The sequence below is a fragment of the Ralstonia sp. 25mfcol4.1 genome (assembly GCF_900104095.1).
Lineage (GTDB): Bacteria > Pseudomonadota > Gammaproteobacteria > Burkholderiales > Burkholderiaceae > Cupriavidus.
This window is the reverse complement of sequence record NZ_FNJO01000008.1, coordinates 1-56,312: the sequence shown is the minus strand read 5'-3', so window position 1 is coordinate 56,312 and position 56,312 is coordinate 1. Positions and strand designations below refer to the sequence as shown.

Below are 56,312 nucleotides of genomic sequence, written 5' to 3'. Positions count from 1 at the left end.
ATTCCACGATCTTGCGCAGCGCGGCCGGATTGCCGAGCAGCGTGTTGGTCGGCGCCAGCGCGTCGGTCATCAGCTGCAGGACGAACTGCGCGCGCTCCTTGCTGCGGTCGTCGAGCGCGGACCGATCGACAAAGCCGCCCAGCGCGTTACACCAGGCCAGGTAGCTCTGCATCGCCACGCGATAGAACGGATTGCTCTGCCAGGCGCTGTCGATAAACCGCTTGTCGCCTTTCTGCGGCGCGGGGCCGCCCGTGCCGGCCAGCGCGGCCACGATCTCGCGCGTCAGCGCGGCACCTTGTTCGACCAGCAGCCCGGGTTGGCGCACGGTCTGCGCGCCCACCTGGCGCACGGTGTCCAGCACGTCGCACGGGCGCAGCCCGATGAACGGGTTCAGCTTCGGCCGGTTCGTGCCGGCGTGGCCTTCCTCTTTCAGGACATTCGGCGCCGCGAGGGCGCGCACGGGGGATTCGATGTTGGCTTGCATGTTGTCTTCGGCTCCTCTCAGCGCGCTGCCATCAGCATGGCCAGCGATTCCGCCAGCAGCGCCGGCTTGGTTTCGCCTTCGATTTCCAGCGTATTGATCATCCGGGCGATCACACGGCCGTCGCCCTTGTCTTCCACCGCGGCCAGCGTCACGCGGTTGCGCACCCGTGCGCCGGCCTTCACCGGCGCCAGGAAGCGCACCTTGTCGAGCCCGTAGTTCAGGCCCGCGCTGGCATCGTGGGGCACCACGCCCACTTCCATCGACAGCGAGGCCAGCAGCGACAGGCTCAGGTAGCCGTGCGCGATGGTGCCGCCGAATGGGCTCTCGCGCTGTGCGCGATCCACGTCCACGTGGATCCACTGGCGGTCGCCCGTGCAGTCGGCAAAGGCGTCGACACGGGCCTGATCGACGATCAGCCAGCCCGATACGCCAAGCTCGCGGCCGACGAAGTCGCCCAGGGTGTTCATGCTGTAGCCAGCAATGGTCATGGTGTTGTCTCCTCGCACTCGTTCACTCGTGCATTCGTTCATTCGTTTGGTCGCGCGGATGACTGGTCGCTCAGGCGACGAAGCGTTCGCGCATCAGTTTCTTGTTCAGCTTGCCGATGCTGGTCTTTTCCAGGGCGTCGACGATCCGCACCGTCTGCGGCACCGCGTATTTCGAGATCCGGCCCTTGGTGGTGAAGGTCATCACGTGGTCGCGGATGTCTTCCTCGATGGCCGTGACGGCTTCGCCGGGCTTGAGCACGACCAGCGCCACGGGGCGCTCGCCCCATTTCTCGTCCTTGATGCCGATCACGGCCACTTCCGACACGCGCGGGTGCTGCGAGATCAGGCTTTCGATTTCGAGCGACGACACCCATTCGCCGCCGGACTTGATTACGTCCTTGATGCGGTCGGTGATCTGCAGATTCCCGGTGGCGTCCATGTTCGCGATGTCCTGCGTATGCAGGTAGCCGCCGTGCCAGAGCGCCACCGAGGCCTCGGCATTGCCGCGATAGCCCTGCGTCAGCCACGGGGCGCGCACCACAACCTCCCCGCTGGCCTTGCCGTCATGCGGCACGTCGTTCATCGCGTCGTCCACGATGCGCAGGTCCACCAGCGGCACCGGGCGCCCGGTCTTGCAGCGCAGGCGAATTTCGTCGTCGATATCGCGCGGCTGGGCGTCCTCCGGAATCTGGGCCAGGCTCAGCAGCGGACAGGTCTCGGACATGCCGTAGCCCGCGAAGACGTCGATGCCGCGTTCCAGCGCGGCGCGCGCCAGGCCGTGGGGCAGGGCGCCGCCGCCGATGATGACCTTCCAGCGGCTGAAGTCGGCCGTCTTGGCGGCTTCGCAGTTCAACAGCATGTGGAGGATGGTGGCGACGCAGTGCGAGAAGGTCACGCCTTCGTCGCGCACCAGCCTGACCAGCTGGTCGGGCGCGTAGCGGCCCGGGTACACCTGCTTGACGCCCAGCACAGTGGCCACGTACGGCATGCCCCAGGCGTGCACGTGGAACATCGGCGTGACGGGCATGTAGACGTCGCCGCGATGGAACCGCTGGCCAGACATCGGACTCGCCAGGCCGGCCGTCGCGGTAATGGTGTGAAGCACAAGCTGGCGGTGGGAAAAATGCACGCCCTTGGGCAGGCCCGTGGTGCCCGTCGTGTAGAACGTGGTGGCCCGCGTGTTCTCGTCGAAATCGGGAAAGTCGTACGCCACCGCGTTCGCCGCCAGCAGGTCTTCGTACTCGGCGCTGAACGGGATGGTGAGCGATGCCGGCGCGCCGTCCTGGTCGTCGAGCAGCACGAAGACACGCACGGTGTCGAGCGTGCTACGGATCGATTCCAGTACCGGCAGGAAGTCGGTATGCACCAGCAGCACCTCGGCGCCGGCGTGGTTGATCGTGTAGGCGATCTCGTCCGGCGACAGCCGCACGTTCACCGTCTGCAGCACGGCACCCATCATCGGCACCGCGAAGTAGCACTCCAGATAGCGATGGCTGTCCCAGTCCATCACGGCCACCGTGGTTCCATGCTCCACGCCAAGCCGGCTCAGGCCGTTGGCCAGGCGGCCAATCCGCTCGCGCATCGTGCGGTACGTCTGGCGGTGGGTGCCGCGGTACACGATTTCCTGGTCGGGGTTCTGGCCAAGTGGCGTATGCAGCAGCTGCTTGATCAGCAGCGGATAGGCGTAGGCGTTCGGGGCGGTGTCGTGCATCGCGTCCAGCATGGGTGTGTCTCCTGCGTATTCCAGACAAAAGGGAAGTCTGTGGTGCGCCGGAGCCGTCACCCCACGGGGGATTCAGGCGGCGCTATGTATGGATGCCATGTTGGCCGTGCAGTCTGGACGGCCGTATCCCCCAAAAAGGGGACCGGAACGGGGGAGCGCGTTTGGGGGAGGCGGGGGACGGAGGCCGGAAACGAAACCGGCGGGGGATGTCAGTGCCCGGCGACCAGCCCCAGCGATTGCGCACGCGCGACGGCGTGCGCACGTTTTTCCACGGACAGCTTGACGAAGATGCTCTTGATATGGGTCTTGACGGTTTCGGGCGCGATGCCCAGCGTCCGCGCGATTTCCTTGTTCGACTGGCCGGCCGCGATCAGCGCCAGGATGCCGCCTTCGCGCGCGCTCAGCGCGTCTCGCACCGACGCCGACGATGCCTTTTGCCGCATCTGGTAGCGCTCGTTGCAACGTTCGAGCAGCTCGTCGATGCAGGCCAGGCGTTCCGCGCCGCCGCCAGCGGCGACGGTAGCCTTTCTGACCAGTTCCAGAAGGGCCCTGACGCCGGGCCCCTGATCCAGGATGATGCGGTACGCACGCGCGGACTGGATGGAGGCCAGCACCCGGCCGCATTCCTCGACGGCCCGTTCCGCCGACCCCCTGGCGTGGCAGGCCAGTGCCAGCAAGGTGCGCGCGCGTAGCGCCAGATAATCGGGCCGGCTCCGCGAAAAGCGCCGGAGCAGGGCGTCCAGCAGGCGCACGGCGTCTTCAGGCCGCGCCCCGGCCATGGCCAGGCTGGCGGCGCCAAGTGTCCGATAGCGGTCCAGTTCGCTGACGCAGGCCTCGCAATCGGGCGCATCGACGGTGTTCACCAGCCTGTCGATCTGTTCGACGCACGCGGCGGCTTCCCGGGCGCGGCCTTCGGCAAGCAGCAGCCGGACACGCTCCAGGAGGATGGCAGCCACCAGCCGGTGCCACGCGCGTTGATGGCCAATCGTCAACGCCTGTTCGATCCACACGTGGGCCTGGTCCAGGTGCCCGCGCGCCGCCGCAATCCGGATCAGCAACGTGTACGCCACCAGCACGCTGTCCAGCAGGACCGCCACGTCGATGACAGGCATGCGTTCCACCAGCAGCGTTTCGGCTTCTTCGAGCCGGTCCTGCTCGTAGCGCAACTGGGCAAGCGCCGGTGCGCACAGTGCGGCGGCCGTCGAGGCCGGGCCGGCGTGGTCTTCGGCAAATCGCATCGCCTGCAGAAAGTATCGCTCTGCCACGTCGAAACGCATCTGCTGCAGTTCCGCCAGCCCCAGCAGGCAAAGCCGGTAGACCGAAGACAGCGGATAGCGCCGGTTTTCGTCGGGCGAATAGGGTATCCATGGCGTGGCGTACAGCCGTTCCAGATCGCCGGACTTCCAGTGCGCGAACCGCACGACGTTGCTTAGCACGTTGATCATCCACGGATCGTCCGACAGCGGGCGGCGCAGGCAGTCTTCCGCCAGCCGCAGCGCGCCCTGGGCATCGTCGCGCAGGGCGGTGAGCAGGGCGCGTATCGCCCGGCATTCCCACAGGTAGCGGTCGCGATCGGCCTCGGGCCCTTGCGCGGCATCCAGCTCGATGGCTTCGACCATCGCAGACGCTTCCTCGAAACGCATGGCCAGCGCCATGCCGCGTGCCAGCGCCAGGCGCACATCCACCTGGCCACGCATGATGTCCGGCGGCAAATGCCGCTGCCAGCCAAGCAGCGTCATCAGATCGCCCTTGCGGACCAGCGACATCGCACATTGACCAATCAGGGCAACCGCATCGACGGCATCGCCGGCTTCCAGCGCATGCCAGACGGCGTCGGTCCACAGTGCCTGCGCGGCATACCAGCGCGACGCGCGCCGATGCAGGTCGGCAATGTCGATGTCAGCGGCGGTCTCAAGCCGCTGGCGAAGGTAGTCGCGCAGCAACTGGTGGTAGCGAAACCACCGACCCTCGACATCCAGCGGATCGAGCAGCAACTGGCGCGTGGCCAGCGCCTGAAGCATGTTCTGGCTATCCGCCGCGCCGGTAACGGCCATGCAGAGCGGCGCCGAAAGCCGGTCGAGGATGGCGGTACGCACCATGAAATCGACCAGTTCCGGGGTCTGGCAGGCCAGCATCTCTTCCAGATAGGCTGCGATAGGCCGCGCCGTGCCCGATGGCGCCACCCAGGTGCCCGACTGGCTGCGCGCCAGCATCGGGGCGGACAGGCGCAACGCGGCCGCCCAGCCTTCGGTCGAGGCGTGCAAGGCGTCCACCGAGGCCTGCGGCAGGCCACCCGCGCATTCGCGCTGCACGAACCGCCCGGTTTCGTCGGCGCTGAAGCGCAACATCGTGGCGTCGATTTCCAGCAGCGCATTGCCGGCCCGCAATCGCGCCAGCGGCAAGGGCGGATCCGCACGCGTGCCCAGCACCAGATGGAAGTTCGACGGCGCGTGGGCCAGCAGCAGCGCAACGGCTTCATGAATCGATTCAGTGGCGATCAGGTGGTAGTCGTCCACGAACAGAAACAGCTCGTCGTCGATCTCGGCCAGCGTGTTGGCCAGCGTGGCAATCACCGCGCGGGGCACGAGCAGCGAGACATCCCCGGCAAGCCCTGGCGGCGCGCCTTCGGCGGCACAGGCACGGTACAGCGATTGCGCTAGATGACTTAGAAAATGCGCAGGCTCGTCGTCTTCCTGATCGACCGACAGCCAGGCGACGCGGACGCCATCGGCGCGCAACCGGTCAAGCCAGGCGATGCAAAGCGAAGTCTTGCCGAAACCTGCCGGGGCCTTGATGACGGTGAGCCGCTTGTCGCGGCCCTGGCCCAGCACGTCCAGCAGGCGCGGACGTTCGATCAATCCGGACGGCAGACGCGGCGGAAGAATCTTGGTGGCCAGCAGGAACGGCGCAGACGGCGCAGACGGCGCAGATGGGGTCGCAGCAACACCCGCGGATGCTTCCGCGACGCGCTGGCCGGAAGCACGGTTGCGGGCCGCCGGCTTTTTCCGGGGCGGTGCCGGTGGAACGAGTTGGCCTTCGCGCATGAAGTTGATTCTAGCCGCGCCAACCCCCGATTCAAGCGGGGCCGCCGCGCCTGGAAGTGGCGGCTGGGATGCGCGACCCAGCCGCCGGCGCTTGCGAATCAGGTGACTCGTTATTTAACATAAGATAGATTATGAGCAAGGTTCAATCAGGCAGCAGGGGTCAGAAAAGAAGTCATTACGTAAAACGCCAGCCCTCGTGACGGGGGTTCAAACCGCAAAAGCCAGCACATAAGTTGCTGGCTTTTTTGTTGCCGGAGGCGAGATGAAAAACACGTCCAGGCGCTGGGTCTCTGCAGTCGAATTCGAGCAGTACACAGCTGGCCTACCACGAAAAAAGCTCTGCCGTCTATTGCGCAGATGCGACAGAACCATCAGGGATTGGCTGGCCGGACGCAGACCAATACCAGCCTGGACAATCGACACGCTGCGGATGGACCGGCTGGATGCGATCCGAGCACATCGGGAAATCTTCGGAGCTACCCTACGAATGGAGGGGGTCGAGCAAGCGGACGCACAATGAAGCACGGACCGCATAGTGCGGTCCGCGCGATGTACCAGGGTGACCCCTGAACGGGGTCATCGCCGGTCGCCTACGGCTGGCGACTCGAATCGCCCTGGTTGTGGTGAAGACGAGCTCGAAGTGCGGCTTGCATAGAAAGGGCTTGGCTGTCAGCGCACGAATGCACCTGGTGCTAAACACCTTTGTCGTTACGGTCAGGCGTAACGGAAAGTCGGTCACCTGGCATTGCACCAGGATCAACCGGCCCTGCAACAGGGTCGCGGTATGGATCGAACGGCGGTTTCTTCAGCCAATCGCGGCACTGCATCTCATCCAGGCCGGCATCCCTCCCCTGCTGGTTGTAGCAGATGCAATGCGCACCCATGCAGGCGCCCCCCACAACAATCGGCATGGCCTTGACCTGGCGAAGGTCGGCGTAGGCCGGCGCGCTCTCGGGCTTACCAGGGACGATGGGCACGAAGGCGGCAAGATATTCGCCACCATCGTTCGTGCGAACAGTGGGCGCGGGCAGAGCTGCAGGGGCGACAGAAGGAGATGAGGCACCAGCTGCTGTGGTAGGCCCCGCCGCCGCCACAGGCGTCGTCGGGGTCGAATGAGTTCTCTGATACATGCTGTGATAAACGCGCCAGCCCAGGAAGGCCACCAGGAGCACACAGGCGATCAGCATCATCAAGGCTGGCGGCACGGTGTACCGACGCTTGATATGCAGGCTGGAGGACTTGTAGAGCGAAAAGACGTGCTTGGGTAGCTTGAACTTCCTCTTAATCGGCGCTGTATTGAAATTCTCAGGATTGGCACACTCGGGCCACTCGTAGTACCAGCGACCGAGCAGGCCCACATCACGCAGGTGGATATGCTGACCGACCAGCTTGCGGATATGCGAGTCCAGGAAGGTCGGATTCTGCGTCATGAGGATGAACGTCACGCCCGTATGGCGCACGGTCTCGAAGGCCGCCACATGGTCTGGAATCTTCGACCCAGTGGCACGCACGCGGAAAATACGCTGTGCCTCATCCAGGACAATGAGCGAGTTTTCCGGGAACGTGAAGTAGTCCAGCTCGTTCTGATCCGGGTCTTCCGGATCGATGCGCTTTTCGGTCCAGTCCTTCACCGGAGGTGTCGGAATGTACGGCAGCTTGAGCTCCGGAATCCCGAGCTGGAAGATGGGCCGGCCAGCATCAGCAGCCTTCCGCATCAGATCCACCACCAGGGCAGTCTTGCCACCGCCAGGCGTAGCGGTGACCAGGGTAATCGGTTGTGTGCCTGCGCTCATGCGACCCGTCCCATACGTTTGAGAATCATCATCGAGACCCGGGCGGAGATGCCGCCGGCGATGATGCTCATTGCCGTGAACAGCCCTGCCCTTGCCAGGATCGCAGCGTAGTCAGCCGTGATCTGGCCCATGTACCCCTTCGCCGCGGCTAACGCACTGGTGACAGCCGTATCGACGCCCACGAACGTGATGAGGCCAATGCCCAGGGAAAGGAGCACCTGACGAGCCAGCGGCCCGGCAAGTGCCATCAAAAACGGTGCGAGTGCGCCCATCAGTCAGAACCTCCTTTGAAGCCCATGCCCAGGGCAATGAGCACAGCGACAATCCATGCAACGCCCAGGATGGCCGGCCGGAACATGTCAGCGGCCTTGCAAACGGGTTGGTAGGAGAAAGACAGAGACTGCGCGCCACGCAAGTGCATCGGCACAACGATGTCCGCAGGACAGGCCGCAGTGTCAGCGCCCCACCCCGTATCCGGCGTAATCGTGATGTGACGCTCGTCTTTGCCCAGGTCTGGGCCCTGCGGAACCTCGCCCGTAGTCATGCAGCCAAGACGGTCCTCGTGACCGACACAGGGGTCATCCTGCTTCTGAGGTGCCGCAGCGACACCAGAGGCATCCGTAACCGGGTTTCCCTGGGAATCAACCTCCTGCTTCGCAACCTGCACCTCGGCTGTCCTCCCATCCGGCGCTGGCTGTACCGTGGCCACGTCCTGATACCGCTTGCCCGTCACAGGGTCAGCGTACGGATTCGACAGCGGAACAACCTGAGGCTTCGCGTCAAACTGCGGGTTGATATCGAGGAAGACGCCATCCTTGCCCAAGGCATTCAACAGCGCGTCACTCGACGTCAATGCGGTCGGCGGCACCTTAGCCCAGTCAGCATCCGTAGCAGGCTGAGGCGTAGGATCCTTCCAGCCAGGCGGATAACAAGTGCCCGAAGCCAGCGTATAACCAGCCTCACAACCACTGGGAACGCGAGTCGTGTAGATATACTCAGATTGCGACGGCCCTTGACAACCACCATCCTCCGTTGCCGTACCGAAAGGCGCTACAGTCGACCAACCCCTCAATACACGGTAACGCTCGCAGACCACACTACGGGATGCATCAGCAATGACCACGCTGCCGTACACGTACCTCCAATGCGGCGACGAAGCCAAAAACGGCTGATTGACAGACGGGTCCGTAGACGTAGCTGGCTTAGTACACCACGTCCCATCTGCACATTTCTGAATACCGTACGCAACCAAAAGTGAAGCAGCAATTGAGGCCGCTGCACCAAGCGGTGTAGTGCGAACCGCAGTGAGCGCGACTTGCGCTGCATTAGAAGCAAGGCGCCACGTAGCAGGAACTGTGACAAGCCGACCACCTACGGAAGTAGTCATGCCATTGTTGAACGCGGCGCCAACGAAGGCCGACGCAGCATTCGTGACATAGCCGGTAGTGGAAGCCGCAGATCGGGCCGCAGCGGCCCCGACAGTAAGCGGGACCGCAGAAGCCTCCACACGCCCCCAGAACAGCGCAGCGGCGAGCACCAGGACATAGAGAACGAGCGAGCGGCGAATCATCACGTCACCCTGAAAATGATTACTGCCGGCAGAACCGGCAGTAGGAATCCGGCCCAGAGCCAGAAATCGATAGCAAGCATCACAATCCCCTTCGCACCTGGACAACTGCCCAGGCCAGGGCCATCGCACCAACAACGCCCCAGCCCATCGTCATCCCATCGAAAAACGGACCCTGTGGGTCACAGGTCGGAAAACTGATCGCCGGTACCGACGCATCAGAAAGCATCGCCACCGCCCCGCCCGAGTCCACCTGATATCGCCGCAATACCCAGTTGCCAGAGACCTTCACAAACTCCGAGAGATAAGTTGTAGCTCCCGGAGTCTGTGCAGGCGCCACCGCGCTGAAATACGCATCGGCAGCATCGCTCTGGTTGGCGTAACAGCGACCGCCTACCAGCGCACCGTCCATGCGTCAGACAGCGCGACGCATGTACTTGAAGACGGCGATACCGACGATCACCACCAGGACAGCGCCGGCCACCGTGGCCGAGTCCGTACCGCCCTGGGTAATCGCGGTGGTCACCGCAGCCGGAACATCAGCCATGGCGGCACCGGATGCCACCATCGACATTGCGGCCAGAGTTGCGAGCTTTGCCTTCTTCGAGAACTTGAACATGTTGACCCCCTTAAGGTTAGGGTTGGAAAAACGAGATGGATTGTTCAGGTCCACCCCGCGTTGAAATCGTTTGTTCCAGCGAGCGCTCTGCTAACGCCGGGCAGGCGCGCGTGGCGCGCCTATCCCGTCGTCAGCTCCGCGACCGAGCAGCTTTGTACTGGCGGTACAGGCTGCGCGCATGAATGCGGCGCACGAGCTCGAAAGCGGCCTCGTTGGACCAGATGGAGCGAATGACGAGCCACCACATCACGCAGCCTCCCGCTTCCAGTACCAATCGGGCGCGGCCACCGGCAGCATCTCGATCACCTTTGGAATGACATGCACAGTCGCGGTCTTGCGCTGGTTGCTGATGTCGATACCGCATTCCAGCAGCACCTTGCGATGGCGATAGAACGTGCCATTCGTCATGGTCGAACGGCAGTCGATGCCTTTGAGCCACGCCTCGGCTACCAGGCGGCTCTTGTGCGGAACGCACTCCAAAAGTTCGAGGTCCGGGTTGGCCGTCGCCTGGAAGAGCGGCGCGGTTTTGTCACGGAAAATGCTGACGATGCGGTCCATGGTGATGGCTCCGAGATGCTTGAGATGAAGGTCATTGAGTGCCCGCCGGCGCAGCTTCATTTCGATGCGCACAAGGCCGTAGTCACGGCAGTACTCGTACAGCTGTGGGGACCGCTCTGCCGTGCCGTGGTCCACCATTTCTTTGGCCTTGTTGTAGGCCATGATCGACTGGCGGCTGTTGCCGAACCAGGCCGACTCACCCCCGTAAGCTCCGGACTTCATCCGGCTGAAAGACCGCTCTGCAACCCAGTCGATAAAGGCTTTGGCCTTATCTTCCGAAAAGGTCGCGCGGTTCTCCGTTACGTGAAGCTCAGAGAGCTTCGCCCCCGTCCACTCCGACTTGCCATCCTGGTCCATGCGAAAGCTGCCCTTCGTGAAGGGCGGCAGACCGAAGGTCTTGAGAATCCAGTTCGCCTTCTTGATGGTCTGATCGAAGTCCAGGTTGAACACGTTGTCGGGCCGGTTAAAGCGCCCGACGTTGCCCGACAGCCTGACCCGCTGCCCATCGCACTTGACGATGACAGTGCTGTCGTATGACCCCTTGTGCTTGTAATGCTGGAAGGACCGGAATTCGAAGGCCGCATCTTCGTCGAAGCGATCGAAGAAGCCGCCAGCGACGATCGGAAGACCACCGGCCATGTGGTCTTGCGAAATGTCGATCCAGTCAATGAATACAGAAGGCTGCATGCTCCCCTCATAGCAGTGCGCCATGCTTAGAAAACCCCGGGTATTTGGGGCGATTACCAAAATGGGAATGATCGGCGGGTGTTACTGATTCCCGCCGATCTGAGGTGCTTTGGGCGGGCCGGTGCTCCCCTGGTGAGCAGGACCGGCGAGCTGGAGCAGGAAGGCGGCGCGCATCACGCTGCTGCCTTCACGTTGGCGGCGACGGGCACCAGGCGGGGGGAAACGGTGAGCTTGCCGTACTTGTCGGCCCAGAAGCTGGCCGGCGAGAGGGTGTAGACACCCGCAGCATAGGGCTGCTGGCCTTCATCAATGCGCACTTCGATGCGGGTCGGGTGGCGGTTCGGCTGGCCGGCCTGGTCACACAGGAACGCCCAGCCCTGCTGTGCGCGAATCTTCCACTCGCGGCCGTTGCTGATGCCCCCACGTTGCTTGACTTCTGTGCTCTCGATTTCGATGCGGATCATGATTTTTTAACCCCTCGTCGGTTTCCCGGTATATTTCGGCTTGCGAACCCGGTTGGAGTTACTCCGAACAGGCTCACGCGCACGTTACTCCGAACAGAGTCAGCGAGTGATTGGAGATACATATGAGCTACCAAGAACTGATAGCTAAAGCATTACACGGCCGCAGTGTTCGAGTCGTGGCACAGGAAATGGGCGTACCGCAACAGACGTTCAATCGCTACGCACGCGGTGACCGGTTGCCGGATTACGCGACTGCCTTTTTGCTCGCCAAGGAAGCTGGGATGGACCCGCGCGAGGTGTTCTTGACCCTGGCGGAAGAGGAAGCAAAACGGAAGGGATTGGAAATTTTTTCCAAGGGTTTTAATGCGCTGCTGTCACTCGTCAAGCCGCGCCGGACTTGGGTTCCGGCGTGGTGACAGCAGCCTAAAGCTTGATTGAACCTTCGATAGATTATTGAAGAATCGCGTGTCAGGGCCAAATGGACCGATGCCAGCGATTCACGGAGGTCCCGTCTTGGGAGCGCAGCGTATCCGGGCCGCCGGCGCAAAGCCAGTGAGCAGCGCCCGAAATCCATACACCGGCGGCGACGCAGAAGCCGGATGAACGCGCATGTTGCAGTGCGTAACGCGCAAATCGGACACCTGTTTGAATATTGGCGTGACGTATCGCCGCGGTTACATTGGCCGGGCGTTGTCACGCGGGGGAAGCATTTGCATTGAAAGACTGACGGCGGTCGAGGACGCGTGCCGACGCACTCCCACACTCACGATAAAGAAGACAGAGGAGACATCATGCATCGCGTATTCCAGAGCACTGCCCTGGCGTTGGCTGCCGGCTTCCTGCTGTACGGCTGTGGTGGCGGCGACGACAACGGGTCGGCCAGCACCGCATCCACGCCCACTCCCACGGCGCCGACGGTCCAGCCCGAAGACGTGCGCCCGCAAGACAGCCGCACCTTTACCGTCGATACCAACGCGCTGGCGGCCAAACTGGCGCCGCTGGCCGGTGCGCCCGCGTCCGACCGCTGGTCCGGCCAGCTCGGCAATGCAGGTTATGTCGTGGAAGTGCCCGCCGCCTGGAACGGCAAGCTCGTAATGTATGCCCACGGCTACGCCGGGATGGGTTCCGCGCTCTCCGTCACCATCCCGGGCATCCGCAGGCATCTGCTGGAGGCCGGCTACGCGTGGGCCGCGTCCACCTATTCGACCAACTATTACGATGTCCGCGCCGGCCTGGAGGACACCAACGCGCTGGCGCTGGCGTTCACCGATATTGCGAAGAAGAATGGCCGTACGCTGGCCGCGCCCAGCCGCACGTACATCGTTGGCCATTCGATGGGCGGGCATATTGCGGCCGCGGCCGTGGATGCCGAGAACATCCAGACCGCCGTGCACAAGGTGACGTACAACGGCTCGGTGCCGATGTGCGCCGTGCTGGGCGACACCGAACTGTTCAATTACTTCGGTGGCTATCAGACCGCCGCGCAGCAGTTGGCCGGCATGCCCGCCACATCGTGGCCGGTCACGAACTGGGCGCAGGTCGTGACGCCGCTGATGTCGGCGTTGTTCACCACCTATCCCTCGGCGACCACCGCCACCGGCGACAAGCTCAAGGCCGTGGTCAAGAACCTGACCGGCGGCGAGCGCCCGCTGTTCGAACTCGGCTTCGGGAAAAGCCCCGCATCGAAGGCTTACCAGGACGCGGTGTGGAGCACATTCGGCTCTGACGGCACCGTCAACGGCATCCTGACGCAAAACGTCGTGGACACCACCGCCCTGCTCTATCAGTTCGACAACGACCCGGCCCAGTCCGCCGAGGAACAGGCGTTCAATGCGGCCATCTTCCGCGTGCGCCCGGTCGCCGATGCCAACCGGCTGCGGCGCGACGGCCTGCGCTGGATTCCGCAGAACGCCGCGAAAATCAGCGTGCCGGTGCTGACACTGCATACGCTGGGCGACATGTACGTGCCGTTCAGCATGGAGCAGATCTACAAGCGCCGCGCCGACGCCAACGGCACGGCGTCCTGGCTGGTGCAGCGCGCAATCCGTGGCATCGCGCACTGCGATTTCACGGTGGCGGAGCAGACCAGGGCGTTCGACGACATGGTGGCGTGGGAGCAGACCCGCACGCGCCCCGCCGGCGACGATGTGCTGACGGCGTCCGTGGTGGCCGATGCCAGGTATGGCTGCACGTTTACCGACAATACGGTGGGTGCCGACGACGACCCCGTGACGAAGAACCTGCGACTGGTGATCGCAGCGACCCCCGGCACCAGTTGCCAGTAGCCAGGCGGGCCGCCGCGCGGCGGCCTCCGTTACCCGCATGCAAATGGCGCCGTCGGTCCCGACGGCGCCCGGCGGCGTCCGCCCGGTCTCCCGGTCTCACGCCCCCCCGGCCCTGGACGATCCCTGCCCCTGCCGACTCCCCCGTGCCAAAGGGCGCCGCCCGCGCCGCGCGCTAGGACGTTGGTCCAATGGCAGCGCCGCATGGATGGGTCTACCGTGTCCTAACCCATTGCTGGCACACGGGGAGGAACCAGCATGTCGGCTATCAATCCGTCACAGAGCGACAGCGTCGAGGATCGGGCTCCGGCCCTCGACGTGGTCGATCGCGTGTCCGAAATGTGTTTCGGGCTGTACATGGCGCTGACGTTCGTGGGCGCGGTATCTTCCGCCACAGCCGGGCCCGATGCCGCCCAGACCATGCTGCGCGCGGCCCTCGGCTGCAATCTTGCCTGGGGGCTCGTCGACGCGATCATGTATCTGGTGCGGACGCTGGCCGGCCGCGGCATGCTGCAGAAGCTTGCCCTGACGGCCAAGCATGGCGACGCGCCCTCGGGCATCGCGGCGATCCGCGACGCGCTGCCGCCCGCCATGAATCCGCACATTGCCAACGAGGATCTCGAACCGGTACGTCTGCGGCTTGTCTCCGGCGCCACCGTGCCAGACCGCCCGACGCTGCATGGCGGCGACTTTCTTGCCGCGATCCGCATCTTCTTCATCGTCGTGCTGACGACGTTCCCGGTCGCCCTGCCCTTCGTGCTGCTGCACGACCTGTCCACGGCGCTGGTCGTCTCCAGGGTACTGACGCTGATCATGCTGTTCGTGGGCGGCGCGGCGCTGGGCCACTACGGCGGGATCAACCCCTGGCGGGCCGGATTCTGGATGATGGCGCTCGGCGTGGTCGTCACCATGGCCGTCATCGCGCTGGGGGGATAAGATGCGCGCGCCCCTGGTGGCAGTTGCGCTCTGGCTGGCGGCAATCGGCGCGCAGGCCCAGGAGGTTGCCGTCACCCCGCCGGCGCCCGCTGCGGATACCCCGCCGCCCGCCTGGAGTTTCCTGGCGACCGGCTTCTGGAACATGCCGCGACACGAAGACAGCTACGCTTCGGGCATTTTCGGGGCCGATCATGGCCAGCTGCATCTCGAAGCGCGCGTCAACTACGAGGCGAGGCATGCCCAGTCGGGTTTCGTCGGCTGGTCGTTCTCGGGCGGCGAAACGTTCCAGTACAAGGTCACGCCCATCGTGGGCGTCGTGGTAGGCAGCGCGCACGGGCCCATTGCCGGCGTGGAGGCCAGCCTTGCGGTCAGCAAGTTCGATTACTACATCGAAGCCGAATATCTGCCCGGCACGGGCTCCACCACGCCCTACACCTATGCGTGGAGCGAACTGGGATTCCGCCCGGTTCAGTGGCTGCGCGTGGGTCTGGTAGCCCAGCGCACGCGGATCTACGGCGGCGATCGCGAGTTCCAGCGCGGCGGTCTGGTACAGCTCACGTTCGGCAAGGTCACCGGCAGCGTCTACTGGTTCAATCCGGCGTCCCACGATCAGGTGGTCATCGCCGCCATGACGCTCGCGTTCTAGCGCGAGCGCGCCAACCTGCCGGAGCCGGCCTGGCTCCGGCAGGCGGCCAGATCGTCACGTATGCAGCGAAAAGCGGTTTGCGCGCCCTGCCTACATCACGCGATGCGCAAAATGGCCGCGCCGCGCTTCGGACATCAGCTGCGCGAAATCGTCCACGTTCATATGGACCAGCCCATCGCGGTCGCCCGCCTCGAAGTAAACGTCGTCGTGGGTCAGCAGGCTATCGTCGATCCAGGTCAGCGTGCCATAGGCCATGCCTACCGGCGGCAATGCCCGCTGATCGCAGTCTCGGAACACCTCGCGCACACCCTGGGCATGGGCGTAGGTCAGCTTGCGGCCGGTCTGCTCGCGCAGTTCGGCCAGCTTCAGATGATGGCTGGCTGGAATCACGGCGGCCAGGTAGCCCTTGTCGTCCTCCAGCAGCACCGTGCGGGCCAGCCGGTCGGCGGGGATGCTCGGGGCCGCGCCGTCGCCGGTGTGGGCCGGCTGTCCAGGCCGCCCGCGGCGATGCACGGTCTCGAAACGGGTCTCGGCCCGGCTCAGGCATCGTGCCAGCTTCGTAGCCATGGTCATGATTGCAGCCTCCCGGCGTCATGCGCCGCAGTGGTCTGGGGTACCGGAACTATAGGTCACGCACTGCGCGCCAAATGGTCGGTGCTAACCCGAACCGTCATGGCGCAACCGCCATAGCGATGCCCTATCGCGCCGATTGCAAACCTCTCATGTTGTTGGCATGGGCTCTCGCCTATATTTCTCGTGCGACAGGATCTGCCGAGGCAGAGCCTCGTGGAAGTGTTGACGCGTGAAGACAGACAAGAACTACCGTTTGGATCCCCCAAAGGAGAGAGCATGTCTAACGAAAAGTGTCCCTTCAACCATGCCGCCGGCGGCGGCACCACCAATGCGGACTGGTGGCCCAAACAGCTGCGTCTTGACTTGCTGGCCCAGCATTCGGACAAGACCAACCCGCTGGGCGAGGGATTCGACTACGCCGCGGCCTTCAAGAGCCTCGACTACGCCGCGCTGAAGCAGGACCTGGCCCACCTGATGACCGATTCGCAAGACTGGTGGCCCGCCGACTTCGGCCACTACGGCCCGCTGTTCATCCGCATGGCCTGGCACAGCGCCGGCACCTACCGCATCGGCGACGGCCGCGGGGGTGGCGGACGCGGCCAGCAACGTTTTGCGCCGCTCAACAGCTGGCCCGACAACGTCAGCCTGGATAAGGCCCGCCGGCTGCTATGGCCCGTCAAGCAGAAATACGGCCAGAAGATTTCCTGGGCCGACCTGATGATCCTGGCCGGCAACGTCGCGCTGGAAACCATGGGCTTCAAGACCTTCGGCTTTGGCGCGGGGCGCGAAGACACATGGGAACCGGACCAGGACGTCTACTGGGGCAATGAAAAGACCTGGCTCGGCGGCGATGTCCGCTACGGCAAGGGCGCGGCGGGCCGGCAGGACGATGGCGGCGTGCTGGTGGCCGACGTGGAAAAACATGGCGAGGAAGTCAGCCGCACCGACCCGGGCCGCAATCTCGAGAATCCGCTGGGCGCGGTGCAGATGGGCCTGATCTATGTGAATCCCGAGGGCCCCGACGGCAATCCGGACCCGCTCGCGGCTGCCTACGACATCCGCGACACATTTGGCCGGATGGCCATGGACGACGAGGAAACGGTGGCGCTGATCGCTGGCGGCCATACCTTCGGCAAGACGCACGGCGCAGGCCCGGCCAGCAACGTCGGGCCGGAACCCGAGGCGGCCGCGCTGGAACTCCAGGGCTTGGGCTGGCAGAACAAGTACGGCAGCGGCAAAGGCGCGGACACCATCACCAGCGGCCTGGAAGTGACGTGGAGCAGCACCCCCACCCAATGGGGCCAGGGTTTCTGGGAAAACCTGTTCAACTTCGAGTACGAGTTGACCAAGAGCCCGGCCGGCGCCAACCAGTGGGTGGCCAAGGATGCACCCGAGACGGTGCCGCACGCGCACGATCCGTCGAAGAAGCTCAAGCCGACCATGCTGACCACCGACCTGTCGCTGCGCTTCGACCCGATCTACGAGAAGATCTCGCGCCGCTTCAAGGACGATCCGCAGGCGTTCGCCGATGCCTTCGCCCGTGCGTGGTTCAAGCTGACCCACCGCGACATGGGCCCTGTGGCGCGCTACCTGGGCCCCGAAGTACCGACCGAGGAGCTGCTCTGGCAAGACCCGATCCCGAAGGTGGACCACCCGCTGGTCGACGACAAGGACATCGCCGCGCTCAAGCAGAAGGTGCTGGCATCGGGGCTGTCGATTGCCGAGCTGGTGAAAACGGCGTGGGCCTCGGCCTCGACGTTCCGCGGCTCGGACAAGCGCGGCGGCGCCAACGGTGCCCGCATCCGCCTGGCCCCGCAGAAGGACTGGGCGATCAACGAGCCCGACCAGCTGGGCAAGGTGCTGTCAGTGCTGGAAGGCATCCAGAAGGACTTCAACGGCGCGGCGTCGGGCGGCAAGAAGGTATCGCTGGCCGACCTCATCGTGCTGGCGGGCGGGGCGGCCATCGAGAAGGCTGCCGAGAAGGCGGGCAAGACGCTGACCGTGCCGTTCTCGCCGGGCCGCATGGATGCGTCGCAGGCGCAGACCGACGTGAAGTCGATGGACGCCATGGAGCAGACCGCCGACGCGTTCCGCAACTACATCAACCCGCGCGTGCGCGTGCCGGCCGAGCACATGATGATCGACAAGGCACAGCTGCTGACGCTGACCGCGCCCGAGATGACAGTGCTGATCGGCGGCCTGCGCGTGCTGAACGTCCATCATGGCAGGGATGCGCACGGGGTGCTGACGGACCGGCCCGAGACGCTGACGAACGACTTCTTCCGCAACCTGCTCGACATGAGCCTGGAGTGGACGCCGCTGTCGCGCGACGTGTTCGAGGGCGCCGATCGCAAGACCGGCGCGGTCAGGTGGACCGGCTCGCGGGTCGACCTGGTGTTCGGCTCGCACTCGCAGTTGCGTGCGCTGTCAGAGGTGTACGCCAGTGCCGACGGCGCCGACAGGTTCTACACGGACTTCGTCGCCGCCTGGGCCAAGGTGATGGACCTCGACCGCTTCGACCTGCGCAAGTGATGTAGCCGGGTGGCATGCGGGGCGCCGATCGGTATCGGCGCCCTTTTCTTTTGCGTTCCCGCCGGGGGCGCTCAGACGGTGCACGCCCTCAACGCCAGCAGACAGAACTCCGCCACCACACCGGCCATCTGGTCGATATCGAGCGGCTCCGCCGATACGGCCGAGATGCGCGCGTGGCTCGCGGTTGCCGTGGCCAGGCCGTGGGCGGCGATCCAGACTGCGAAGGCCAGCCGTTCTTCGGACAGGTGGGTCGGCGCCTTGCCGTCCAGGCACGCGGTCACGGCCTCGCGGACGCGCGAGAACGAATCGCCGGCGGCCTGCGTGAGTTCGGGGTAGTCGCTGCGCCGCTCCACGCCGGGGCCGAACATCAGGTGGAAGCGCGCCGGATAGGTGTGGGCGAATTCCGCATAGCCCACCAGCAGTCCGCGCAGTCGGTCGGCCGGGGTGGCATTGGGCAGCCGGGCGGCCCGTTCGCTCCTGAAGTGCTTGAGTTCGCGGAACGCCTGCGCGGCAATGGCTGCCAGCAGGCCGTTACGGTCCTGGAAGTGGTGCGATGGCGCGCCGGCCGACACGCCCGCCAGCCTGGCAGCCGTGCGCATGCTCATTGCGGCGGCGCCTTCGGTATCGATCAGGTGCAGGCCCCAGGCGATCAGCGACGCGCGCAGATCGCCGTGGTGCCACTGCCCTTCCGGCTTGGTGGCGGCGCCCGCGGGCGTCTTGGGGGGCCGGGGCGCGCGGGCCGCCGTGGATTGCTGGGTCATGCCAGGTCGCTGCCGTGGGTCGTGGGGGTGTCCATGCTACCGCGGCTGTCGCGGATCTGGCCGCTACAGCGCCGCCTGGCTGTCCGGCGCGGCGCCGGCGTCCGCGTCGGCGTCCGTGGCGGGGCGCTGGCGCAACGCGGCCTTCACCACGCCGTACTGCACGCAGAACAGCACGCCCTTGGACACCGCCGGATAGATCGCGATAAAGGCCGGCCACGACGCCGGGTGCCAGATTGCCACCCCTGCGTTCAGCGCGGCGGACACCAGCATCAGCACAGCCCAGGCGTAGCCGAAGAACGTCATTTCGGGCTGCACGCGCGGCGCGATGGCCGGCGGCACATAGCGGTTCATCCAGCCGCCGCGGAGCATGACCACGCCGATGACCAGGAACAGGATGCTCGGTTTGGCCATCACGAAGCGCGGATCGGACGTGACCCAGGTGGCGATCGACGACACCACGACCGACGCCAGGCTGATCCACTGCAGCACCGCCACGCGGCGCCGATGGACGATCTCCCGGCCGACCACGGCCAGTGCCACGACCAGACCCGCCAGCGTGGCGATGCGGACGTCCACGTTCAGCGCCATCAGCACGGCAAACACCAGCACGCCGAGCGTGTCGAGCATGACGGGCCACGCCACCCGCAGTATCCGGCTCACGCGCTGGCTCCTTCCACCCAGTTGCCGTGGAAGCCGAACGGCACGCGCTGCGGCAGCTCTACCGTGGCCACCGGCCCGGACGCGATGTCCAGGGCATCGAGCACCAGCAGTTCACTGGTATTCGAGGCCGCGCGCCATACCACGGCCAGCAGCCAGCCGTCGCCCTCTGCGCGGCCACGCGGCGCGAACACCGGCTCGGAGGTGGCATCGCCCGGCGGCAGCCACAGCGTGGCCTGGGCGCCGGTCAGGGCGTCGAGATGCACAATGCCCTGCCGTTCCCTCTCGTCCGATGGCCCCTGGCGCGCGGCTTCCCCGGGCACCGACGCGGCGAACCAGCCATGCCGGTGCCGGCGACCGGCAAGACGGTCGTCGATGCGCGGAAATTCGCCCGGGATGTCGCACAGGCGCCGGCTGGTGAAGGTGTCGCGGCCATCGGCCAACTGGAAGGTCCACCGGGTCAGGTAGGCCAGTTGGCGCGACCGGTCGCCCGGCGAGCCGTCCGGGCGCGGAAACAGCGGCGCCTCGTCGTAGACCATGACGTCGGCGTGGATGGTGTCGCCCTCTTCCCACGCATTCATCGCGTGGAACACATAGCACGGCGGGCCCTGGAACCAGCGCGGCACGGCGGACGGCCCATCGCGCCGCATGATGCCGATCATCGACGGCCGGTCGGCCTCGAACGCATACGGCGGCAGCCCTTTCTCCAGCCGTTCGCGGCTGCCTGTCAGCGGCAGGACCGGGAACAGCAGATGCCGCGTGGTCATCATGAAGTCGTGGACCATGCTGCAGTACGGCGTGTCGAACTTCAGGTGGCGGGTGAGCCGCGCATCGGGGCTGATGGTGCCGGTCGTCATGGCGGCGGTCAGCGGGCCATCGGCGTTGTATCCGAAGAAAAACATGTCTCCGGTCAGCGGATCGATCTTCGGATGGGCCGTGAACGGCCCCTGCAGCGGGCCGTAATCGGCGTAGCCCTGCGTCTCCAGCGTGCCGGGCGTCATGCGCGTGGGCTGGTGCGCCTCTTCCAGCGCCAGCAGCCGCTGGCCGTGCCACACGATATTGGTGTTGGCCACGCCCCGGTCGTCTCCCGCCCATTCGGGGGCATCGGGCAGCTTGCCGGCGAACGCGCGGAACAGCGCGCGGCCCGCCCGGTCTTCGTCGCGCCATTTCGGTGTCCGGACCCAGCGGTTGCGATAGCTGGCCGCGCCATCGGCCAGCGCAATGGCGTGGATCATGCCGTCGCCGCCGAACCAGTGCGTCCCCGGTGTCGGAAAACGCGGATTCGGACCATTCCGATACAAGGTGCCGGCCAGGTCCGGCGGCAGATCACCCCGCACCTTCAGCCCGGCGGCCTCGATTTCCCGTGTCACCGGCGCAAAGTTACCCTTCGTCCAGATGCTGTCCGGCGCGGGCTGGCCCGCCTTGCCATCCCCCACTTGATGCATGCGTTGCTGCGCTGTTTCCACGCTGTCTCCCGTCCGAACTGATCACTGTTCAGTTTGCATATTCAAGGCGGCGTCCAAGGGGAAGTCAAGGACATCCGCACCTGGGGCTTTCGCCGATACGGGTCGGTGGAAGTACTGCCGGGCTCGAGTCGATGCGCTGAGCGGCGGCGCCCATGCGCGGGTTGCAGCGCTAGGCGGCGTCCGGGTCCGGCGAATTGATGACGACCGTCGGCACGGTAGACTGCGCCACCACCTTCGACACCACCGATCCGGTCAGGGCCGCCTTGAGCGGGCCCACGCCCTTGGCGCCCACCACCAGCAGGTGGGCACCGTGCTGCGCGGCAAAGCCCACGATCGATGCGACTGCGTCGCCGCGCAGCCAGTGCTCATGGATGCCATCGGCATGGCCGTCCAGAATGCGGCGGGCGGCTTCGAACGCCTGGCGCGCCTGCTCGCGGTTTTCCTGCTCGAAGTCGACCGTGCCAAACCCGGTGCGACCGAGCACCGGCGAGACATGGACCAGATGCACGATGCGCGGTGCGGCCAGCGCGGCGGTGGAGGCCACCCAGGTGGTGGCAGCGTGGCTGTGGGCAGACCCATCGATCGCCAGCACGACTACGGTCATCGGATGCTCCTTTCCAGAGTGGATCGATCAGTCGCGAGCATACTGCAAGAACCGGCGGCCATGCGCCCGCGCCGCCGCGCTGGCGGGGCCGGCGCCCTTGGAGACTTCACGCGCGGTTGCCTACCATGACATCACCGTCCATCCACCCCACCCTCCCAGGCCCCGCCATGCCGACCGACACCAATCCCACGACCGCCTCCCTGCCTGCACTACCCCAACTGCCTCTGCACGCCACCTTGCGCAACGGCCAGCCGGTGGTGCTGCGCAAGATCCGGGAAGACGACAGGGCGGGCATTGTCGAAGCGTTCTCGCTGCTGTCCGACGACTCCCGCTACACCCGCTTCATGGCCGCGATGCACGACCTGCCCGAGGCGCTGCTCGACAACGTGGTTCACCCGGTGCCCGGGCAGGACTGCACGCTGGCCGCCGTGGCGGGCACCGCCGAGAGCGGGCATCTGGTCGGCGGTGCGCGCTACGTGGCGCTACCGGGCCGCGATGCGTGCGAGTTCGCCGTGACCGTGCTCGACGGCTGGCAATCCACCGGCCTGGGCAGCCTGCTGATGCAAACGCTGATCGCGCTTGCGCGGGCGGCCGGGTTCGGCACGATGGAAGGCTACGTGCTGTCGGCCAATCGCGGCATGCGTGGGCTGGCGCACCGTCTTGGCTTCGCAGATACGGTCTGCCCCGACGACGCCACGTTGCGCGTGGTCACGCTCGACCTTCGCCATACGCCATCTTCCTGACAAGTCAAATCTTTATCGGGCACCGCCGCGTGCGCAAACGCACGGATGCAGGGGTGGGCCCACCGTAACGTCAGCCTCAAAGAGCCGCAGCGGCAACATCGCCAGCTGCCCGCTGGTCGCCTGTGGCGACGGGGGACATCGGAGAGGTATTCATGGCATTAAGCGACGCATCGCCGGAGACGACGCTGCAGACGCAAGTCTGCGTGGTCGGTTCCGGGCCTGCGGGTATTGCGTGCGCGCTGGAGCTGGCGCGGCGGCGGATCGACGTGATCCTGGTTGAGGCAGGCGGCACCACCCACCTGCCACAGGCGCAAGCCATGTGCGACGCCGAAATCGTCGATCCACGGCGCCACGCGCCCATGCAGGACGCGGTGCGGCGGGCGCTGGGCGGCACGTCGTGGCTCTGGGGCGGGCGGTGCCTGCCATTCGACCCGATCGATTTCGAACCGCGTGCGCACGTGCCGGACGTCGCCTGGCCGGTGTCCTACGAAGAGATCGCGCCGTGGTATCGCATTGCGTGCGAGTACGCCAACTGTGGCCGCCCCACGTTCTCGCTGGCGGAACTGGAATGCCCGTCGGCCCGCCAGCCTTTTACCGATACCTTCCAGCCCGGCGCCATCATCGCCAGCGACCTGGAACGCTGGAGCGGCGAGCCCAATTTCGCGCGTCGCTATGCCGAGGCGCTGCGTACCAGTCCGCATGTGCGGCTGTTGCTCGATGCCACGTGCGTGGCCATCGATCCGATGCCCGACAGCGAGCAGATCCGCAGCCTGGCCGTGGTCGCGGGCCTGTGTGGCGATACGCGGCTGCGCATTCGCGCCGATCGCTATGTGCTGGCCTGCGGCGGGCTGGAGTCCACGCGGCTGCTGCTCAATGCCAACGCCCAGCACGGCGACCGGCTGGGCAATCGTGGCGGCATGCTGGGATGCCACTACATGGGCCATGTATCCGGCAAGATCGCCAGCGTGCGGCTGCACGCCGATCCGGCCCGCACCATCTGGCATTTCGAGCGCGATGCGCAGGGCTTCTATGCCCGGCGCCGGCTGACCGTGCCCGCCGCTATTCAGCACCGGCATGCGCTGCTCAATACCGCGATGTGGCTCGACAATCCTCCGCTGGCCGATCCCCGGCACGGCAACGGCGTGCTGTCGATGGCTTACCTGGCGCTGCGCACACCGGGGCTGAAACGCCTGCTGGCGGCACCGGCGATCGCCCGGATTACCACGGCGGGCGGCTCGCGCGATACGCTGGCCGCCCATCTGGGTAATGTCGCCCGTGCCTTGCCGACGATTGCCGCGTTCATACCGCCGTTTGCCTACCACCACTACGTGGCGCGCCCGCGGCTGCCGGGTTTTCTGCTGCACAGCCCGACGAACATCTACGCGCTGCATTATCACGCCGAACATCTGCCGCACCGGTCCAGCCGCGTCACGCTGGCGGAGAGCACCGACCGCCACGGCATGCGGCGGCTCAAGGTGGACCTGCGCTTTCAGCGTGCCGATGCCGATTCCGTCGTGCGCAGCCATGCCTTGCTGGACCAGCACCTGCGCGACACGGGCGCGGGCCAGATCGACTACTGGATGCCGGCGTCGGAACGGGTGGACGCCGTACTGGCGATGGCGGGCGACGGATTCCACCAGATCGGCACGGCCCGCATGGCCGCCGACTGGCGCGGGGGCGTGGTGAACCGGGACTGCCGGGTGTTTGGTACCCGCAACCTCTACGTGGCCAGCAGCGCGGTGTTCCCGTCGTCGAGCCAGGCCAATCCGACGTTGACCATCCTGGCGCTAGCCGCGCGGCTGGCCCATCATCTGGCCAGCCAGCTCGAAAACACGCTGGGGCGCGGCCTGACGGGCGACGATGGCCGCCAGTCCGACGCCGCCTCAGGCGCTGGCGACATGCCGATGGCCGCGCGCACGGCCGGCGGCGCGCTGCCATGAGGCTGGCGGGCGGCTGCCGCTGACGGCTGCCGCTGACGGCTGGGGCTGACGGCTGCGGCTATTCCGCGCCGGCCAGCACGGCCTTCTGGGCAGCCAGTCTGGCGCCCATGGCTTCGGCCAGCGCATGCAGGCCGGACATCGGCCGCACCATGACCTCGAACTCCTCGATCTTGCCGGCTTCGTCAAAACGCAGCATGTCGATGCCTTTCAGCGCCTTCCCATCGACCTCGGCACTGAACTCCAGTACGGCGCCCTTGCCGTCGTCCGTGGCGAACATGCGGTGGTAGGTGAAGTTGTGGAAAACCGTGTTCACCGTCTTGAGCACCAGCTTGATCGCGGCACGCCCTGGATATGGCGTATGCGCCACAGGCGAGCGAAAAACGATGCGATCCGACAGTAGCGGGTCCAGCTCTTCCATGGCATTTCGCGCCAGCAGCGCGTGCCACGCCGCCAGCGTCTGCTGCGCGGCGGGGGTCAGGCCTTGAACGTCCATGCAGGTCTCCTTGTGGTGGGAAGGTGGGAAGGTGGGAAGGTGGGAAGGTGAGAAGGTGGAAACTTCGGAAGGTAGGAAAGGCCAACCATTCGATCCCTCTTATGCCTTCTTTATGCAACTGGTTGCATGGAGATGCATCGTAGCGGGTGGCACGCCAAATTGCCAGCGAGATACCGCGCACCGCTGGGAAGCCATGCACCGCCTGCATTCCGGTGCCGAACCTGGCCCCAAACTGCCAGAAATACAAAATCAGACAAACGCCTACAGCCTGTGCATGTGCCTCACTCTAAGCTTCATCGCAGGACCTGACCCGTCCTGTTTAACCTCCCCCTGCAAACCCGTCTGATTCGCGTCAGGCGGGTTCTTTTTTTGCGATCCGCAAATGTTTCAAATGTGCGGTTTCGCATATCGCGCAACGGTGCATTCGGCAAGCATCGACGAATAGCCAGAAAGACAGAGGAGACATTCGTCATGCCAGACTCGCCGCAAGTCCTCGACCAGGCCAGCCGGTTCGGCAGCATCCGCATCCCGCCGGGACAGCCGTGTCCGATCTCGCCGAGTTCCATGCGCAGCGGCACACCGGTGATGCGGTATCAGGAGCACTCCTCCACCGTGGATGGCGCCGCCTGGACCATGATCTGGGACTGCACGCGCAGCACGTTCGACTGGTATTACGAATTCGACGAGGTGGTGGTCATCCTGGAAGGCAGCGTGCGGGTCACCGACTGCCATGGCAGGACCCATACCCTGAACGTCGGCGATGCCGGTTACTTCCCGTGCGGGACGACCTGGTTCTGGGAGGTGGACAACTACGTGCGCAAGGTGGCCTTCTGCCACAACCCCATTCCGCGCGGCCTGCGCCTGCTCGTGCGAATCGCACGCCGGCTGGCACGCGAAGTACAGATACGCACCGAGAAGCTGCGGCGATGCGTCCACCGTATGGCCGACTGGCTGCGGCGCGTGGCAAGGATTGGCCGCGCCACGGCTGCCAGCGTGATGCTGTTCGGCATACCGCTGTAGCCGGATCAGGCGGTCAGCCGGACCTTATCGGGCCTGCGGCGCGGACCCGCTCGCCGCCCCGGCGCCATCCAGTGCCTGCAGGATCGCGTAGGCGGCCTGCACGCGCGCGGGAATCGGCAGATTCCGGTTGGCCAGCATCACCACGCCGATCCGCCGCCCCGGCACGAATGCCACATAGGCGCCAAACCCGTTGGTCGAGCCGGTCTTGTTGATCAGCACGTCAGCCGGCGCCGGTTGCGGCGGGTCGATGCGCTGCACGGCCTGGGCGTCGCGCACCATGCTCGCGTCGTTGCCGGCCTGCAGCACGTCCAGCGACACCGGCCAGCCATAGCGTTCCCAGCCCAGCCCCTGCGTCATCCCGCCCACCCGGAAGTAGCCCGCATGGGTGGCGGCCAGCGCCTGGCGCAGCGCCGCGTCGGAAACCGCCCGTGCATCGATATTCAGTTCGACGTAGCGGATCATGTCCGCCGCCGTGGTCCTGATGCCGTAGGCCTGGCCGTCGAACACGCCGGCCGACGCACGCACTGGCTTGTCGTCGCGGTAGCCCCATGCGTAGTGGGCCATCTCGGCGCGGGGCACCTGGACCCACGAATGGGTCAGGCCGAGCGTCGGAATCAGTTGCCGCGCCATCGCGCTTTCGAACGAGGTATCCAGCGCCTGGGCGGCCGCAAAGCCGAACAGGCCGATGCTGACGTTCGAATAGCGCCGCTGCGTGCCCGGCACGGCGTCGGGCTGCCAGTCGCGCAGCCATTGCATCATCTGCGGCATGGTGTGGACGGCATCCGGTACCTGCAGCGGCAGGCCGCCCGCCGTGTATGTGCCCAGTTCCAGCAGACTGATGCGGTCGAACGCGCTGCCGGCAAGCATTGGCAGGTAGCGGGTGGCCTTGTCATCGAGCGAGAGCACGCCGCGCGCTTGCGCCCAGGCCGCCAGCGTGGCTGTGAACGTCTTGCTGACCGATCCGATCTCGAAAAGCGTGTCGTCGGTAACGGGCTGGCTGCCCTGCCGCGATGCCACGCCATAGTTGAAGACCCGGTGCTGGCCACCGGCGGTGATCGCCACGGCCATGCCCGGCACCTTGTACCGGGCCATTACCGGCTTCACCGCGGCATCGACGGCCTGGTGGATCGCATCGGCATCGGCGGCAGGCGCCGTCTGGGCGGTCCCGGCAATCGCCAGCATGAATAGTCCGGCACGCACCGGAAGGCGGATGGCAAGGCAGCGGAACGCGCGGCCGGCTGGATGCATGGGGCGGACACAATAGGAGCTGGGGCGAGGACCGCATTGTAGACGTGGCGATGCCCCCGCCGATGGCCGGCGACCCCGTTTCCCGGACCCCGACGGCAATCCCTCGGAAGAGGCGCGGAATCCCGGTCCTGCCAGTCGATTGATGCCGGCTACGCCGTCTGCTGGCAGAAGCAGAGCCGGTTGCCGAACGGGTCCTTGACCTGCAACTGGCGACCCCAACCGGCGTCTTCCACGCCGGGCTTGGCATAGCGGTACTGCCGCGCGGTCAGTTCCCGGTGGAGCGCGTCCACGTCGTCGATCGGCACGAAGATCGCCGACCCCGGCGTGGCGTCGCCGTGGTGCTCGCTGAGATGCAGCGTCAGCCCGGACCGCGAGACCTGGGCATAGAGCGGAAAGTCGTCGCCAAACCGATGTTCCCAGTCCAGCGTGAAGCCGAGGAAATCCAGATAGAACTCTTTCGCCTTGTCGACGGAGAAGATGCGGAGGATTGGGATAGCTGGCGATAGTTGCACGGGAGGCCCCAGGTAGGTCGGCAAAACGCCAGTTTGCCACCTGACAGCCCATTCAACGATCCTTTTGCAGCACTTCCCGGCCGCAGGGCGGATTGCCTGGCTGTTTTACTTTGATTTATAAGAATCCTATAATTATTGGAATCCAATAATTCAGACCAAAACCGCCATGAGCTACGTCTTCAAGCGTCCAGAGCTTGCCCGCCAGATGGCGCGGCAGTTGCTGCATCCGAGCGTGCTGGACGAAGGGCTACGATCCGGCCTGTTCCTGTCGGGCCTGCGGCGCATCGGCAAGACCACGTTCCTGGTCAATGACCTGATACCGGCGCTGGAAGACCTGGGCGCGATCGTGATCTACGTCGACCTGTGGAGCGATACCCAGCGCAGCCCTGCCACCCTGATCCGCGACGCCATCCGCGAAAAGCTGTCCGAACTGGAATCGCTGCCGGCTGCCGCCGTGCGCAAGCTTCGGCGGCTGGCCGGGGCAGACATCGGCGCGCTCGGCTTCAAGTTCGGGTTCAAGCTCGATACGCTGGGCGAGCCCGGCGGCGCCACGCTGGCCCAGGCGCTGAAAGAGGTGGTGGACCAGGGCCGGACCGATGTGGTGCTGATTGTCGATGAGGTGCAGCACGCCATCACGTCCGAGGAAGGCAACCAGATGCTGCTGGCGCTGAAGGCGGCGCGTGACGCCATCAATCCCCGGCCCAACACGTTGGGGCACTTCCTCTTTGTCGGCACGGGGTCGCACCGCGCGCTGGTCGGGGAGCTGACGGCCCGCCGCAACCAGGCCTTTACGGGCGCCACGTCGGTAGCCTATCCGGTGCTGGACAAGGAATATGTGGCCTATCTGCTGGAACGCCTGTCCGCCGAGGGCTTTACCGCCCAGCCGTCGCTGGATGTGGCCGTCAAGGCGTTCCAGACGCTGGGAAACCGCCCGGAGGAAATGATCAAGGCGCTGCGCCAGCTGCATTTCCACCTGCCGCCGGGCAGCGATCCCGACGAACACCTGCCGGTGATCGCCAACACGCTGCGCTCGACGGCGGCCGATATCGAACTGATGAAGCTGGAACAACTGGGCGGCCTGGCCACGGCCATCTTCGACCGGATTGCCTCGGCCGATGGCGATGCGCGCGGGCTGTTCTCGGCCGATGCCGCCGCCGCCTACTCGAAGGCCATCGGCCGGGAGGTCAAGGTGGAAGAGGCACAGCCTGTGGTCAACGAACTGATGGCCACCAACCTGATCATGCGCAAGGGACACGGGCTGTATGGGATTACCGACCCGTTCGTGCAGGAGATGTGGCGCGAGCGCAAGGCCATCGAAGGCAAGCTCTGACCGCTGGCCGGCCCGCAGGCAAAAAATTTTCGCAAAAGCTGTCACAACCGCGTTTCGCCGCTCGTCTTATGGACAAACGGATGCAAATTGCCGCGTCCGTCTTCCTGAATCCGACGACATCTGACGCATTGGAGAAACGCATGTCTGCACGCCTCAACTTCTTCCCCCTGGCCTCGACCAGCCAGAAGGCCCTGATTGCCCTGTCGCAATCGTGCAAGAAAAGTTCGCTCGGCGAACGCCTGGTCGAAATGGTGCAGTTGCGTGTGTCGCAACTGAACGGCTGCGGCCTCTGCATCGACATGCACTGGCGCGACCTGATCAGGCAGGGCGTGGACCCCCGCCACCTGAACGCCATTGCCGGCTGGCGCGAGGCACCGTTCTTCGACGCCCGCGAGCGCGCCGCGCTGGGCTGGGCCGAAGCCATGAACGCCCTGCCCCATCGCGACGATACGGACGCCGCCTATCCGGCTCTGCGCGAGCACTTCAGCGAGGAAGAAATCGCCCAGCTTTGCTATACCGTGGCCGCCATCCGCGCCTGGAACGTGATGAACCTGAGCCTGCGCAACCAGATTCCGCTGAACCCGCCGCCGGGGATGTAAATCCCCGGGTTTTCTCCCCCTTCCCGTGTACCGGAGCGGGGAGAAGACAAAAGGCACAGGCAACCTTCAGGCCACCACCGCCCGTTGCCGCGCCACTTCGGCCTGCGGTGCGCTGGCGCTGTCCGCGTGCAGCGTGAAATCGAAGCGGATCATCGCGAACGGCTTGTCGGCGCCCGCCGCCTGCATGGCGGCCGGGTCATCGACGCGCGTCACGGGGGGCACCAGACCCTCGCGCGTGGCAAACGCAAAGTCATCCCACAGGAACGGATCGCCGTCGATATTGATCTGCGTGGTCAATTTGCGATGCCCCGGCGCGGACACGAAAAAATGGATGTGTGCTGGGCGGGTGCCGTGGCGATCCAGTTGCTTCAGCAGGCGATCGGTGCTGCCGCCCGGCGGCACGCTGTAGCCCACCGGCATGATGCTGCGGAAGCGGTAGCGCCCTTCCGCGTCGGTCACGATGGTGCGGCGCAGGTTGAACGCGCTCTGCGTCGGGTCGAAGTACGAATAGTTACCCAGCGAGTTGGCGTGCCAGACCTCCACCACGGCATTTGGCAGTGGCTGGCCGCCGGCGTCCCTGACCTGCCCTTCCATCACCAGCATTTCGCCCTCGTCCGTGCCGTCATCCAGGCGCGCCTCGCCATGCGCCACCGGCGCGCCGGCCACGTAGAGCGGCCCCTCGATGGTCCGTGGCGTGCCGCCTTCGATGCCGGCGCGCGCCTCGGCTTCGTCCATGCGCAGGTCCAGGAAGTGGTCGAAGCCCAGCCCCGGCGCGATCAGCCCAAGCTCGCCGGCGCGGCCGGCCTCGGCCAGGAAATTCAGCCCCGACCAGAATTCCTCGGGCTGCACGTCAAGGTCTTCCATCATGTAGAACAGGTCGCGCACCATGCGGTGGACGATGGCGGCGATACGCGGGTTGGCGTGCTGGCCCGTGGTTTCCTCGATACGGTTGAGCACGGCGTCGATCTGGATCTTGTCCATGGTTGTCTCCTTGGGTGGGGTCGTTCTTCGGGTTTGGTCTCTGGTCCGGCCGTTATAGCGACCGGAACAGCGGACTACGGGTAGCGTGGCCGGCGTCCGCCGCCGAGAGGAATTTCTCGGTGAAAATGTCGCGTTCGAACAGCCGGCCCAGCATCAGCGTGGCGATGCAGGCCTCGATCATCGGCGGGGGGCCGCACAGGTAGGCGCGCCATCCACGGAAGTCGTGCCCGAAATGGCTCGACGCCACGTCGTGCACATAGCCGCGCTCGCCGTCCCAGACGCTGTCCCGCGGCTCGGCCGACAGCACCGGCACATAGGTGAAGTGATCGTGCCGGGCGGCCAGCGCCTCGAACGCCTCCCGGTAATACAGCTCGTCGGCGGTACGTGCGCCATGTACCAGCACGATCTGGCGTTTGTCGCCCGACGCCAGCAGGTCCAGCACCATCGAGCGCGGGCTCGACAGCCCCGAGCCGCCCGCCATGAACACCAGCGGACGCGGATCGCTCTTGCGCACGAAGAAGCGCCCCAGCGGCCCGGACAGTTGCAACCGCTCGCCCACCGCCAGATTTTGGTGGATATACGATGTCGCGCTACCGCCCGGCACCAGGCGGACATTCAGTTCGATCTCGTCCGACGACGGGGCCGACGCAATCGAAAACGCGCGCGGCGCGGCTTCCTTGCCGACCCAGAGGTTGACGTACTGGCCGGGCTGAAAACGCAGCGGCTCGGCGCCGTCCACCCGCAGGAACACCCCCTTGATGGTCGGCGTCAGCGCCTCGATGCGCGTGACTTCGGCCGTGAAGTCCATCAGCGGCAGGCACTGGTGGTCGGGATCGGGCTCGATATCGGCCTCGATGGTCATGTCGGACAGCGGCGTGGCGCAGCAGGCCAGGCACTTGGCCTCCTCGCGCTCGAAATCCATCAGCGCGAACGGCGACGCCTCGCCGTGATCGATCTCGCCATCCAGCGTCTGCACCTTGCAGGTGCCGCACAGGCCGTGGCCGCAGGCGTGCGGCAGCCACACGCCGGCGCGCAGGCAGGCGTCCAGCAGGGTCTGGCCCGCGTTGACGTCGATGGTCTGGCCCAGCGGTTCGATGGTCAGTTGATATCCCATGGCAGCCTCCGCTCAGTTGAATGACCCGCCGATGCCGGAAAGTGCCGGCGTACGCAACCGCAGCAGCGACTTATGCCCCAGGCCGTTGTCCGTCAGGCTGGCTTGCGCGTCCGGCGTGAACGGCGCGTCGCCGCGCAGCCATTCCACGCGCGCCCAGTCGATGGCCGCGCCTTCGGGGTGGGCGCCCAGCAGCGGCGCCAGCACGTCGTCGACCAGCACGCCGAACGGCATGTCGGGCCGCAGCGGCAGCGTGAACGGGCTGCAGAACAGCCGATGCTGGTCCCATCCGAAATACACCAGCTGGTTGCCGTGGAAGTTCTCCACGCGGTCGCGTACCTCGCCCGTATAGCCGGGCGCCAATGCGATGACTGGCATGATCTGTCTCCTTCTGCTTTTGTCTGCGTCTGTCTGCGTCTGTCTGCGTCTGTCTGCTTTTTGTCTGTGGGGCGTAGCCTTACTCGCGGCCGGTCCAGCGCTGCCAGTTAGCCCGATCCTGCGAATCGGCATAGTCGCCGCGCTCCTCGGGCTGCAGGTGATACCAGTCCAGCACCTCGGGCAGCGTGGCGCCGCCGCAGTTGCCCTGGAAGATCTGGTGGACCGGCAGCCACGCCTGCACGTATTTCTCGGGCTCGCCCAGGAACACGTCGCGGCAGCCGTCCGAACAGAAGTGGTAGTGCTCGCCGTTGTGTTCGGCGTGGCGGTAGCAGACCTGCGTGGGGTCGTCGGGCTCGGCGAACGCCATCGGGATCTGGCAGATCTGGCACAGCATCGGCAGGCCGGGGTTGGTCCAGCGCCGGCCGGCGTCTTGCTGCTGCTTCCAGTAGTCGAAGCGCGGGCGGTAGTGCTGGTCGAAGCTGTCGGGGTACTTCTGTGCCAGCCAGTCCATTTCGTCCGGCTCGGGCACCCAGGTGTGGAGGGCCGCCACGTGGTTGAAGTTGTAGAAGATGCCCCAGGCGATATGCGACAGGTGGTCTTTTTCCTTCGCGGCCTGCTCGTGGTACTTGGGCATGCGGATGCCATAGCGCGCCAGGTCCTTGAACAGCGCGCCGCCGTTCTGCTCGAAGTAGATTTCCCAGGCCTCTTTCCAGCTCATCACGCGCTTCGGGCACATGTAGTCCATCATCATCGCCACCAGCGTCAACAGGCGGTAGCCGCGCCAGAACCACTTGTCGATCCACTTCTGGATGATGGGCAGGTTGGCCGGGTCCTGTTCGAGCATGAACTTGACCACCTCCAGCCCCAGCGTCATATGGCGCGACTCGTCGGACTGGGCCGAAAAGCCGAACGTCACCGTGGCCATGTCGCCGTTGTAGGCCGCGCCGGACATGAACGGCATGAACAGCAGGTTGGTCAGCACGTATTCGAACGAAAACGAGATCGCCGTGATGAACTCGAACGGCCCGGCCGTCATGGCGTCCTCGAAATACGACTTGGGCACCGACAGGTACCAGAGCCGGTCGTGCAGGTGGCGCCAGTCGGCAAAGCCGTTGAAGAACTTGTTGTAGTGGCTGATCGTATGGATCTGGGTCTGGCAATGGCGCAGTTCGTCGATCGACTGCATCTGGCAGGCCACGCGCGCACCCACGCCCCGCAGGCTGCGGCCCGCCATGGCGAACCCCCGATGCGCCGCGTACTCCAGCGGCGACACCCCGGTCAGGAACAGCTTCAGTGCGTTGACGTAGCGGGCGTCGCTGACGTTGAGCTGGCCGTTGTTCTGCTGGAAGGCGTCGATGATCGCGTAGAGCTTGCGTTCCTTTTCCGACTGGAATTTCCAGTAGGCGTCCATGGTCAGGCGGAACGGGTCTTCCCAGCCATTCCAGTCGTGAATCACGATGCCTTCGAACTTGTCGTGCGGAAACACCTTGTCCATCGGCTGGTAGGTGGTGTCCCAGCCCAGGTCGCGGGTCAGCACGGCGTACTTGTCCTTGAGCGACAGCTTCGGCCGGGCGGCCTCGCGGGCGGCCATGGCGGTGGCGGTTGCGGTGGTCATTTGCCTGTCTCCTGTGTTCTGCGGGTCTGGCGCGGGCTTTACTGCCACGCCAGCACGAATGCGTCTTCGGTTTCGTCGATATGGCCGGCCAGCGAGATCAGGCCGAGCTGCAGTTCCTGCACGTCCCAGGTGCGGCCGATGCGTTCTTCCACGCTGGCGCGCAGGATGGAAAGCCGGCCCGGTGCGTCGATCTTGACCATGGCCGGGTAGCGGTTGACGGTGGCGTGCGGGTTGTCGGCCTCGATGGCTTCGATCACCGGGCGCATGTCGTCGGTGGCCTGCAGCGCGATGAATACGGGTGCGTCGCTCATGACTGGGCTCCCTCGGGCGGTGTCAATGCCAGCCCGGCCAGGCGCTGGCGCAACCCGTCCACGGCCAGGCTCAGTTCGGCTTCGGCATCGCCGGCGAACAGCCGCATGGCCAGCGGGCGCAGCGCGTGCGTAAAGCGGTCCAGCCAGCCGAAGGCGAATTCGCCGATCACCGCGGCGTTGTCCGGGCTTTCCTGCGCGGCCGTCTTGACGGTGGCATCGACCCAGCGCGCCGATTCGCCATACCAGGCGGTCATGAAATCGGTCACCAGCGAGAACGCCGGATTGGACGAAAGGCGATGCCGCTCGAGCTGCTGGTAGACCAGCGGATACACCAGCCCGTCCAGCACCAGGTTCTGTGCCACATGCAGTTCGAACCAGTCGTCGCGCACCAGCAGGTCTTCGGTGGCGTGGCGCAGCGGCTGCCAGGTCATGTCTTCCATCCAGGCGGCCTTGGCCTGGTCCACGGCGTCCTTGCCACCGATCAGCAACCCGATGCGCGTCAGGTACTGGGCGATGCCCAGGCGGTCCATCGTGTGGAACATGGCCGCCTGCGTGATTGCGGAGCCGAAGCCGTAGGCGGTGATGGCCGCGTTGTTCATGTTCGCCGCCCACTCCAGATGGCGCAGCGGCACCACGCCGATGGTCAGCAGATCACGCAAATCGGCCGGCAGCGTGGACAGCAGGCCGCGCCTGTCGACAAATTCCAGGTTCTTTTCCATCGCGTCCTGCTGGCGGGCCCGGGCGTTGACGTAGGTGCCGTAGAAGTACTGGCGCGGGTCCTTCATCGCATACCAGTCCTGCATCGCCACGCGGGTGCGGCGCGCATCGTAAAGCTCGTACTGCGGCTGCCAGAGCGGCCGATAGTGGAAGCTGGTGACCGGCTGCAGGTCGAACATGGCCTCCTGGTAGCGCGTGGCGGGCTTGTCCGCGCCCAGCCGCCGGGCGATGTGGGCAAACGTCTGCCGGATCGGACTGACGCTGGCGTCGGTCCGGATGTCGATTTGCATGGCTGTCTCCTTGTGGGTGTTGTCTGGTGTTGTCTGGTGTTGTCTGGTGTTGTCTGGTGTCGTCTGGTGTCATCTGGTCAGTTCAGCAACTGGGCGTGCTGGTCGCGGCAGAACGACTGGAACTGCTCCGGCGGCATCACCAGCTCCACGAAGATCGCCGGATCGCCAATCGAAAACTCGAACTCGACCCAGCGTTCGTCGCGCTCCACCACGCGCACATAGCATTGGCCGGGGGTGGGAAGTGGCATGTCTCGCTCCTGTCTGCCTTCCTGTTGCCTTGCACACACCACGCGGTGCGCGCCTCGTTGTGGGTTCGGATGCAAGGCCTATAGCGAGCCGCATGCCAGGGCGCGCAGATCGTTGCGGCACAAGGGATGGCGGGAAATTGGCCGTTCTGCGATGCGCCAGGCCGCTTGATGATTTGATGAGGGGATCAGGGCCGATTTCATCAAATGATCAATTGCGCGTCTGCTGCACCGCACCAGCGGCCTGGGCCGGGCGTGTCGGCCCTATCGGGGATCGGCAGGGGTCGTGCTAGGCTTCGCGGAAAGACGAGGTGTTTCGCCAGAAAACGCCCGCAGGAATCTGGAGTGACGAGGATGACGACGCCCCCCAAGACACCGCCCAAGGTGCCCCACCAACCACCGCACCAGCCGCCCGGCGCCCCGCCCTTCGACCTGGCATCGCTGCTGACCATCGACGCCCGCGCGGCGCAGATCCGCCTTGGCGAATCGCGCATGGTGCTGATGCATACCGAAGCCCTGAGCTACCTGCGCCGGGAAATCCTCGACACGCTGGGGCTGGAGCGCGGCAAGGGCCTGCTGATCCGCATGGGCTACGCGCAGGGCATGCGCGATGCCGAAATGGTCAAGCGCGAGCGCAAGGATGAACTGGCCAGTTCGCCGCACGAGGCGTTCCTGTGGGGCCCGCAACTCCATATGCTCGAAGGCGTGACGCGCGTGGAGCCGGTGCGGCTGGAGGTAGACCGCGACACCGGGCACTTCTACGGCGAATTCCTCTGGAAGGATTCGTGGGAAGGCGAGGCGCCCTTCAACGAGGCGCTGAGCCGCGAGGAAGCCGGCTGCTGGGTGCAGCTGGGCTATGCGTCGGGATACTCCAGCACCTTCATGGACCGGCTGGTGATCTACAAGGAAACCGAATGCGCGCGGCGCGGCGACGACCAGTGCCGCATCGTCGGCAAGCCGGCCGAAGAATGGGACGACGCCGAATACCTGAAGTACTTCGAGCCCGATTCGGTGATCAGCGACCTGCTCTCGCTGCAGCAGGAAGTCAGCACGCTGCGCGAAACGCTGTGCGGCGCCAACCAGGGCAACCTGATTGGCCAGTCGCCGGCCTTCCGTGAAGCGTTTGCGCTGCTGTCCGCCGCGGCCGACAGCCAAATCACCGTGCTGCTGACCGGCGAGACCGGTGCCGGCAAGGAAATGTTCGCGCGCTGGCTGCACGACAACGGCCCGCGCAGCGAACAGCCGTTCATTGCCGTCAATTGCGCGGCGATCCCGCACGAACTGGTGGAATCCGAGCTGTTTGGCGTCGAGAAAGGCGCCTACACCGGCGCCCAGCAATCGCGGCCGGGCCGCTTCGAGCGGGCGCACGGCGGCACGCTGTTCCTGGACGAAATCGGCGACCTGCCTCCGGCTGCCCAGGTGAAGCTGCTGCGCGTGCTGCAGAACAACGAGGTGGAACGGCTGGGCGGCGTGGAGGCGCGCAAGGTCAACGTGCGCTTGATCGCCGCCACCAACGTGAACCTGGCGCAGGCCATCAAGCTGGGCCAGTTCCGCGCCGACCTGTTCTACCGGATCAGCACCTATCCCGTTGCCATCCCGGCGCTGCGCGAGCGCAAGGAAGATATTCCCGAGCTGGCGCAGGCGTTTATCACGCGCTGCAACGCGCGCTACCAGAAGCAGGTGCGCGGCCTGACCGGCCGGGCGCGCGACGCACTGGTGCAGTACCCCTGGCCCGGCAACATCCGCGAGCTTGAAAACATGATCGAGCGCGGCGTGCTGCTGGCGCCCGCCACCGGCATGATCGACGTGCCGCACCTGTTCGCCAGCCAGCAGGCCGGCGCGACATGCCCGGAAACCGGCGAGGACGCCGACGCGCTGATCGAAAAGCTGCTGAACCAGCAGGTGTCGCTGCCGCAGATCGAGGCCCGGCTGATGCAACTGGCGATGACCACCACGCGGGGCAACCTGTCTTCTGCGGCGCGGATGCTGGGGATCACGCGGCCGCAACTGGCGTATCGGCTGAAAAAGGACGCCTAGCCCCGGACGTTACTAAGGGTTAATACCTGGTTTTCATATAACCAGAAAAGCGTAAGGTGCTGGCCTATGCAGACACGGCCCATCACCCTGACCGAGCGCGTCATCCAGCAGCTGCGCGGCGAAATTGCCGACGGGACATTCCCCGTCGGGGCACGGCTGCCCACGGGCAAGCAGCTTTCGGAACGCTATGGCGTCAGCGCCGCCGTGATCCGCGAGGTCACCGAACACCTGCGTTCGCAAGGGATGATCGAGAGCCGCCAGGGGCTGGGCAGCACCGTGCGATCGCGTGTCAGCGACAGCGGATTCCGGCTGGCCGGCAATGCCGACGCCACCGACCTGGCCGCGATTTTCGAACTGCGGATCGACCTGGAAAGCGCCGCGGCGGCCATGGCCGCCCGGCATCGCACCGAGGCGGACGTGACGCGGATGGGCGCCCTGCTCCAGACCATCGCCGCACATATCGACGATCCCGACCATGGCGTGGAACCCGATATCCAGTTCCATATCGCCATTGCCACGGCGACGCACAACCCGTATTACCTGCAGTTGCTGCAGTACATGAACCTGCAGCTCCACCACGCGGTGCGCGCCGCTCGCGTCAATTCCAGCCGCCAGCCGGGGCTGCCGCAGCAGGTGCATGGCGAACACGTGGCGATCTTCGACGCCATCCGCGCGCGCGATGCCGAACTGGCCCGCCAGCGCGCCACCGAACACCTGCGCAATGCCGCCGGCCGCCTGGGCCTGCCGCTGCGCCAATCGTAATTCCTCCATTTCGCTTCCATTGCCGATCATGCTCAACACCACATTCGCCCAACGCCTGACCGAAGCCCTTGGCCCAGAGGTGGTTGCCACCGCGCCCGATGACGTGGCGCCCTGGCTGTCCGACTGGCGCGGCCTGTACAGGGGCCACGCGCAGGCCGTGGTGCGGCCGCGCACGACCGAACAGGTGGCGCAGGCGCTGGCGCTGTGCCAGCAGTCGGGCGTGCCCGTCGTACCGCGCGGCGGCAACACCGGCCTGTGCGGCGGCGCGGCGCCGGGCAACAGCCCCGCCAACGTGGTGATCAGCCTGGATCGCATGGACAAGATCCGCTCGATCGACACCATCGCCAACACGATGGTGGCCGAAGCAGGCTGCATCCTGGGCAACCTGCGCCGCGCCGCCGAAGAAAACGACCGCCTGTTCCCGCTGTCGCTCGCGGCCGAGGACTCGTGCCAGATCGGCGGCAACCTGGCCACCAACGCCGGCGGCGTCAACGTGGTGCGCTATGGCATGACGCGCGAACTGGTACTGGGCGTGGAAGCGGTGCTGCCCAACGGCGAGGTCTTTCACGGCCTGCGCACGCTGCGCAAGGACAACACCGGATACGACCTCAAGCAGCTGCTGATTGGATCGGAGGGCACGCTCGGCATCATCACGGCCGCTGCGCTGCGTCTGTCGCCCCGCGCCGATTCGCGCGCCGTGGTGCTGGCCGCCGTGGAATCGTCGGAACAGGCGCTTGAACTGTATTCGCTGCTGTTCGCCCGCTGCGGCGCCCGGCTGCAGGCCTACGAGTTCTTCACCGGCGCCTGCCTGGACCTCGTGCTGACCCACGCCGAAAACGTCCAGGCGCCGTTTGCCGAGCGCCATCCGGCCTATGTGCTGCTGGAAATTGCCGATACGGCGTCCGAGGACGTGCTGAACGCGCTACTGGAATCGGTCATCGGCGATGCGCTGGAACAGGGCCTGTGCCGGGATGCGGCCGTTTCCGCGTCGCTGGCCCAGCTGCAGGGCCTGTGGCGCCTGCGCGAGGAAATCTCCGAGGCCCAGCGCGCCGATGGCCTGCACCTGAAGCACGACGTGTCGCTGCCGATCGAGAGCATCCCGGCGTTCATGGCATCGATGGAAGCCCGCCTGCTGGCGCGGTACCCGGGCATCCGGCCGTTCATCTTCGGCCATTTCGGGGACGGCAACCTGCACTACAACCTGTCGCGCCCCCTTGGCGCAAACCCGAAATGGGCGCTCGGCGACGGCAAGGCCGTCAGCGACGAGGTGATGGAGGAAGTGGCGCGCTACAACGGCAGCATCAGCGCCGAGCACGGTATCGGCCAGCTCAAGCGCGACGCGTTCCTGGCCCTGAAAGATCCACTGGAACTGCGGCTGATGCGCGCCATCAAGCAGGTGTTCGACCCCAGCGGCATCATGAATCCCGGCAAGCTGCTGTAAGGGCTTGCGGTGGACGTTCTTTCAGGTGCTTTGCCGCCTTGCACAGTCGCTATACTGTGAGCCTTTTTCTGCATACCGCGACGAAACGGTTCCCAAATTGGCTGATCAAGACCTGAGCAAGCTGAAAATCGACCGCAGTGCCATGGCGCCCGCGCCACGCCGGCGGCGCCGCTGGGTACGCTACGCGATCATCGCGGCGATCCTGCTGGCGGCGATTGGCGTGGGAGCCCGGCTGGCGGGCCCGCAGCCCGTGGAAACCACCACGGTTACGGCGGCCTACCCTTCCCAGAACTACACGCTGCTGAACGCCACGGGTTACGTCGTGCCCCAGCGCAAGGCCGCCGTGGCGTCCAAGGCCCAGGGGCGGCTGGAATGGCTGGGCGTGCTGGAAGGCTCGCGCGTCAGGAAAGACGAGATCATCGCCCGCGTGGAAAGCCGCGACGTGGAGGCTTCGGCCGCCCAGGCGCGCGCCCAGGTGCAGGTAGCCGAAGCCAACCTGCAGTTGCAGCAGGCCGAACTGCGCGATGCCGAGGTCAACCTGAAGCGGTCTGAGATGCTGCTGGAACCGAAAGCCATCTCGAAGCAGCAGTACGACGCCGACCTGGCGCGTTACAACAAGGCACGCGCGTCGATCAGCAACGCGCAGGCATCGATCGCGTCGGCCAGGGCCAACGCCCGCGCGGCGGAGGTTGCCGTAGAGCAGACCGTGATCCGCGCCCCGTTCGATGGGGTGGTGCTGATCAAGCACGCCAACGTGGGCGACAACATCACGCCGTTCTCGGCCGCCGCCGACACCAAGGGCGCGATCGTGACGATCGCCGACATGGACACGCTCGAAGTGGAAGCCGACGTCGCCGAATCGAACATCGCCAGGATCACGGTGGAGCAGCCCAGCGAGATCCTGCTCGATGCGCTGCCCAACCTGCGCATGGCCGGACGCGTGTCGCGCATCGTGCCCACCGTGGACCGCTCCAAGGCCACGGTGCTGGTCAAGATCCGCTTTGTCGACCGCGACCAGCGCGTGCTGCCCGACATGAGCGCCAAGATCGCCTTCCTGTCCAAGCCGGTGCCGCCCGAAGACAGCAAGCCGCTGACCGCCGTGCAGCCATCGGCCGTGGCGGAGCGTGATGGCAAGGCCGTGGTGTTCGTCGTGGCCGACGGCAAGGTCAGGCAGGTGCCGGTGACCCGGGGCGCCAAGATTGGCGAACTGCAGGCCGTCCAGGGCGTGAAGTCCGGCGAGACCGTGGTGCTGGCACCGGCCGACAAGCTGTCGGACGGCGCCCGCGTCACCGTCACAAAGAAGTAGCCATGGCCACGCCGCTCGCCGCTTCCGACCCTGCCGCCGCCGGCGCCCCGCTGGTTTCGATCCGCCATCTGGCCAAGTCGTACCAGCGTGGCGCGCAGACCGTGCCGGTGCTGTCGGACATCTCGCTGGACATCGCGGCCGGCGACTTTATCGCGCTGATGGGCCCGTCCGGCTCCGGCAAGAGCACGCTGCTGAACCTGATTGCCGGCATCGACCGGCCCGACAGCGGCGAACTGCTGGTGGGCGGTGTCGATATTTCGGAGCTGCCCGAGGCCTCGCTGGCCGACTGGCGCGCCGCGCACGTGGGTTTCATCTTCCAGTTCTACAACCTCATGCCGGTGCTGACCGCCTTCGAAAACGTGGAACTGCCGCTGATGCTGACGCGACTGGGCCGCGCCGACCGGCGCGAGCGCGTGGAGATGGTGCTCGGCATGGTCGGCCTGGCTGACCGCATGGACCACTATCCAACCGAACTGTCTGGCGGGCAGCAGCAGCGCGTGGCCATCGCCCGGGCGCTGATTACCGATCCGACGCTGATCGTGGCCGACGAGCCCACGGGCGATCTGGATCGTAATTCGGCCACGGATATTCTGGCCATGCTGCAGCGGCTCAATAGCGACCTGGGCAAGACCATCATCATGGTCACGCACGACGCCCATGCGGCCGAGGCCGCCCGGTCGCTGGTCCATCTGGAAAAAGGCGAACTGCTCCTGAGCGAGCGGCGCGCCTGAGGCATCGGTCCATGTTCCTGCCCAAGCTGATCGCCCGCAACGCCATGCGCCACAAGCTGCGCACGGCGCTGACCGTGCTGGGCCTGGTGATCGCGGTGCTGGCCTACGGCCTGTTGCAGACCGTGGTCGATGCCTGGTACGCGGGCGCGTCGGCGGCCTCCAATGCGCGACTGGTGACCCGCAACGCCATCTCGCTGACGTTTGCGCTGCCGCTCAACTACGAGTACCGGATCAAGGGCGTCGATGGCGTGACCCAGGTGGCGCGCTCGAACTGGTTCGGCGGCGTCTACCGCGACCCCAAGAACTTCTTTGCCCAGTTCGCCGTCTCGGACAACTACCTCGACCTGTATCCCGAGTTCATCGTCCCGCCCGCGCAGCGCGCCGACTACCAGCGCGACCGCCGGGGCGCGCTGGTGGGCCGGCAACTGGCCGACCTGTACGGCTTCAAGGTGGGCGACGTCATCCCGATCAAGGGCACGATCTACGCCGGCACGTGGGATTTCGTCGTGCGCGGCATCATGGACGGCCGTGACGAAAGCACGATCACGCGCCAGATGGTGTTTCACTGGGATTACCTGAACGAAACCGTGCGTAAGAAGAATCCCAGGCAGGCCGACCAGGTGGGCGTCTTTATCCTGGGCGTCGATAACCCGGACAACGCCGCCGCGATCTCGCGGAATGTCGACAATGTGTTCAAAAATTCGCTGGCCGAGACGCTGACCGAGACCGAGCAGGCCTTCCAGCTTGGCTTCGTGGCGATGTCGAACCAGATCATCGCGGCAATCCGCGTGGTGTCCTATGTGGTGATCGTCATCGTGATGGCCGTGATGGCCAATGCCATGGCCATGAGCGCCCGCGAGCGCATCACCGAGTACGCCACGCTGAAGGCGCTGGGCTTCGGGCCGGGCTTCCTGTCACTGCTGGTTTTTGGCGAATCGATGATCATCAGCGCGTTCGGCGGGGCGCTGGGCATGGTATTGACGCCCCCGGCGGCCCGTTTCTTCAAGCAGGCGGTGGGCGGGGTGTTCCCGGTGTTCACCGTGTCGCACGAGACCATGGCGATGCAGGCCGGCTGCGCGCTGGCGGTGGGGGTGGCCGCCGCCATCGTGCCGGCGGTGCAGGCGGCACGGGTACGCATCGTCGAGGGCCTGCGGGCCATCGGCTGACCGGATCGCGCGCACATGGTCATCCCCCTTCACTACATCGCCCGCAACGTCTGGGCGCGGCGCCTGACCACGGCGCTGACGGCCGGCGGCCTGGCGCTGGTGGTCTTTGTGTTCGCGACGATGCTGATGCTCGATGCAGGGCTGAAGCAGACCCTGGTGACCACGGGCGAGCGCGACAACGTGGTGGTGATCCGCAAGGGCGCCGAGACCGAGATCCAGAGCGCGATTGCGCGCGACCAGGCCGCCGCGCTGGAGATGTATCCGTCCATCGCCACAACGCCCGAGGGCCGTCCGATGGCCTCGCGCGAAGCCGTGGTGCTGATTTCGCTGACCAAGACCGGCTACACCACGCCGTCGAACGTGGTGATCCGGGGCGTATCGCCGCTGGGCGTGCCGCTGCGGCCGCAGGTGCGGCTGACCGAGGGGCGCGTGTTCAAGCCCGGCTCATCGGAAATCATCGTCGGCAGCAGCATCGCCAAGGGCTACGGCAACGTGCGCATTGGCGATCATCTGCGCTTTGCGCAGCGCGACTGGACCGTGGTGGGCCACTTCGATGCCGGCGGCAGTGGTTTCGATTCCGAGATCTGGGGCGACGTGGACCAGCTCATGCAGTCGTTCCGCCGCGCCAGCTATTCGTCGATGGTGCTGCGGCTGGCCAACACCGACGCCTTCGACAAGTTCCGCGCCGATATCGATGTCGACCCCCGCCTGGCCAACGAGGCCAAGCGCGAGCAGCAGTTCTACAGCGACCAGTCCAAGGCCCTGTCGGCGTTCATCAATATCCTGGGGCTCACGCTGACGACCATCTTTTCGGTGGCGGCCATGATCGGCGCCATGATCACGATGTACGCTTCGGTGGCCAACCGCGTGGGCGAGATCGGCACGCTGCGCGCGCTGGGCTTCCAGCGCACCAACGTGCTGATGGCCTTCCTGATCGAGGCGGTGCTGCTGGGGCTGGTGGGCGGTATCGCCGGTCTGCTCTGCGCGTCGCTGATGCAGTTTGCATCGTTTTCCACCACGAACTTCCAGACCTTTGCCGACCTGTCGTTCCGCTTCGTACTGACGCCGGCCATCATCGTCAAGACACTGCTATTCTCGATGGCGATGGGCCTGATTGGCGGATTCCTGCCGGCGCTGCGGGCGTCGCGGCTCAATATCGTTGACGCGTTGCGGGCGCGGTAAGCCACCCTGCAAGCCAGAAGGCCCCTTTCGAGGTTCGTCAGGGCGGCGCCTCGCCGTGCCGCTTGGGCGCCTGCCGCTCGCGCGATGCCGGCCTGGCGCGCAGCGACCCGAAGCGGTTGGCGTAGAGCCAAGTGAATTCCGCCCCCAGCAGGAAGATCTGCGCGGAGTAGTACACCCAGACCAGCACCACTACCAGCGATCCAGCCGCGCCGTAGCCGGTGGCCACGCCCGTCTTGCCGATATACAGGCCGATCAGCAGCTTGCCCACCGTGAACAGCACCGACGTGACCACGGCACCCAGCCAGACGTCGGGCCATTTCACGGCCGCGTGCGGCATGATCTTGTAGATCATCGCGAATACCACGGTCACCAGCACAAAACTCAGGCTCATGTCGAGCAGGTGGCCCAGCAACTCGCCCTCGCCCAGCATCGGCGACCAGTACCGGCCGATGGCCGCCAGCGCCGCGCTGGCCACCAGCGAGACGATCAGCAGAAAGCCGATGCCCAGGATCATGCCGAATGACAGCACGCGCGCACGCAGCAGTTCCCAGATGCCCGAAGGCTTCTTGCGCTCGGGCACGCGCCAGATGCGGTCCAGGGCATCCTGCAGTTCGGCAAAGACCGTGGTGGCGCCTACGAACAGCGTGACGGTACTGAGCACCGCCGTAAGCGATCCCTTGGCTGGCGAACTCAGAGAGATCAGCATGCTCTCGATGGCCTTGGCACCCTCCACGCCCACCAGACCGCCAATCTGCTCGACCACCGCGCCGCGCGCCGCCTCGTCGCCATACACCAGGCCGGCAATGGCAATCACGATCAGCAGCAGCGGCGCCACGGAAAAGACCGTGTAGTACGCGAGCGCGGCGCCCATGCTGGGCGCATAGTCATCCAGCCAGGCCGAGACGGTATCGCGCAGCAATCGCGCGAAGCCCCGGACCGATCGTCGTTCCGCCACCCTCTGCTGCATCGTCAGGACTCCCATGCGGCTCCTGACTGAAGCCTAGAGGCTGGGCGGCCGGCCAGGTATCGGTCGGGGTCTGACAGAAACCGGCGCCAGCCGCCTACCCCATCACCTCCTCGCAGACCTCCAGCCACGCCCGGGCCGCGTGGGACAGGTAGCGTCCCGGCGACCAGATATGGGCCAGGGCCCAGTCCATGGTCGGTTCGGTCAGGCGGGCCACGGCGAGCTTGTCGCGGGTCTCCAGGCGCTTGAGCAGCGGCTCGGGCAGGAAGGTCGTGCCAAGGCCAGCGGCGGCCATCGATGCCAGGAAATCCCAGTGGCCGCTCTGCGCCACCACTTGCGGCTCGATGCGCGCCTCCAGAAACGCCTGCCGCAGCTTGCGCGTCAGCGAGAACTCGTCGGTCAGCAACACCAGCGGTTCGTCGCGCAGCGCCTCCAGCGTCACCGTACGGCTGCTGGCCCAGGCAACGCGATGCGGGCCGACGGCCCAGATTGGATATTTTGCGAACTGGCGCGTCTCCAGCGCCAGGCCGGTATCGCCGGGCAGCACCGTGGCGCCCACTTCAAGTTCGCCGTTCGCCACTTGCTGTTCGACCACCTGCCCGCCGTGCTCCGACAGCGTCAGCTGCAGGTTGGGATATCGCTTGCGGAACGCGCTGACGGCTGGCGAGAAGAACAGGTTGACCATCGGCGGGATGCCCACGGTCAGCTGGCCGCGCCCCAGCGACGACAGATCCGCCACTTCGAGCGTCAGCCGATGGACCACCCCCAGCGCCTCCTGGCCCCGGTCGTACACCACCCGGCCCACGTCGGTGAGCCGCACCGACTTGCCCTCGCGAATCAGCAGCGGCTGCCCGACCTCGTCTTCCAGTTGCTTGACCATCTTGCTGATGGTCGATTGCGTGACGTAGAGCGACGAAGCCGCCTGGGTGAAGCTTTTCAGGCGCGCGGTCTCGACGAAGTAACGCAGCGCACGGATGTCGATGGGCATGGCAAAGCTTTCATGAATATTCCGACTGAATCTGCGCATTTTAAATCATGAATGGAATCCTTGCCGGGCGACTACACTGCCCGTCCGACGCCCCCAATTGCCGGCCCCCCGGCGCATTCCAATCATGGCTAGCTGGCCGCATGCCCGACAGTGGCTGTTTTCGCTGAAGGCATTCGCTGCCGCGATGCTGGCGCTCTATATCGCACTGTCGTTCGGCCTGCCGCGCCCGTACTGGGCCATGGCGACGGTCTATTTCGTCTCGAACCCGCTCACGGGCGCTACGCGCTCGAAGGCCGCCTATCGCGTGGCCGGCACGATACTTGGCGCCATGGCGGCCGTGATCACCGTGCCGCAGCTGGTGAACATGCCGATCGTGCTGATGGGCGCCATCGCGCTGTGGATCATGGCGCTGGTCTACCTGTCGCTGCTGCAGCGCACGCCGCGCAGCTATGTGTTCCTGCTGGCGGCCTATACCTTGCCGATCGTCGCGCTGCCCGCCGTCATGCAGCCGGCCGACATCTTCGATATCGCCGTGGCGCGCATCGAGGAAATCGTGATCGGCATCGTCTGCGCCAGCCTGGTCGGCGCCATCGTGTTTCCGGCCAAGGTGGCGCCCGCGCTGCGCGAACGGGCGCGCATCTGGCTGGACGATGCCGCGGCCTGGGCCAGCGATATCGTTGCCGCCAACCCGCGCGCAGCCGCCAGCCGGCACCGCCTGGCGGCCGACATGCTGGCGCTCGACCAGTTGATCGTGCATCTGTCGTTCGATATCGAGAGCCGCCAGGCCGTGGATCACGCACGCGCGCTGCGTGGCCGCATGTCGCGGCTGATGCCGGTATTGTCCGGCCTGGAAAGCGTGCTGCAGGCGCTGCGCGAAACGCCCGACGCCCGGCCACCCCGGCTGCCGCGTGCGGCGCTGGAGCAGGCGGCAGCCCTGCTGCATACCCGTCACGCGGTGCTGATGCGCGTCTGCGCCGACCTGCGGCAGCGCATCGTGGACCGGCCGGACACGCCGTCGGGCAATTCATCGGGCAATTCGTCGGGCAATCCATCGGCTAATCCATCGGGTAATGCGCCGGGCACCGGCATGGCGGGCACACACGCCGAGCGCGAACCCGAAGGCGACACGCTCCACCACGACCACGCCATGCTGGTGTTCGGCGCGGTATCGGCCGGACTGGCCGTGTTCTGTGCCGGCCTGCTGTGGATCTTCTCCGGCTGGGAAGACGGCGGCGGCCCGGTGGCGGTGTCGGCCATCGCCTGCTGCTTTTTCGCCACCATCGACGAGCCGCGCCCGGTGGCGCGATCGTTCATCCGCTGGGCCGCGATCTGCCTGCTGATCTCGTCGTTCTACCTGTTCATGGTGGTGCCGCACGCGCAGACGTTCGAGACGCTGGCCGGCATGCTGTCGGTGCCGTACCTGGGCATCGGCGTGCTGATCCAGCGGCCCGGCTTCAACCTGATCGCCATGCTGCTGTCGGTCAATACCGCGTCGTTTGCCAACGTGCAGACCGTCTATGACGCCAACTTCATCGGCCTGTTCAATACCAGCCTGGCAAATGCCGGCGCGATGCTGTTCGCCCCGCTGTGGGCCATGCTTGCGCGGCCATTCGGTGCGCACGTGGCCGCGCAGCGGCTGATCCGCGCAAGCTGGCAGGATCTGGCGCACGCGGCCACCTGGCGAGGCGCCGACGCCCACACGCGCATCGGTGCGCGGATGCTGGACCGGCTGGGGCAGTTGATGCCACGTCTCGGCGCGGGCGGTGGCCGCCTGGCTTCGGATGGCTTTACCGAACTGCAGATCGGCTATTGCACGCTGACCCTGCAGCGCGCGCTGCCGTCACTGCCCGTTTCGGCCCGCAAGCCGGTGCGTCGGGTGCTTAGTATCGTGGCGCGCCATTTCCGCGCGCAGATTCGTGCCGGCCACAGCGTGGCGGTGCCAAACGCGCTGCATCCGTGGATCGAAGCGTCGCTCGCGCCGCTGGCCGCCCTGCAAGATCGCACCCTGGCCGCCGACGTTCAGTGCGCGCTCGTGGTGCTTGGCGTCACGTTGCACGCACATGAAAAAACCGACTGATAAATGGTTTGTTAAATCATCACAGGAATGAATGGGGCGACCTACACTTCGTCCCGTGCCGCACCACTCCGATGCGACATCGCCCACAAGGCGTTCCGGACGGCGCGTCCACCCACCCCCCCCCCCGACGCCCCGTCCACCCAATCTGTTGAAGACCAGAAATGCACAACTACACGATCAAATCCCTGCTTGCCTCCACGATGCTCTGCGCCTGCACGCTCGCTGCCGCGCAATCGGGCCATGGCATGCAAGACCGCGGTGTCGATGCCGACCGCTACGGCTACACGATGCACAACGGCCCCCGCGACGTCTTTACCGAGGGCGCCAATGTCCTGGAAAAGCGCGACGTCTACAGCGAGGGCGCCTATGGCACGCGCAAGCCGGACCCGTACACCGACGGCGCCCGCACCATCGCCGGACGCGACCGCACCGGCGTGTCGGCGCCGCCGGCCCACAGCGCCTGATCGGCCTGCGCCCTGCTTCTTTTCTGCTTTGTTCTCAGCGAGATGAGACTTTTACCGCGTCCTTCGGGACGCGGTTTTTTTATGCTCAGCGAAACCTGAACAGGCCGTCCCAGAACGATTCGAATGCGCCGGCTGGCTTGTCCGCGCGGTGGCTGTGGGCATCCGGTTGCAGGGTGGCCTCAGTGGCCTCGGGTTCGACCACCGGCTTGCGTGACTCGTGCAGGGCCCAGACGCTGTCCGCGATGCGGCCGGCGAGGTCCGGCTCGCAGTCCCGGCCCAGCAGCACGCCAAACAGCACGTCGCGGCCGTGCCCGTCATCGGCAAAGCGCATGGCGATGGCTACCATCTTCTCGTAGTGTTCCTGCGCGACGCGCCGGGCGGCTTCCTGGGCCTCCTGCTCCTGGGCCGCCTGCTCGGCGTGCTCGGCCTCCCAGCGGCGCATTTCCCGTTCGAAGACGTCGTCGTAGACCTGCCGCTGCTCGGCATCGGACAAGATGGAGTAGGCGTCGCGAATCTGCTGGAACGCCGCATGGGCCTCGGCTTCCCGACCCGGATTGCGGTCCGGATGCCACTTCATGGCGGCGCGGCGATAGGCGCGCTTGATCTCTTCGAGGGTGGCGTCGGACTCGACGCCAAGCGTCGCGTAGAGGGTAGTCATGGGATGGGTCGGTATGGCGCGGCAGCAAACCGGGCCATGCTAGCACGGCGTCGTGGCGCCAATTTCCGCCAGGTTACGCCTGCCACGAACCGTCCACTTTCCGTCGCTCGCGTCGAACGCCGGCGCCATTCAACATGGCGGCGGCATCATGTTTTTGATGAGTTTTGCCCCATTCTGGTGCTAGGCTTCGTGCCTGTTCGAGACATCCAGCCGCAAGCCTCAATGTTCGGACATTGACCGCATCTGTCGACCTCCGCCCTTCCGGCCAGGTTTCCCACCAGGACGCATGCCGCGGCGCCCAACGATGCGCCATTCCAGGACGGCCCGGTTTCCAGCCTCTGCGGCCAGGTTGCCGGCGCCACAACAGCCCAGAAGACAAGACTGAGACATTGTGACTTTCCAATCCATCGATTCCTTCCTGGCCGGCGTTGCCCGGCGTGACCCCAACCAGCCCGAGTTCTTCCAGGCCGTGAAGGAGGTCATGATGACCTTGTGGCCGTTTGTCGAGCGCAACACGCGCTACCGCGAACAGGCGCTGCTGGAGCGATTGGTGGAGCCCGAGCGCGTGATCCAGTTCCGCGTGGCCTGGACCGACGACCGCAATCAGGTACAGGTGAACCGCGCGTTCCGCGTGCAGCACAGCTCGGCGATCGGCCCGTACAAGGGCGGCATGCGTTTCCACCCGACCGTGAACCTGTCGGTGCTGAAATTCCTGGGCTTCGAGCAGACCTTCAAGAACGCGCTGACCACACTGCCCATGGGTGGTGGCAAGGGCGGATCGGACTTCGATCCCAAGGGCAAGTCTGACGCCGAGGTGATGCGCTTCTGCCAGGCGCTGATCGCCGAACTGCACCGCCACCTGGGGCCCGATACCGACGTGCCGGCCGGCGACATCGGCGTGGGCGCGCGCGAGGTGGGCTTCATGGCCGGCATGATGAAAAAGCTGTCGAACCAGTCGGCCTGCGTCTTCACGGGCAAGGGCCTGGCCTTTGGCGGCAGCCTGATGCGCCCCGAAGCCACCGGCTACGGCACGGTGTACTTCGCGCAGGAAATGCTGCACCGGCGCGGCCGCGACTTCAACGGCCTGCGGGTGCTGCTGTCCGGCTCGGGCAACGTGGCGCAGTACGCGGCCGAGAAGGCCATTGAACTGGGCGCCAAGGTGCTGACGGTGTCGGACTCGGGCGGCGTGCTGCATTTCCCGCAGGGCATGGACAGCGAACAGCTTGCGGCGCTGATGACGTTCAAGAACGAAACGCGTGGCCGTCTGGCCGACTTCGCCGCCCAGCACGACTTGCGCTTCGAGGCCGGCAAGACGCCGTGGCATGTGCCTGCCGACGTGGCGCTGCCGTGCGCCACCCAGAACGAACTGGACGGCCACGACGCCGAGCGCCTGCTGTCGAACGGCGTATTTTGCGTGGCCGAGGGCGCCAACATGCCATCGACGCTCGACGCCGTAGACCGCTTCGTGGCAGCGCGCATCCTGTACGCACCCGGCAAGGCCAGCAATGCCGGCGGCGTGGCCACGTCGGGCCTGGAAATGTCGCAGAATGCAATGCGCATGGCCTGGCATCACGCCGACATCGACGAAAAGCTGCACGCCATCATGAAAGACATCCACGGCAACTGCATCCACTACGGCCAGAAGGACGACGGCTACATCAACTACGTGGAAGGTGCCAACATCGCCGGCTTCGTCAAGGTGGCCGACGCCATGCTGGCGCAGGGCGTGATCTGACGGGCAAGCCGGCGGTCCCGGCGCGGATCGGGCCCGTTGGCCCCAAAACTGAAGAAAATGCGACGAGGATGGCCTCGTCGCTTTTTTTCGCACCGTGACATTGCGCAAATAGCACTCCCCTCTTTCTTGGGGTCTGGATTCCATCCCGCACGGCCGTTAACCGACCCGTATCTATCCCACCATAAGGAGAGAGCTTCATGGGTCGTCGTTATCTGGTCGCGCTGGTGCTGGGCGCGAGTGTTCTGGCGGGCTGCGCCACGGTGCAGAAGCCAATTCCCGCCACCCGCGCCTTGTTCGACAACAAGGATCGCGTGGTGGCCGTCGCCATCGAGAAAATGCCCGAGCCGGGTCAGGTCATGCTGGGCAACCAGGGCTTGCTGGACGTCGTGATCAACCGCGCCAACGCCAAGGCCATCGTCGACCGCCTGCAGAAGCAGGACTTCACGATGGTGAGCGGCCTGCCCGAAGCGTTCCGCAAGGGCCTGGAATCGCGCCAGATCCCGGTTGTCATGATCGCGGAGCCGATCGATACGGAAACGATCCCGAAATTCACCGAAGGCTCCGGCGAAGGCATGGCCGTGCGCGACTATCGCCCGCTGGCGAAAAAATACAAGGCCGACAAGCTGCTGCTCGTGACGGCACGCTCGCTGGGCACCGTCCGGTCCTACTACGCCTTCATGCCGCAGGGCGCACCGGAGGGCTACGTCGCCCTGACCGGACAGCTGATCGACCTGTCGACCAATCGTCTCGAATGGTATGAGCGCGTGGACACCTATGCGAATGCCAAGGGCGACTGGGACCAGGCACCCGAGTACGACAACCTGATGCGCGCGGTGGATGAAAGCACGCGCGCGGCGGCGGCGAAGCTGCGCGGCGCGTTCTTCATGGAACGGGTCGCCCCGACAGGCGCCGTGGCGCCCGCCGCCCCCGCCGCAACGGCCGCGCCCGCCGTACCCACGGCGGGCGCCGTGCCGCCGGTGGCCGGTTCGGCCGCAAACGCTGCGGCCCAGTAAAGCAGCCCGGCCCGGGGCGAAGGCAGGGCCGCCCGCCCCGCCCCGGCACGCAGGCGCTAGACCACGCTCACGTCCGCCGTATTCGCCGCAACCTCCAGAACCCTGGTGCTTGCCGTCGCCGGGGACGGTGCCGTGCCCCCCGAAAGCCGCTGCATCACGTGGAAGGTGCAACTGAGCTTGTCGGGCGTCAGGGTCACGATTGCGTACCCTTCCGCGTTGGTGTTCACATGCCGCAGCCACGGGTTGAACGTGCGCAGCGTGCTGTCCAGGGTGTCGGTCACCGTGCCGCCCACATTGCTGTAGATCAGGTCGCGCAGGGCCGCGAACGCCTGGTCGTTATCCACGAGCTTGCGCACGGAACTCAGCAGCGTGTTGCTCGACAGCCCGGCAGTGACCAGATCCACCATGACCGGCGCAGGGCTGGCGGCGTCGTAGTCGTCCATCACCTGGCCGCCAAAGAACGCGTGGATGTCGCCGCTCAGCGCCACGACGTTGCGCACGTTGTGGGTTTTCAGGAACGCCATCAGGTTCTTGCGCTCGGCATTGAAGCCGTCCCACTGGTCGGCATTGAGAATCATCTTGCCCAGTAGCGAAACGGGCGGCAGGCGCGACTCGATGAATGGCCTGACGTTCGCATCGAAGGTGGCCGCGTTGATGCCGGCCTGCGACAGGACGTTGCGTAGCGCCGTATAGGCCAGCCCGGCATAGGTGCCCGCCGTTCGCGCCGCCGCGAGATCGCCGGCCAGTGCCGTTGCCAGCGCGTTTTCGACCGATGCCAGCGCGCCGTTCGACGATACCAGCGCCCGTGCGATCAGGGTCGATACGGCTTGCGTGACATCCACCTGCATCCGCAGCATCGCCAGCTCGTTGCCCCAGAGCTTCCAGGTGGTGTTGGCGCCGCCCACCCTGTCCTGCCACCACGCCCGCTGGGTGTCACCGAGCATCGACACGGGCGTCAGCGCCCCGCCCGCGGCCGATATCTTGGCGGCTTCGGCCGAGGCCAGCTTGTCGGCGGCCACCAGGTACCGGCTGCCGACCGAACCACCCACCGATTCCTCGGTAATGACATGGTCCGCACGGTACAGGCGTTCGTCCGTCATCATCAGGGTGGCCAGATTGCCAAACGTGAACGAGCGGTAGATCTGGATGTCCTGGAACGATGGATTGCCCGGATCGAAGCTGACATCGGCCGGCATGTATTCGAACCAGGCCTGGTTGGCGGCACGCCGACGCGCGGTACGCGGCGTGAGGTCGTCATTGGCGGCGTAGGTCTGACGGTCCTGCCAGCAGTTGTCGGAAAACTCGTGGTCATCCCAGATCGCGATCATTGGCGCCGCCGCGTGCAACGCCTGCAGCCGGGAATCGTTCCGATAGCTGCGGTACAGGTAGCGATAGTCGTCGAGCGTGGTGGCATAGACACTGCCATCGGGCAGCACGGTGCCGTTGGGCAACTTCAGCACGGTGTGCCGGTCCTCGACGTTGCCGGCGCGCGAGCCGCCCGGCACTGCTTCGTAGACGTAGTCGCCCACGTGGACGATGAAGTCCAGATCCTGCTGCGCCAGCTCTTCCATGCCGGCCCAATGGTTGGCGTTCCAGTCCTGGCAGCTCACGAAGGCAAAGCGCAGTTGAGCCAGCGCGGTGCCGGCCGGGGCCGCCGTGCGGGTGCGGCCAACGGTGCTGGCCCGGTTGCCGAGCAGGAAGCGGTAGTAATACCGCCCACCCGCCGTCAGCCCCGTGACCTTGTTGCGGATCGTGTAGTCCCATTCGGGGCGTGCCATCAGGGGCTGGTTCACGAGCAGGCTCTGCGGCGGAAAATCCGCCTGCGTGGACACCTGCAGCCGCACCACCACGGGCCGTTTGCCATTGCTGCCCTCGACGCGTGTCCATACGATCACGCTGTCGGGTCGCGGGTCGCCCGAGGCCACGCCGTGGACGAAGTTGAAGTTTTCGGGATTGCCGGTATCGGGCGGTTGATCGTCCCCGCCTCCGCCACCACCGCAGGCGGCAAGCCCGCCGGCGGCAACGGAAACGGTAAGAAAACCTCCCAGCTTGAGAAAATGACGACGGTCCATGACTGTTTTTCCGGTATGTGGGGACATGGACAGCCAGGGACGGGATGCCACGCAAGTCGCATCAGGCTGTCTTGCGTGGCAGGTCGCATCTGGATACTAGTGTGGGGGCGTGCGACGCGCCGTCCGCAAATGGCCGACAACGGTATCGGTGAAAAGATGACGTCGGCAGGAATGGCCGGAATGGCCGTGGCCTCGCGCCGATCGCCCCCGCCGGGGGATGGCATAGGTAAGCCGATGCTTAAGTCCGGCCCCGGCAGCGCCCGACCCGGGCGCATGGGGCCGAGGCATCACGGATGCGTCGACACGTCGCTGTAAAGCTGCCGCATGAACGCGCGGAATACCGGGTTCATCACGTCGTCGTGGTTACGGATGACATCGCCGTCCACCTGGATATTCCAGACCATCGCATTGGCCCGCATGGTCCCGCCGCCGCCGTGGGCCATCGTCAGGTAGCTGCCGCCGCAGAACGTGCGCGTCCAGTCGGGCTTCAGCAGATGATCCGGCCCCAGGTTCTGCTGGAAGAATGCGGCGGCGTTCTGCGCTTCGCGTGTCTTGTTCAGGCGCACCGCCTGGCCCAGCGCATCGCCATGCAGCGCCTTCAGTTCAGCCTCGGACTTCCAGCCCGGGCACTGCGCGTTGTCCGCCCCGGCCGGGGCGCCGGCTTTCTCCGCGCCTTCCGTCACCGGCACCGGCACCGGCACCGGACCGGGCGCGTGCGCGCGTAGCCGGTGGGTCAGGTACTGGTCGATATGGCCGGGGGTCTTCTTCATGGCCGTGCCTTGCTCCGGCGTGGTCTCGCGCTCGAACAGCGTATTGACGGAACGCCCGATCGGAAACGCGATGGCCGTCGCCCAGTCCTTGGTCGAAGTCACCGACACCAGCAGTGGCGGCTGGAAGGTGGGCGGCGCGTAGCGCCTGGAAACATGGTCGAGCGCCTCGTAGCGCGACGCCTCGAAGGCGGGATTGATCAGCAGGATCATGTCCGCCGGCCGCTCCGGCGGGGCCGGCCTGACGCCCGGGCGGGCCAGGTCGCGCTGGGCGCTCAGCGATTCGATCAGCGGTCCAGACATGGCCGCATAGAGGATCAGCCCGCCGAAGCTATGGCCGATCATCAGCGTGCGGATACGCGGGCGCCGGGAGCCCTGCTCGGACGATGCGCCGGTCTGTTCGACCACCGGCGCCCTGACCGCCGCCGCCGCGGGCGCCGGGGCCGCGCCCGGGTCTTCGTCGGGCAGCAGCTGGTTGTAGTACGTGCGCAGCGAGCGCAGTCGTGCGAACAGTTCGCGCGCCGATCCGATCGACACGCGCCGCGCGGCTTCCTTGCGCGCCCAGAACGTCAGGCTCAGCACGGGGTCCGGTATCGACCAGGACTTGCCCCGCCACGCCACATAGACGCCCACCACCGTTCTGGGATTGCCGCCGGCCCCCGCGCGGTCGCGCTCCTCGGCACCGGCCGCTTCCAGCAAGGCGCGGAATTCCTGCACATTGGCGTCATCGGCCTGCGCGTTGTGCTTCCAGCCGTGCACGAACACCACGATGCTCAAGTCCTTGCGCTGCGCCAGCAGCGACCGCAGCCGCGTCATCAGATGCTCGATCTGGTCCGACGGGGCGAGCGAGAGCGCATCGGCCACCGCCGGCGTCGGCCCCGCATCGGGAAACAGCCAGCCCTGGTCGTCGAACTCGACGAAATGCAGTTCGTACAGGCCACTTACCGCTTCCGGCGAAACCTGGGCGCAACCCTCGGGCATGGGCGGCGGGGCGCCCGTCGTGCCGATACCCGGGCGCTCGCAGCGCCGGTCCTGTCCGGGATCCACCAGGTGGGTGCGATAAGCGCGGTTGGGCGCGCAGGCGCAGAGCGCCAGCAGCGCTAGCAGGCTGCTGAAGTACTCCCCGCACAAGCGGTATGCTTTTCGCCTGTGCAGGTGAGTACTGTCTGGTTTCACAATCCGGAAGCCGCGCACCGCTGAATCGAGTTTTTCGGCTGCTGGGCACCAGTTTGCGGCTTCATTTCCCCGATTACCGCAACTGCGGACGGATTTGTCCCAGCGAACGCATGCGCACGAGGTTGTAGGCGGCCATGCTCAGGACGAACATCTGATCGACTCGCTTCAATCCGCGCACCATCACCTGGCGCATGCGTCCGACCGTCTTGACCCATCCAAAGCCTTGCTCGATCAGCTTGCGCTTTTGCTGCGAGACGGCATAGCCGGGGCTGCAAGCAATGGCATCGGGAACTGCCGAGCGCCGACCCGAGGTGTTTTGCGCCACATGCGGCGTCACCTTCATCTCCAGGCACGCT

53 protein-coding genes (1 of these 53 running past the window's edge) are annotated in these 56,312 nt (G+C 65.8%); 21 read left to right on the top strand and 32 right to left on the bottom strand.

Annotated features, from left to right (window positions below):
• The 11 genes from BLQ58_RS15585 to BLQ58_RS15535 all read right to left on the bottom strand — a co-directional run.
• A protein-coding gene (locus tag BLQ58_RS15585) for an alpha/beta fold hydrolase (RefSeq protein ID WP_092599694.1) crosses the window boundary here: on the bottom strand, positions 1 to 484 show its beginning. 1,238 nt of this gene lie to the left of the window's left edge; the window shows 484 of its 1,722 coding nt (coding positions 1-484); its start codon is at positions 482 to 484; the stop codon falls past the left edge of the window.
• A gap of 17 nt (positions 485 to 501) precedes the next feature.
• Positions 502 to 972 (bottom strand): MaoC family dehydratase, encoded by a 471-nt coding sequence (locus BLQ58_RS15580; protein WP_092599691.1) that lies wholly within the window; start codon positions 970 to 972, stop codon positions 502 to 504.
• Positions 973 to 1,042: 70 nt separating this feature from the next.
• The gene (locus BLQ58_RS15575) at positions 1,043 to 2,695 is read right to left on the bottom strand and encodes a fatty acid--CoA ligase (RefSeq protein WP_092599688.1); all 1,653 of its coding nucleotides are present in this window, start codon (positions 2,693 to 2,695) and stop codon (positions 1,043 to 1,045) included.
• A gap of 209 nt (positions 2,696 to 2,904) precedes the next feature.
• A complete protein-coding gene (locus BLQ58_RS15570) occupies positions 2,905 to 5,553 on the bottom strand; it encodes a winged helix-turn-helix domain-containing protein (protein ID WP_254775974.1) in 2,649 nt (882 codons plus the stop codon).
• A gap of 878 nt (positions 5,554 to 6,431) precedes the next feature.
• Positions 6,432 to 7,532, bottom strand: coding sequence for a zonular occludens toxin domain-containing protein (locus BLQ58_RS15565; RefSeq protein WP_092599682.1), 1,101 nt, complete (start codon positions 7,530 to 7,532; stop codon positions 6,432 to 6,434).
• Positions 7,529 to 7,804 (bottom strand): DUF2523 family protein, encoded by a 276-nt coding sequence (locus BLQ58_RS15560; protein ID WP_092599679.1) that lies wholly within the window; start codon positions 7,802 to 7,804, stop codon positions 7,529 to 7,531. Before BLQ58_RS15560 ends, BLQ58_RS15565 begins: the two co-directional genes overlap by 4 nt.
• The gene (locus tag BLQ58_RS15555; RefSeq protein ID WP_092599676.1) at positions 7,804 to 8,385 is read right to left on the bottom strand and encodes a virulence factor TspB C-terminal domain-related protein; all 582 of its coding nucleotides are present in this window, start codon (positions 8,383 to 8,385) and stop codon (positions 7,804 to 7,806) included. The genes BLQ58_RS15560 and BLQ58_RS15555 overlap by 1 nt, the downstream gene beginning before the upstream one ends.
• 796 nt (positions 8,386 to 9,181) lie before the next feature.
• On the bottom strand, positions 9,182 to 9,511 hold the full coding sequence (locus tag BLQ58_RS15550) for a hypothetical protein (protein WP_092599673.1): 330 nt from the start codon (positions 9,509 to 9,511) through the stop codon (positions 9,182 to 9,184).
• A 3-nt stretch (positions 9,512 to 9,514) separates the two neighbouring features.
• Positions 9,515 to 9,718 carry a major capsid protein gene (locus tag BLQ58_RS15545; RefSeq protein ID WP_092599671.1) on the bottom strand — a complete coding sequence of 68 codons (204 nt, stop codon included), beginning with the start codon at positions 9,716 to 9,718 and terminating at the stop codon, positions 9,515 to 9,517.
• A 246-nt stretch (positions 9,719 to 9,964) separates the two neighbouring features.
• Positions 9,965 to 10,963, bottom strand: a complete 999-nt coding sequence (locus tag BLQ58_RS15540) for a phage/plasmid replication domain-containing protein (RefSeq protein ID WP_175459928.1) — start codon at positions 10,961 to 10,963, stop codon at positions 9,965 to 9,967.
• Between the two features lie 173 nt (positions 10,964 to 11,136).
• Complete coding sequence (locus BLQ58_RS15535; RefSeq protein WP_092599665.1) at positions 11,137 to 11,427, bottom strand: single-stranded DNA-binding protein; 291 nt, start codon at positions 11,425 to 11,427, stop codon at positions 11,137 to 11,139.
• Between the two features lie 122 nt (positions 11,428 to 11,549).
• On the opposite strand from BLQ58_RS15535, the gene BLQ58_RS15530 reads away from it, so the two are divergent.
• From BLQ58_RS15530 to BLQ58_RS15515, 4 genes are all read left to right on the top strand, one after another.
• Positions 11,550 to 11,843, top strand: coding sequence for a helix-turn-helix domain-containing protein (locus BLQ58_RS15530; RefSeq protein WP_092599662.1), 294 nt, complete (start codon positions 11,550 to 11,552; stop codon positions 11,841 to 11,843).
• A gap of 375 nt (positions 11,844 to 12,218) precedes the next feature.
• The gene (locus BLQ58_RS15525) at positions 12,219 to 13,712 is read left to right on the top strand and encodes an alpha/beta hydrolase family protein (protein ID WP_092599659.1); all 1,494 of its coding nucleotides are present in this window, start codon (positions 12,219 to 12,221) and stop codon (positions 13,710 to 13,712) included.
• Between the two features lie 255 nt (positions 13,713 to 13,967).
• Positions 13,968 to 14,645, top strand: coding sequence for a VIT1/CCC1 transporter family protein (locus BLQ58_RS15520; RefSeq protein WP_092599656.1), 678 nt, complete (start codon positions 13,968 to 13,970; stop codon positions 14,643 to 14,645).
• A gap of 1 nt (position 14,646) precedes the next feature.
• A complete protein-coding gene (locus tag BLQ58_RS15515; protein WP_092599653.1) occupies positions 14,647 to 15,291 on the top strand; it encodes a hypothetical protein in 645 nt (214 codons plus the stop codon).
• Between the two features lie 90 nt (positions 15,292 to 15,381).
• Here BLQ58_RS15515 and BLQ58_RS15510 read toward each other — a convergent pair whose 3' ends face one another.
• On the bottom strand, positions 15,382 to 15,864 hold the full coding sequence (locus BLQ58_RS15510; protein ID WP_092599650.1) for an aminoacyl-tRNA deacylase: 483 nt from the start codon (positions 15,862 to 15,864) through the stop codon (positions 15,382 to 15,384).
• A gap of 276 nt (positions 15,865 to 16,140) precedes the next feature.
• Between BLQ58_RS15510 and katG the strand changes: the two genes are divergently transcribed.
• Positions 16,141 to 18,396, top strand: coding sequence for a catalase/peroxidase HPI (gene katG, locus BLQ58_RS15505; protein WP_092599647.1), 2,256 nt, complete (start codon positions 16,141 to 16,143; stop codon positions 18,394 to 18,396).
• A gap of 71 nt (positions 18,397 to 18,467) precedes the next feature.
• On the opposite strand, the gene BLQ58_RS15500 is transcribed toward katG, so the two are convergent.
• The 4 genes from BLQ58_RS15500 to BLQ58_RS15485 form a co-directional block, all read right to left on the bottom strand.
• The gene (locus tag BLQ58_RS15500) at positions 18,468 to 19,157 is read right to left on the bottom strand and encodes a TetR/AcrR family transcriptional regulator (RefSeq protein ID WP_092599644.1); all 690 of its coding nucleotides are present in this window, start codon (positions 19,155 to 19,157) and stop codon (positions 18,468 to 18,470) included.
• Between the two features lie 63 nt (positions 19,158 to 19,220).
• The gene (locus tag BLQ58_RS15495) at positions 19,221 to 19,817 is read right to left on the bottom strand and encodes a septation protein IspZ (RefSeq protein ID WP_254775973.1); all 597 of its coding nucleotides are present in this window, start codon (positions 19,815 to 19,817) and stop codon (positions 19,221 to 19,223) included.
• Entirely contained in the window at positions 19,814 to 21,259 is a 1,446-nt protein-coding gene (locus BLQ58_RS15490; protein ID WP_092599639.1) for a carotenoid oxygenase family protein, read from the bottom strand. Before BLQ58_RS15490 ends, BLQ58_RS15495 begins: the two co-directional genes overlap by 4 nt.
• A gap of 190 nt (positions 21,260 to 21,449) precedes the next feature.
• Entirely contained in the window at positions 21,450 to 21,884 is a 435-nt protein-coding gene (locus tag BLQ58_RS15485) for a universal stress protein (protein ID WP_092599636.1), read from the bottom strand.
• A gap of 167 nt (positions 21,885 to 22,051) precedes the next feature.
• Between BLQ58_RS15485 and BLQ58_RS15480 the strand changes: the two genes are divergently transcribed.
• Both BLQ58_RS15480 and BLQ58_RS15475 read left to right on the top strand, forming a co-directional pair.
• Positions 22,052 to 22,627, top strand: coding sequence for a GNAT family N-acetyltransferase (locus BLQ58_RS15480; RefSeq protein WP_092599633.1), 576 nt, complete (start codon positions 22,052 to 22,054; stop codon positions 22,625 to 22,627).
• A gap of 152 nt (positions 22,628 to 22,779) precedes the next feature.
• A complete protein-coding gene (locus tag BLQ58_RS15475) occupies positions 22,780 to 24,567 on the top strand; it encodes an FAD-dependent oxidoreductase (protein WP_092599630.1) in 1,788 nt (595 codons plus the stop codon).
• A 58-nt stretch (positions 24,568 to 24,625) separates the two neighbouring features.
• Here the strand turns inward: BLQ58_RS15475 and BLQ58_RS15470 are convergent, their stop codons facing one another.
• Positions 24,626 to 25,060, bottom strand: a complete 435-nt coding sequence (locus BLQ58_RS15470) for a nuclear transport factor 2 family protein (RefSeq protein ID WP_092599627.1) — start codon at positions 25,058 to 25,060, stop codon at positions 24,626 to 24,628.
• A 471-nt stretch (positions 25,061 to 25,531) separates the two neighbouring features.
• Between BLQ58_RS15470 and BLQ58_RS15465 the strand changes: the two genes are divergently transcribed.
• Positions 25,532 to 26,080, top strand: coding sequence for a cupin domain-containing protein (locus tag BLQ58_RS15465; RefSeq protein ID WP_092599624.1), 549 nt, complete (start codon positions 25,532 to 25,534; stop codon positions 26,078 to 26,080).
• A 24-nt stretch (positions 26,081 to 26,104) separates the two neighbouring features.
• Here the strand turns inward: BLQ58_RS15465 and ampC are convergent, their stop codons facing one another.
• Positions 26,105 to 27,262, bottom strand: coding sequence for a class C beta-lactamase (gene ampC, locus BLQ58_RS15460; RefSeq protein WP_254775972.1), 1,158 nt, complete (start codon positions 27,260 to 27,262; stop codon positions 26,105 to 26,107).
• Positions 27,263 to 27,477: 215 nt separating this feature from the next.
• On the bottom strand, positions 27,478 to 27,840 hold the full coding sequence (locus BLQ58_RS15455; RefSeq protein WP_092599618.1) for a glyoxalase superfamily protein: 363 nt from the start codon (positions 27,838 to 27,840) through the stop codon (positions 27,478 to 27,480).
• Positions 27,841 to 28,006: 166 nt separating this feature from the next.
• Here BLQ58_RS15455 and BLQ58_RS15450 point away from each other — a divergent pair, with 166 nt between their 5' ends.
• Positions 28,007 to 29,170 (top strand): ATP-binding protein, encoded by a 1,164-nt coding sequence (locus BLQ58_RS15450; RefSeq protein ID WP_092599615.1) that lies wholly within the window; start codon positions 28,007 to 28,009, stop codon positions 29,168 to 29,170.
• 140 nt (positions 29,171 to 29,310) lie between these two features.
• A complete protein-coding gene (locus BLQ58_RS15445; protein ID WP_092599612.1) occupies positions 29,311 to 29,769 on the top strand; it encodes a carboxymuconolactone decarboxylase family protein in 459 nt (152 codons plus the stop codon).
• Positions 29,770 to 29,835: 66 nt separating this feature from the next.
• Here BLQ58_RS15445 and catA read toward each other — a convergent pair whose 3' ends face one another.
• The 7 genes from catA to BLQ58_RS15410 all read right to left on the bottom strand — a co-directional run bounded on the left by catA (position 29,836) and on the right by BLQ58_RS15410 (position 35,420).
• A complete protein-coding gene (gene catA / locus BLQ58_RS15440; RefSeq protein ID WP_092599609.1) occupies positions 29,836 to 30,750 on the bottom strand; it encodes a catechol 1,2-dioxygenase in 915 nt (304 codons plus the stop codon).
• A gap of 52 nt (positions 30,751 to 30,802) precedes the next feature.
• Positions 30,803 to 31,864, bottom strand: coding sequence for an NADH:ubiquinone reductase (Na(+)-transporting) subunit F (locus tag BLQ58_RS15435; protein WP_092599606.1), 1,062 nt, complete (start codon positions 31,862 to 31,864; stop codon positions 30,803 to 30,805).
• 12 nt (positions 31,865 to 31,876) lie between these two features.
• Positions 31,877 to 32,239, bottom strand: a complete 363-nt coding sequence (locus BLQ58_RS15430) for a phenol hydroxylase subunit P4 (RefSeq protein ID WP_092599603.1) — start codon at positions 32,237 to 32,239, stop codon at positions 31,877 to 31,879.
• A 79-nt stretch (positions 32,240 to 32,318) separates the two neighbouring features.
• Positions 32,319 to 33,854, bottom strand: a complete 1,536-nt coding sequence (locus BLQ58_RS15425; protein ID WP_092599600.1) for an aromatic/alkene/methane monooxygenase hydroxylase/oxygenase subunit alpha — start codon at positions 33,852 to 33,854, stop codon at positions 32,319 to 32,321.
• Between the two features lie 38 nt (positions 33,855 to 33,892).
• A complete protein-coding gene (locus BLQ58_RS15420; protein WP_092599597.1) occupies positions 33,893 to 34,165 on the bottom strand; it encodes an MmoB/DmpM family protein in 273 nt (90 codons plus the stop codon).
• Positions 34,162 to 35,172 (bottom strand): aromatic/alkene monooxygenase hydroxylase subunit beta, encoded by a 1,011-nt coding sequence (locus BLQ58_RS15415; RefSeq protein ID WP_092599594.1) that lies wholly within the window; start codon positions 35,170 to 35,172, stop codon positions 34,162 to 34,164. Before BLQ58_RS15415 ends, BLQ58_RS15420 begins: the two co-directional genes overlap by 4 nt.
• Positions 35,173 to 35,249: 77 nt before the next feature.
• Positions 35,250 to 35,420 (bottom strand): phenol hydroxylase subunit, encoded by a 171-nt coding sequence (locus tag BLQ58_RS15410; protein ID WP_092599591.1) that lies wholly within the window; start codon positions 35,418 to 35,420, stop codon positions 35,250 to 35,252.
• A gap of 351 nt (positions 35,421 to 35,771) precedes the next feature.
• On the opposite strand from BLQ58_RS15410, the gene BLQ58_RS15405 reads away from it, so the two are divergent.
• From BLQ58_RS15405 to BLQ58_RS15375, 7 genes are all read left to right on the top strand, one after another.
• On the top strand, positions 35,772 to 37,454 hold the full coding sequence (locus tag BLQ58_RS15405) for a sigma-54-dependent Fis family transcriptional regulator (protein WP_254775971.1): 1,683 nt from the start codon (positions 35,772 to 35,774) through the stop codon (positions 37,452 to 37,454).
• Between the two features lie 66 nt (positions 37,455 to 37,520).
• Entirely contained in the window at positions 37,521 to 38,216 is a 696-nt protein-coding gene (locus BLQ58_RS15400) for a FadR/GntR family transcriptional regulator (RefSeq protein WP_092599588.1), read from the top strand.
• Positions 38,217 to 38,244: 28 nt separating this feature from the next.
• The gene (locus BLQ58_RS15395) at positions 38,245 to 39,657 is read left to right on the top strand and encodes an FAD-binding oxidoreductase (RefSeq protein WP_092599585.1); all 1,413 of its coding nucleotides are present in this window, start codon (positions 38,245 to 38,247) and stop codon (positions 39,655 to 39,657) included.
• Between the two features lie 97 nt (positions 39,658 to 39,754).
• Positions 39,755 to 40,963: an efflux RND transporter periplasmic adaptor subunit gene (locus BLQ58_RS15390; RefSeq protein WP_092599582.1), complete on the top strand. Its 1,209-nt coding sequence runs from the start codon at positions 39,755 to 39,757 to the stop codon at positions 40,961 to 40,963.
• A gap of 2 nt (positions 40,964 to 40,965) precedes the next feature.
• Positions 40,966 to 41,694: an ABC transporter ATP-binding protein gene (locus tag BLQ58_RS15385; protein WP_092599579.1), complete on the top strand. Its 729-nt coding sequence runs from the start codon at positions 40,966 to 40,968 to the stop codon at positions 41,692 to 41,694.
• A gap of 11 nt (positions 41,695 to 41,705) precedes the next feature.
• Complete coding sequence (locus BLQ58_RS15380; protein ID WP_092599576.1) at positions 41,706 to 42,860, top strand: ABC transporter permease; 1,155 nt, start codon at positions 41,706 to 41,708, stop codon at positions 42,858 to 42,860.
• Between the two features lie 15 nt (positions 42,861 to 42,875).
• Entirely contained in the window at positions 42,876 to 44,042 is a 1,167-nt protein-coding gene (locus BLQ58_RS15375; protein ID WP_092599573.1) for an ABC transporter permease, read from the top strand.
• Positions 44,043 to 44,079: 37 nt separating this feature from the next.
• On the opposite strand, the gene BLQ58_RS15370 is transcribed toward BLQ58_RS15375, so the two are convergent.
• Complete coding sequence (locus BLQ58_RS15370; RefSeq protein ID WP_254775970.1) at positions 44,080 to 45,024, bottom strand: YihY/virulence factor BrkB family protein; 945 nt, start codon at positions 45,022 to 45,024, stop codon at positions 44,080 to 44,082.
• Positions 45,025 to 45,103: 79 nt separating this feature from the next.
• Positions 45,104 to 45,994, bottom strand: a complete 891-nt coding sequence (locus tag BLQ58_RS15365) for a LysR family transcriptional regulator (RefSeq protein WP_092599571.1) — start codon at positions 45,992 to 45,994, stop codon at positions 45,104 to 45,106.
• Positions 45,995 to 46,118: 124 nt separating this feature from the next.
• Between BLQ58_RS15365 and BLQ58_RS15360 the strand changes: the two genes are divergently transcribed.
• Both BLQ58_RS15360 and BLQ58_RS15355 read left to right on the top strand, forming a co-directional pair.
• On the top strand, positions 46,119 to 48,071 hold the full coding sequence (locus BLQ58_RS15360) for an FUSC family protein (RefSeq protein WP_092599568.1): 1,953 nt from the start codon (positions 46,119 to 46,121) through the stop codon (positions 48,069 to 48,071).
• Positions 48,072 to 48,232: 161 nt separating this feature from the next.
• Positions 48,233 to 48,535 (top strand): hypothetical protein, encoded by a 303-nt coding sequence (locus BLQ58_RS15355; RefSeq protein WP_092599565.1) that lies wholly within the window; start codon positions 48,233 to 48,235, stop codon positions 48,533 to 48,535.
• An 85-nt stretch (positions 48,536 to 48,620) separates the two neighbouring features.
• On the opposite strand, the gene BLQ58_RS15350 is transcribed toward BLQ58_RS15355, so the two are convergent.
• A complete protein-coding gene (locus BLQ58_RS15350; RefSeq protein ID WP_092599562.1) occupies positions 48,621 to 49,193 on the bottom strand; it encodes a J domain-containing protein in 573 nt (190 codons plus the stop codon).
• 391 nt (positions 49,194 to 49,584) lie between these two features.
• Here BLQ58_RS15350 and gdhA point away from each other — a divergent pair, with 391 nt between their 5' ends.
• Positions 49,585 to 50,928 carry an NADP-specific glutamate dehydrogenase gene (gdhA, locus tag BLQ58_RS15345; RefSeq protein ID WP_092599559.1) on the top strand — a complete coding sequence of 448 codons (1,344 nt, stop codon included), beginning with the start codon at positions 49,585 to 49,587 and terminating at the stop codon, positions 50,926 to 50,928.
• Positions 50,929 to 51,125: 197 nt separating this feature from the next.
• A complete protein-coding gene (locus tag BLQ58_RS15340) occupies positions 51,126 to 51,941 on the top strand; it encodes a hypothetical protein (RefSeq protein WP_092599556.1) in 816 nt (271 codons plus the stop codon).
• A 56-nt stretch (positions 51,942 to 51,997) separates the two neighbouring features.
• Here BLQ58_RS15340 and BLQ58_RS15335 read toward each other — a convergent pair whose 3' ends face one another.
• The 3 genes from BLQ58_RS15335 to BLQ58_RS15325 form a co-directional block, all read right to left on the bottom strand.
• On the bottom strand, positions 51,998 to 54,013 hold the full coding sequence (locus BLQ58_RS15335) for an alkaline phosphatase D family protein (RefSeq protein WP_092599553.1): 2,016 nt from the start codon (positions 54,011 to 54,013) through the stop codon (positions 51,998 to 52,000).
• A gap of 287 nt (positions 54,014 to 54,300) precedes the next feature.
• Positions 54,301 to 55,911 (bottom strand): hypothetical protein, encoded by a 1,611-nt coding sequence (locus tag BLQ58_RS15330; protein ID WP_092599550.1) that lies wholly within the window; start codon positions 55,909 to 55,911, stop codon positions 54,301 to 54,303.
• Positions 55,912 to 56,029: 118 nt separating this feature from the next.
• The coding region (locus BLQ58_RS15325; RefSeq protein ID WP_175459927.1) for a transposase at positions 56,030 to 56,312 on the bottom strand (283 nt) is incomplete at its 5' end.

What these genes read in the sequence shown, in the direction of transcription:
- BLQ58_RS15400 (WP_092599588.1), top strand. Translation starts at nt 37,521, where the DNA reads ATGCAGACACGGCCCATCACCCTGACCGAGCGCGTCATCCAGCAGCTG.
- BLQ58_RS15525 (WP_092599659.1), top strand. Translation starts at nt 12,219, where the DNA reads ATGCATCGCGTATTCCAGAGCACTGCCCTGGCGTTGGCTGCCGGCTTC.
- BLQ58_RS15500 (WP_092599644.1), bottom strand. Translation starts at nt 19,157, where the DNA reads ATGACCCAGCAATCCACGGCGGCCCGCGCGCCCCGGCCCCCCAAGACG.
- BLQ58_RS15515 (WP_092599653.1), top strand. Translation starts at nt 14,647, where the DNA reads ATGCGCGCGCCCCTGGTGGCAGTTGCGCTCTGGCTGGCGGCAATCGGC.
- BLQ58_RS15540 (WP_175459928.1), bottom strand. Translation starts at nt 10,963, where the DNA reads ATGCAGCCTTCTGTATTCATTGACTGGATCGACATTTCGCAAGACCAC.
- katG (WP_092599647.1), top strand. Translation starts at nt 16,141, where the DNA reads ATGTCTAACGAAAAGTGTCCCTTCAACCATGCCGCCGGCGGCGGCACC.
- BLQ58_RS15340 (WP_092599556.1), top strand. Translation starts at nt 51,126, where the DNA reads ATGGGTCGTCGTTATCTGGTCGCGCTGGTGCTGGGCGCGAGTGTTCTG.
- BLQ58_RS15480 (WP_092599633.1), top strand. Translation starts at nt 22,052, where the DNA reads ATGCCGACCGACACCAATCCCACGACCGCCTCCCTGCCTGCACTACCC.
- BLQ58_RS15530 (WP_092599662.1), top strand. Translation starts at nt 11,550, where the DNA reads ATGAGCTACCAAGAACTGATAGCTAAAGCATTACACGGCCGCAGTGTT.
- BLQ58_RS15355 (WP_092599565.1), top strand. Translation starts at nt 48,233, where the DNA reads ATGCACAACTACACGATCAAATCCCTGCTTGCCTCCACGATGCTCTGC.
- BLQ58_RS15475 (WP_092599630.1), top strand. Translation starts at nt 22,780, where the DNA reads ATGGCATTAAGCGACGCATCGCCGGAGACGACGCTGCAGACGCAAGTC.
- BLQ58_RS15360 (WP_092599568.1), top strand. Translation starts at nt 46,119, where the DNA reads ATGGCTAGCTGGCCGCATGCCCGACAGTGGCTGTTTTCGCTGAAGGCA.
- BLQ58_RS15420 (WP_092599597.1), bottom strand. Translation starts at nt 34,165, where the DNA reads ATGAGCGACGCACCCGTATTCATCGCGCTGCAGGCCACCGACGACATG.
- BLQ58_RS15435 (WP_092599606.1), bottom strand. Translation starts at nt 31,864, where the DNA reads ATGGGATATCAACTGACCATCGAACCGCTGGGCCAGACCATCGACGTC.
- BLQ58_RS15380 (WP_092599576.1), top strand. Translation starts at nt 41,706, where the DNA reads ATGTTCCTGCCCAAGCTGATCGCCCGCAACGCCATGCGCCACAAGCTG.
- BLQ58_RS15425 (WP_092599600.1), bottom strand. Translation starts at nt 33,854, where the DNA reads ATGACCACCGCAACCGCCACCGCCATGGCCGCCCGCGAGGCCGCCCGG.
- BLQ58_RS15550 (WP_092599673.1), bottom strand. Translation starts at nt 9,511, where the DNA reads ATGGACGGTGCGCTGGTAGGCGGTCGCTGTTACGCCAACCAGAGCGAT.
- BLQ58_RS15445 (WP_092599612.1), top strand. Translation starts at nt 29,311, where the DNA reads ATGTCTGCACGCCTCAACTTCTTCCCCCTGGCCTCGACCAGCCAGAAG.
- BLQ58_RS15370 (WP_254775970.1), bottom strand. Translation starts at nt 45,024, where the DNA reads ATGGGAGTCCTGACGATGCAGCAGAGGGTGGCGGAACGACGATCGGTC.
- BLQ58_RS15545 (WP_092599671.1), bottom strand. Translation starts at nt 9,718, where the DNA reads ATGTTCAAGTTCTCGAAGAAGGCAAAGCTCGCAACTCTGGCCGCAATG.
- BLQ58_RS15335 (WP_092599553.1), bottom strand. Translation starts at nt 54,013, where the DNA reads ATGGACCGTCGTCATTTTCTCAAGCTGGGAGGTTTTCTTACCGTTTCC.
- BLQ58_RS15450 (WP_092599615.1), top strand. Translation starts at nt 28,007, where the DNA reads ATGAGCTACGTCTTCAAGCGTCCAGAGCTTGCCCGCCAGATGGCGCGG.
- BLQ58_RS15395 (WP_092599585.1), top strand. Translation starts at nt 38,245, where the DNA reads ATGCTCAACACCACATTCGCCCAACGCCTGACCGAAGCCCTTGGCCCA.
- BLQ58_RS15565 (WP_092599682.1), bottom strand. Translation starts at nt 7,532, where the DNA reads ATGAGCGCAGGCACACAACCGATTACCCTGGTCACCGCTACGCCTGGC.
- BLQ58_RS15410 (WP_092599591.1), bottom strand. Translation starts at nt 35,420, where the DNA reads ATGCCACTTCCCACCCCCGGCCAATGCTATGTGCGCGTGGTGGAGCGC.
- BLQ58_RS15350 (WP_092599562.1), bottom strand. Translation starts at nt 49,193, where the DNA reads ATGACTACCCTCTACGCGACGCTTGGCGTCGAGTCCGACGCCACCCTC.
- BLQ58_RS15385 (WP_092599579.1), top strand. Translation starts at nt 40,966, where the DNA reads ATGGCCACGCCGCTCGCCGCTTCCGACCCTGCCGCCGCCGGCGCCCCG.
- BLQ58_RS15375 (WP_092599573.1), top strand. Translation starts at nt 42,876, where the DNA reads ATGGTCATCCCCCTTCACTACATCGCCCGCAACGTCTGGGCGCGGCGC.
- BLQ58_RS15560 (WP_092599679.1), bottom strand. Translation starts at nt 7,804, where the DNA reads ATGGGCGCACTCGCACCGTTTTTGATGGCACTTGCCGGGCCGCTGGCT.
- BLQ58_RS15470 (WP_092599627.1), bottom strand. Translation starts at nt 25,060, where the DNA reads ATGGACGTTCAAGGCCTGACCCCCGCCGCGCAGCAGACGCTGGCGGCG.
- BLQ58_RS15465 (WP_092599624.1), top strand. Translation starts at nt 25,532, where the DNA reads ATGCCAGACTCGCCGCAAGTCCTCGACCAGGCCAGCCGGTTCGGCAGC.
- BLQ58_RS15575 (WP_092599688.1), bottom strand. Translation starts at nt 2,695, where the DNA reads ATGCTGGACGCGATGCACGACACCGCCCCGAACGCCTACGCCTATCCG.
- BLQ58_RS15580 (WP_092599691.1), bottom strand. Translation starts at nt 972, where the DNA reads ATGACCATTGCTGGCTACAGCATGAACACCCTGGGCGACTTCGTCGGC.
- catA (WP_092599609.1), bottom strand. Translation starts at nt 30,750, where the DNA reads ATGGACAAGATCCAGATCGACGCCGTGCTCAACCGTATCGAGGAAACC.
- BLQ58_RS15520 (WP_092599656.1), top strand. Translation starts at nt 13,968, where the DNA reads ATGTCGGCTATCAATCCGTCACAGAGCGACAGCGTCGAGGATCGGGCT.
- ampC (WP_254775972.1), bottom strand. Translation starts at nt 27,262, where the DNA reads ATGCTGGCGATTGCCGGGACCGCCCAGACGGCGCCTGCCGCCGATGCC.
- BLQ58_RS15535 (WP_092599665.1), bottom strand. Translation starts at nt 11,427, where the DNA reads ATGATCCGCATCGAAATCGAGAGCACAGAAGTCAAGCAACGTGGGGGC.
- BLQ58_RS15430 (WP_092599603.1), bottom strand. Translation starts at nt 32,239, where the DNA reads ATGCCAGTCATCGCATTGGCGCCCGGCTATACGGGCGAGGTACGCGAC.
- BLQ58_RS15365 (WP_092599571.1), bottom strand. Translation starts at nt 45,994, where the DNA reads ATGCCCATCGACATCCGTGCGCTGCGTTACTTCGTCGAGACCGCGCGC.
- BLQ58_RS15510 (WP_092599650.1), bottom strand. Translation starts at nt 15,864, where the DNA reads ATGACCATGGCTACGAAGCTGGCACGATGCCTGAGCCGGGCCGAGACC.
- BLQ58_RS15415 (WP_092599594.1), bottom strand. Translation starts at nt 35,172, where the DNA reads ATGCAAATCGACATCCGGACCGACGCCAGCGTCAGTCCGATCCGGCAG.
- BLQ58_RS15490 (WP_092599639.1), bottom strand. Translation starts at nt 21,259, where the DNA reads ATGCATCAAGTGGGGGATGGCAAGGCGGGCCAGCCCGCGCCGGACAGC.
- BLQ58_RS15405 (WP_254775971.1), top strand. Translation starts at nt 35,772, where the DNA reads ATGACGACGCCCCCCAAGACACCGCCCAAGGTGCCCCACCAACCACCG.
- BLQ58_RS15485 (WP_092599636.1), bottom strand. Translation starts at nt 21,884, where the DNA reads ATGACCGTAGTCGTGCTGGCGATCGATGGGTCTGCCCACAGCCACGCT.